The following is a 55448-nucleotide window of genomic DNA, read 5'->3' as shown; positions in this document are numbered from 1 at the left end:
GGCCTCGGTCTCGACGGAGGGCGTCGAGGTGCCAGAAAATCTCGTGGGCAGCGCCCTCATCATCGGCTTCGGCCGATTCGGGCAGGTGGTGAGCCAGCCGCTGATCTCGCGCGGCTGCTCGGTTTCGATCATCGACACCAACCCCGCCTATATCCGCGTCGCCGAACAATTCGGCTTCAAGGTCTATTACGGCGACGGGACGCGCCTCGACATCCTGCACGCGGCCGGGGCCGCCACGGCACGGGCGATCCTGATCTGCATCGACGACCGCGAGGCCGCGCGGCGGATCGCCGAACTGGCGAGGGCCGAGTTCCCCCTCGTTCCCGTCCTCGCCCGCGCCCGCGACCGCGAGCACGCGATCGAGCTCATCCATGCCGGAGTCGCCTACCAGCTTCGCGAGACGCTCGAATCGGCCCTGGCCTTCGGCGAGCAGGCTCTCCTGGCCATCGGTGACGAGCCGGATTCCGCCAGCGCGGTCATGGCCGAAGTCCGCCGCCGCGACGCCGAGCGGCTCGATATGGAGACCGTGGGCGGGATCTATGCCGGGCGCGACCTGATCCGTGGGAATGCGGTGGAGGCTTGAGGCGTAGGGTCTCACACCTCTGGCGGTGCACCGGGATTGCCTTCGTGGCGGTCCCGCTGCGCCGCCGCGCGGGCGAGAAGCAGCAACGTCACCGGGGTCGTCACGGTGAGGAACACGCCGATCAGGGCGTCGCGCAGGACGAGGCGGCCCTCGATCAGGGACAGGAGCAGCATCGAGCTCATGAGGATCAGCGCCATGCCGAGTGTCGCGCCCAGGGTGGGGGCATGGACGCGCTCGTAGAACGTTCGGAGGCGGATGAGGCCGAAGGCGCCCGTCAGCGAGAAACCTGCGCCGACGATCGCCAGAGCAACCACCAGCCACGCGGCCCAGACGGGCAATTCGGCGCCGTTCACTGGATCACCTCGCCCTGCATCAGGAACTTCGCCAGCGCCACGGTGGCGGTGAAGCCGATCATGCCGAGGATCAGGGCGGCCTCGAAATAGAGGCCGCTGCCGGTGCGCATGCCGTGGACCACCACCGCCAGCATGCCGTTGAGGTAGAGGGTGTCGAGACCGAGGATGCGATCCTGCGCGCGGGGGCCGCGCAGCATCCGCCACGCGGCAAGCGCCATGGCGAGAACCAGCATTCCCTGGGCGAAGCCGAGCCCCCAGTCGAGAACGGTGTTGGCGCTCATGGGAAGAACCTCATGGGACGAAGAAGATCATGGGGCGAAGATCTGCATCAGGGGGCGCTCGTAGCGGTCCTTCACCCGCCGCACCCATTCCTCGCCATCCGTGTAGTCGAGCACGTGGATGAGCAGGCAGCCCGTGTCGGAATCGTACTGGACCCAGAGGGTGCCGGGCGTGCCGGTGAGGATGATCGACAGGATCGCGAGGCCGAACGGCTCGCGCATGTCGAGGGGAATCGTGACGAAACCGGTCCGCCGCTCGCCGCCGCGAAGCCCGAGGACGATGCGGGCGACATCGATGTTCGAGCGCACCATGTCGTAGAGCACGATCACGGCGAGCTGGGCGAGGGTGCCGGGCGCCCGCACCCGCACCCGCACCGAGGGAGGACGGAGCGCCAGCATGACGGCAGGAACCGTGAGGCCGACCAGCAGCGCCAGCAGGACATTGCCCGGTGAGAGCGGCGCGTTCAGGAGGAGCCAGGTCGCGGCGAGGCAGGCCGACAGGATGGGGTAGGGCAGGAGGCGGCTCACGATCCACCGCCTTCCCGCGTCGGCCCGAGGACGGCGCGAACGTAATCCTGCGGCTGGGCCAGCCAGCGCACGGTCTCGTCGGCATAGGCGAGGGCCGGGCCGCCCCAAAGGGCGAGCGCCACACAGGCGGCGAGCAGGCCGGCCAGAGCGGCGAATTCCGAAAGGCGCAGGACCGGCGGCGGGTCGTCGCTCGGAACCCAGAGGTTCTTGATCCCGAGCCGCACCATCGGCATCAGCGTGGCGAAGCTCGACAGGGTCAGCGCTGTGATGAGCCACCAGGCGGACGCGGTCGTCGTGCCCGTGGTGAGCCCCGTGAAGATCGCGAGCTTGCCGACGAAACCGGAGAGCGGGGGAACCCCCGCCAACATCAGCGTGCAGACGAGGAAGCCGCTCCCGAGGAGCGCCACCGCAGCGGGGATCGCCCGGCCGATCTCGGTGGCGTCGGCATCGTCGAACGGGTCGCGGTACTCGTCGGCGAAGACGGCCTGGGCGGCCTCCAGCGGGTCGCGGCCGCGCTGCAGGATTTCGGCGAGCAGGAAAAGGGCGCCCGCCGCGAGGGTGGAGCCGAGGAGGTAGTACAGGGCGCCCGAGAGCGCCCCGTCATTGCCGCTCCCCAAAGCCGCTAGCACCGTGCCCGACGAGATCATCACCGCATAACCCGCCGCCCTTGTCAGGTCGCGCGCCGCCAGGATGCCGATGGCGCCATAGGCCATCGTCGCGAGACCGGCGGCGAGAATCCAGGTCTGTCCGAACCCCTCCGACAGTCCCGCCCCGAACAGAAGCAGGCTCAGGCGCACCACCACGTAGATGCCGACCTTGCTCAGGATCGCGAGGATCGCGGCCGCCGGCGCACTCGCTGCCGCGTAGGTGGTGGGCAGCCAGAACCCGAGCGGCCAAGCGCTGCACTTGATCAGGAAGGCGATGGCGAGGATCGCGCAGCCGATCTCGAACAAAGCGAGTTCCCCCGCCTCCGGCGCCGCGAGCCGCCGGGCGAGGTCGGCCATGTTGAGGGTTCCCATCGTGCCGTAGATGAGGCTGACGCCGACGAGGAAGAACAGCGAGGCGACGAGATTGACCGCGATGTAGCCGAGGCCGGCCCGGATCCGCGTCTCGCCCGATCCGTGCAGGACGAGACCGTAGGAGGCGGCCAGCATCACCTCGAAGAACACGAACAGGTTGAACAGGTCTCCGGTGAGGAAGGCGCCGTTCACGCCCATCAGCAGCAGGAGGAACAGGCCGTGGAAGCGCGGACCCGCCCGGCCCCAGCGGGCGAAGGAGAAGACCAGGGCGCACAGGCCCAGCACGCTGCCGAGCGCCAGCATCAGGGCCGAGAGCCGGTCGGCCACCAGCACGATCCCGTAGGGTGCGGCCCAGTTGCCGAGGCGGTAGATCTGCGCCGCCTCGCTCGCGCGCCAGACGAGGATGAGGGATATGCCGAGGAGGGCCAGGACCGTGGCGAGGCTGAGAGCCCCTTTCAGCCGGCTCCGGCGCTCGTCCATGAGGAACATCGCCCCGGCCACCGCGATCGGCAGAACGATGGGCAGGACGACGAGATGGTCGGTCCAGTCGCTGACCAGGGGGGCATTCAGAACCGTGGCGTTCATGGATGCGGGTTCTCTGGATTCGGCTCCGCCAGATGCGGCTCGCGGCCGTCCACATGGTCGCTGCCGGTGATGCCGCGGGCGGCGAGCAGCACGACAAGGAAGAGCGCGGTGAGCGCGAAGCCGATCACCAGGGCGGTGAGGACCAGGGCCTGCGGCACCGGGTCGTCCACGGAGACGATGTCGGCCCCGGCCCCGAGCACCGGCGGCGCCCCCACCGTCAGCCGGCCCATGGCGAAGATGAACAGGTTGACGGCGTAGCTCAGCAGCGAGATGCCCAGCACGACCTGGAAGGTGCGGGGACGCAGCATCAGCCAGATGCCCGAGGCGGCGAAGACGCCGATCCCCAGGGACAGCACGATCTCCATCAGGCGGGCTCCTTCTCGACGACCCGCTCCACCCCCGCCTCGGCGGGGCGGGTGCGCCGCAGGGATTGGTGAGCCAGGGCGACGAGCATCAGCGCGCTCGCGCCCACCACCAGCACCATGATCCCGAGATCGAACAGCAGCGCGCTCGCCATCGGGACCTTGCCGAGCAGAGGCGGCTTCCAATAGGCGAAATAGGCGGTGAGGAACGGACGCCCGAACAGCCAGGAACCGGCGCCGACCGAGACGGAGACCAGCAGGCCGATGCCGATCCACGAGATCGGCTGGATCCGCAGCCGTTCCTCCACCCACTGCGCGCCCTGAGCCATGTATTGCAGCATGAAGGCGATGGTGAGCGCGATGCCCGCCGCGAAGCCGCCCCCCGGCAGGTCGTGGCCGCGCAGGAACAGATGCAGGGCGAGGAGGACGATGAAGGGGAACAGCCACGTCATCACCACGCGCGGGACGAGGAGAGCATCGGCGGTGGTGTCGCCGAGCTCGCGGCCCTCGCGGGCATCGTCATAGGCGTCGTGGTTCACCTGCTGCTTGGGAGGACCGAGACTGTCGGAGGCGGGGCGGAAGCGGCGAAGGAGCGCGAACACCGTCAGGCCGACGATGCCCAGCACGCAGATTTCGCCCAGCGTGTCGAAGGCCCGGAAATCCACCAGCAATACGTTGACGACGTTGCGTCCGCCCGCCTGCGGGTAGGCCTCCTCGATGAACCAGCGGGCGATCCCGTCGACGGCGGGTCGGGTCATCACCGCGTAGGCCAGGCCGGCGAGCCCGAGGCCGGCAAAGGCGGCGATGCCGAGATCAATCATCCGTCGACGGCGGGACCGCGTCTTCTCCCAAGCCGGCGCCGGAATTGCCGCGTCGCGCTTGGGCAGCCAGCGCAGGCCCAGCAGCAGCAGCACGGTGGTGACGATCTCCACCAGGATCTGCGTCACCGCGAGATCCGGGGCGGAGAGCCAGAGGAAGGTGAGGCTGCTCACGAGGCCCGCCCCGCCGACGAAGATGGCGGCGGAGAGCCGGTGGTACTTCGCCCGCTCCGCCGCGCCGATGGCGCAGGCCGCGCCCACGAGCCACATCAGCGCGAAGGCCGGATCGAACTCCGTGGTCTTGCCCGGCGCGAACAGGTCGAGCCCCCGTGTGGCTCCCGTCACCAATGCGGCCAGGAGCACGGTGAGGAAAAGAATGCGCAACTGCGCCTGGAGGCGCTCGGCACCGAGCCCGGCTTCCAGGCGGCGCGCGCCGTTCACGAGGCCGGTCATGGTCCGCTCGAACAGCCAGCCGCCGTCGATCCGGTCCATCAGCCAGGGGCCGCCGCGGGGATTGGTGTTGATCCGCCGCCCGAACGCAACATAGAGCGCGATGCCGCCCAGCAGCGCCACCATGCTGAGCGCCAGCGGCGCGTTGAAACCGTGCCAGATGGCGAGGTCGTAATCAGGGGTCCGCTCGCCGAGGACCGCCCGGACCGCGCCTGCGAGGAGGGGACCGATCGTCAGGTTCGGCACGAGGCCGATGGCGACGCAGACGAGGACGAGCAGCTCGATCGGGATGCGCATCCAGCGGACCGGCTCGTGGGGCGCGTGCGGCAGGTCGTGCGGGGCGGGTCCGAAGAAGGCCTGCCGGATGAAGCGCACGGAATAGAGCATGGTGAAGGCGCTCGCCAACGTCGCCAGCACCGGCAAGGCGAGATTGAGCAGATGGCCGTCCGCGTTGTCGACCGCCTCAGCCAGGAACATCTCCTTCGACAGGAAGCCGTTGAGGAGCGGCACACCCGCCATCGCGGCGGCGGCGACCATCGCCAGCGTCGCCGTATAGGGCATGGCCCGCCACAGACCGCTGAGGCGGCGCATGTCGCGCGTCCCGGTCTCGTGGTCGATGATGCCCACCGCCATGAACAGCGAGGCCTTGAACGTCGCGTGGTTCACCGTGTGGAAGATCGCCGCCACGACGGCCAGCGGCGAATCGAGGCCGAGGAGCAGGGTGATCAGCCCGAGATGGCTGATGGTGGAATAGGCGAGCAGACCCTTGAGGTCGTGCTGGAAGATCGCGCTCCACGCGCCCACCAGCATCGTGATCATGCCGGCGGTGCCGACGATCCAGTACCAGGCCTCGGTGTTCGCCAGCACCGGCCAGAACCGGATCATCAGGAAGATGCCGGCCTTCACCATGGTGGCCGAATGCAGGTAGGCGCTGATCGGCGTCGGTGCCGCCATGGCGCGCGGCAGCCAGATGTGGAACGGGAACTGCGCCGACTTGGTGAGCGCGCCGGCCAGCACCAGAACCAGGGCCGGCACGTAGAGCGGATTATTGCGGATCGCGTCGCCCGAGGCGAGCACCGCCGAGAGGTCGTAGCTGCCGACGATCTGCCCGATGAGCACCAGACCGACGAACAGGCAGAGGCCGCCGGCCGCCGTGATGGTCAGCGCCATCCGTGCGCCGTCCCGTGCGGAGGCGTTGTCGGACCAGTAGCCGATGAGCAGGAACGAGACGATGCTCGTCAATTCCCAGAAGACGAAGAGCTGGATCAGGTTGCCCGAGAGCACGATGCCCAGCATCGCGCCGACGAAGGCGAGGAAATACGAGAACAGACGCGGCACCGGGTCCGCTTCCGCCATGTAGTAGCGCGCATAGAGGACCACGAGCGCGCCGATCCCGAGCACCAGGACGGCGAACAGCCAGGATAGCCCGTCGAGCCGCAGCACGAGGCGGACGCCCAACGTCGGCAGCCAGTCGACCGCCCAGACGATGGGGTCCGGGCCCGCGACGGCGGGGTAGAGGAGCCCGATGCAGGCGAGGCAGGTCACCATCACGAAACCGGCGAGGATCGCGGCGGCGTTGCGTGCGTGGCCCGGCAGACAGATCGCCACGACGCTGCCGAGGAAGGGCAGGATGGCGGCGATGGCGAGGAGCAGGTGGGGCGGCATCGGCTCGGGCAATACCCTCGTTGGGCGGGAGCGCCCTCCATGGGGTGCGGGGGCGTCCGGCGAAACCAGGAGCGGGGCGCTCGCGCGGGTCGAGTGCGGTATAGGACGCAACATCAGACGTGGCGAGGGCGGAGAGCGCCGAGATTCCGTAGAATCCCCGCGACATCTCCCCGGTCATGGTCTGGCCCTGCCGAGATAGAGCCTTGCTCGTTCAATGCCCGATATCGCGAGGACAGGTATGTCAGGTCGAAGGATGGCCTTCCATCCGCGCCCGGAACGTGGCGGCCTCCGCGCGCAGCCATTCGGTCGTGGCTTGTACGCTGGGTTTCGAGAGGCCTGCCTCGCTGGTGACGAGATGGTAGATATGGCCGTCCAGAACCGGCCCGAACGGCTGGACGAGTTGGCCCGCCGCCAGTTCCGCTTCCACGAGGGCGAGGCTCGACAGGGCGACCCCTTGGCCCGCCACCGCGGCCTGGATCGCGTGCCCCTCATCGGAGAAGCGGATCTGGCCGGGCCGGGATGGACAAGGCAATCCCGCGCGATCGAACCAGGTTTCCCAGGTCGGGTTCAGCGGATGCTTCCTTCGCCAACGGAAATGGATGAGCGGCGCGGCTTCAGGATCGTCGCCCGTTAGGTCGTCGAAGGCGATCTTGCGGAGGAGAGGGTTGACCACAGGCGCGAAACGATCGGCGAACATCGCCTCGGCGGAGAGGCCCGGATAGGGGCCGCGCCCGTAGCGAATGGCGAGGTCCGCGCCGGCGGCATCGAGATCGATGGCGTCATCCGAGGCCAGCAGATGCAGGTCGATATCCGGATGGAGAGCCCGGAAGCCGGACACCCTCGGGACCAGCCATTTCGCCGTGAACGCGCTCGTGGCGGTGATGGTGATCTGTACGCGGCTCCGCCCTCGCGTCAGGCGGGCAATGACGGCTTCGAAGGCATCGAACCCCTCGCGCAGGACAGGGTATAGCTGGAGACCGGCCTCGGTCAGCATCACCTGGCGGACCCGTCTCTCGAAGAGGCTCAGTCCGATATTCTCTTCGAGGCCGCGGATCTGGTGACTGATCGCGGTTGGCGTCACCGCGAGCTCGGCCGCCGCAAGCTTGAAACTCCCGTGTCGTGCCGCGGCTTCGAAAGCACGCAGAGCGCCGAGCGGCGGTAGGCGGCGTCGCAGACCGAGATGAGATCCGCTCATCCATCACCCGAGGATTTGGAGTTTGTCGCGCTCCGGATTCGAGCCCACCTCTCCCCCATCGGAGCGGCTGGGGCAAGATGGGTTCATGCCGCTTTCCCGTCCATCGAAAGCGAGACGACCATGCTGGAACGCATCATCACGCAGCCCGACAATTATGAGCCTTTCCTGCTGTCGCAGGGCATTCGGTATGGCGGCCTTCTCTTCATCTCCGGCCAGGCCGGGGCGGATGATGACGGGCGGATCGTCGACGGTGGCTTCATGGAGCAGGGCGAGCAGGCCTTCTCCAACCTCCGCAGGGTGTTGGAGGCTGGCGGATCGAGCCTGGAGGACGTGGTGAAGGTGACGATCTTCGTCACCGACATGGACCACTTCCGGGACGTCGTGGCATTGCGCCGCCGGTACTTCACCGCGCCCTATCCCGCCGACACCATCGCCGAGGTCAAGGCGCTCTACGATCCCCGGGCCATGATCGAGATCGAGGCCATCGCGGCCGTCAGCGTCAGGAGTGCTTGAGGTGGATGCGCTGGCGACGATGCCGGATCCCGACGGCCTGCGCCGTCTCCTGACGCCGTCGGCCATCGGCCCGATGGCGCTTCGGAACAGAATGGCGGTCGCCCCGATGACGCGGGTCAGCGCCGGGTCGGATGGCCGTGCGACGCAGCGCATGGCGGATTACTATGCCGCCTTCGCGACCGGTGGCTTCGGCCTTGTCATCACCGAGGGCCTCTACACCGACGCGGCGCATTCTCAGGGTTACCTGTTCCAGCCGGGTCTTGCCGACACCGAACAGTGCGATGCCTGGAAGCCGATCGTCGAAGGCGTGCATGGGCACGGTGCGAGGATCATCGCACAGCTGATGCATGCCGGGGCCCTCTCACAGGGGAACGCGTTCCGGACCGGGACCAGGGGACCTTCGGCGGTGAAGCCCAAGGGTCGGCAGATGATCTTCTATCGCGGAAGCGGTGAGTATCCGATCCCTGATTCCATGTCGGAACCGGACGTCAGGGCAGTCGTGATCGGCTTTGCCGAGGCGGCGGTTCGGGCGCGGGATACGGGCTTCGACGGTGTCGAGATCCACGCGGCGAACGGCTACCTCCTGGACCAGTTCCTCAGCGAGGGAACCAACCTGCGCCAGGATCGCTACGGCGGCGACGTCGTCCGGCGGATGCGCCTCATCGTCGAAGTCGTGGATGCCGTCCGGAAGGCCGTGGGACCCGATTTCGTGTTGGGCCTCCGCATCTCCCAGGGCAAGGTCAACGATCTCACGCATAAATGGAGCGGGGGCGAGGACGAGGCCGCTGCCATCTTCGGTACCCTCGGCGGCCTGCCCATCGATTATCTGCACACGACAGAGCATGAGGCATGGCAGCCCGCCTTCGAGGCGACGGCAAGTCTGGCGGCTCTGGCCAAGCGCCATGGCCGTCGACCCGTGATCGCCAATGGTGGTCTTCATCGGCCATCGCGGGCGGCCGGTCTCATGGCTGCTGGCGAAGCGGACTTCGTGTCTCTCGGACGCGGAGCTCTCGCCAATCCGGACTGGCCGCGCCGCGTAGCGGGAGGACTTCCCCTCAATGAGTTCGACGGCGCGCTCCTATCTCCCATCGCCGATCTCGAGAATGCCGAGGCCTATCGGCGGCGCTCCGCCGCCACGCCCGACTGAGACCGAAACGACCCTGGGCTCCGGTGTCCCTCGATGGCCGGCCTATTCCCGTCGGCGAGATACCGGCTTGCTGAGATAGGCCGAGCCCGCGAGGAGGAAGCGCCACGGGGTATCCGCCCCGCGCGTGATGCCGATGCGGCGGTCGGCCACGATCTCCGGCGTCGCGTCCCGTCGCTCAAGTTCGAAGGGCGGCCGGTCGAGGGGAAGGCCGTCCTGCAGGTTCGTCACCGCCAGGGCCTGACACAGGCGGCCCGGTCCCGCGCAGAGGAGGCGGAGGGCGTCGAGCCCGCGCCGCTCGCGCATGGTCTCGATCCCCTCTTTCGGCTCGATCGCGCGGATCAGCACAGCGCTTCCCGGTTCGCAGACGAGGTTGAGGCACCAATGCATGCCGTAGGAGCGGTAGACATAGGCATGGCCCGGCGGCCCGAACATGCTGGCATTGCGCCGGGTCGGCCCGTTGAAACTATGGGAGGCCGGGTCGCTCCGGTCATAGGCCTCGGTCTCGACGACGAGCCCGCCGATCCCGGAGACGAGGAGGCGGCATCCGATCAGGTCGGAGGCGACCGCCGCCGCCGGCCGCGCATAGAAATCCGCCCTGAGGCTCACGGCTTGCCCGAGGCTCACGGTTTGGCGGAACCGCCATCCAGCACGCGGGCGATGCCGTCCGGCCCGAGTTTCAGGGCCACGCGGATTGCGCGTTCGACGAAGGCTTGGGGCGTCAAGCCGGCGAGCTTGGCCGCTCGCGACACGTCGAGGCCTAGGCCGAGATCGATCGCCACCGGCGTCGTGCGGGGGGCAGGGGCCGGCGCTTCCGCCGCCACGCCCGGAGGAGGCACCACCGCCGGGACGGCGGGGGACGGAACCGGTTCGCCGGCCGGAGCGAGACCGAGGGCCTGCCGCCGACCCTGCGCCGCCAGCCGGTCGGCGCGCTCGTTGCCGACATTGCCGGTATGGCCCCGCACCCAGGTCCACTTTACGTCGCGGGCGGCGTTGAGGGCGTCGAGCTCCTGCATCAGCTCGACGTTCTTCACCGGCCCGGTGCTGGTGCGCCAGCCCTTCGCCTTCCAGCCTCGCATCCATTCGGTCACCGACTTGATGACGTACTGGCTGTCGCAGCGCATCTCGATCGCCGACCCGGCGGGGAAATGCGACAGGGCCTTGATTGCCGCCGTCAATTCCATCCGGTTGTTGGTGGTGGCGCGGTCGCCGCCGCAGAGCTCGATCTTGCCCTCCGGTCCCTCGATCACCACGCCCCAGCCCCCCGGGCCCGGGTTCGGATCACAGCCGCCATCGGCATAGGCGACGGCGCGGGCAAGGGCGGGCTTCGTGGTCGTCATGACGCTGATCTCATGTCCGGGGCAGCGGGGCCCCTAGCACGAGGCGCAGGGTCAGGGCGATTGCGGGGGCGCACCTGCGGGCCGGATCTCGTAATGGATCGGCTTGAAGGCATTGTTGTTCGATTGCAGAGCCGAGCAGGCGGTGAGCCCGATGATGAGGTCGGTCTCGGCTTCGAAGGTCACACGGTCGCCGGCCCGGCTCAGGGGCGGCTCGACCTTTAATTCCCCGGTCTCGCCGTTCACCACGACGTTCATGAACACGTTGAAGGCCACCGGGATCCGGTCCGGCTCGATGCCATAGGGCGCGAGCGCGGCGGCGAGGTTGCCGAAACAGCCGCGGTGCGGATGCGTGTCGCCGTAAATGATGCGGAAGGTGTCCGCAGAGCAGGGGGTCAGCAGGAAATCGTGCCGCCCCACCGTATCCTCGACAATGCGCAGCAGAACGTTGGAGCGGTTCGAGTAGATCGGGTCGCCCGTCGTCAGGTAGATGCGGCTGGCGTAATCGAGGGTCCGGCCCGACGAGATCACCTCCTCGCGGTCGGCCGCGGAGAAGGCCAGAAGATCGGCGACCTGCTCGCCGTTCGGGTCGATCACGGTGAGGCGGTCGCCCTTGGCGAGCACGAAGGCGACGCCACTGCGGGGCGCGATCTCGTGGCGTCGGACCGGGGGGAGGGCGATGTCAGGCGGCATCGCGGCCATTCTCGGTGACGCGGTCATTGGCGCGCTTCGCCCGTCCCTGGAACGGGCAGACCCAGTCGCCGCCGACGGCGCGGCCGCTATACTGGCGCGCCTCGGAGGCATCGCCGTGCCGGGCCAGCATGGGGTTGATCGAGCCGGCCAGCGCCTCGTCGCGGGCGAGGATCGCCGAGCGCAGCCCCTCGTAGCGGCCCTCCTCGCGCAGCTGCTCGAACTGTGCGCGCACATTGAAGACGAGGACGGGATGCGAGAAGCGGCGGGCCGGCCGGCTCGCGCCGGGATGCATCCCGACGAGGAAGAACGCCTCGCCGCCGAAGGACAGGGCGAAATGCGGGTCGTCCGGGTCGGCCTGCACCCGCTTGTCGTAGCGCTGGCCAAGGAAGGCGTCCTTGTCGGACAGGGATTGCACACGGTCCCAGAGGTGCCCCTCGAACCGCTCCTCGGACAGGGGCGTCGCCTCCTCGAACACCACGGCGAAGCTTTGGAACAGCTTCGGGTTGGCCCGATAGCGACAGATGAAGGCGAGGAGCGCGGGATAGATCCGGGTGTCGTCCCACCCCGAGGCGACGTCGCGGGCGACCAGCACCTTCAGCTGCCCCTTGGCGAGGGCGGATTTCGCGCCGACGCAAGGGAAGGGCGCATCCTTGATGAAAGCATGGAATTTGAGCGCGAGGGGATGCGCCGAATCGTCGGTAGGAAACAGCATGAGGCTCCGGATCGTCGTCGGTCGTGGCTGGCTCCGAGGAGGACATGGCAAACCGATCGCCGCCGGGGAGGTTCCGCTCCGTGCAGGGACAGGTCGTCGCTGTCCACAGGATTGCCCGAGATCAGCCAAGACGAAGGCTCATTCATCGCCAGCACTGATTTGGGTGGATCGGTCTTGTTTCATACATTCCGCCGAGCTTATCGTGCGATCCGCCCGACACATCTTGGGCACGACTTGTTGCGGATTTGCCGAGACCGCACTTTGGCTGGCAGTCGGAATCCGACGGAGACAGCCGTGTCATAGCGCTGGTTCGACCGAACGCAGCCGTTTCGATTCCGGACCAAGAGATTCCTATTGTGGAACAGAGTTACCAGTTCCACCATGGTAGACCATGCAGATCGTTATCGTTCCTCCTCGGGCCAGCTGGTCGGCCGAGTTTGCTGCTTTGAAGCCTGCTCTGCTTCGGGCGGCACCGGCCGGGTCGTATATCCATCACATTGGCTCGACGGCAGTGCCAGGGTTGGCGGCAAAGGATGTGATCGACGTTCAACTGACAGTAGAAGACCTTGAGCGGGTGGAAGACGCGGCATTCGAGCGAGAGGGCTTCCAAAGTACGCGCATCCTGAACGATCACTGTCCTCCGAGACTCGACCTTCCTGCTCGGGAGTTGGAAAAGCGGTTCTATCGAGGCCAGGGTCGAGCAGCGAACGTGCACGTCCGACAGAAGGGCCGCTTCAACCAGCGTTTCGCCTTGGTTTGTCGGGACTTTTTACGCGCCCGGCCCGTTGCCGCCGCTTCTTACGGTTTGATAAAGCAGCGTCTAGCAGAACGCTTTCCGGCTGACGCCGACGCTTACTACGATATTAAGGACCCTGTGTTCGATATCATTGTCGAAGGCGCCAACGCTTGGGCCGAGCTCGTCGGATGGTTCGAGCCGCCCGGCGACTGATCCTCCGTCAACGGCCATCACGGATATTCCGGATGGGCGCGGGGCGTCCGATGTGATCCGCTAGATGTAAGCCGAAGCCAGCTCTGGTGAATGCGACAGGGCATGGGCAAGCACCTCCAGCGATTGCGTGATCTCGGCGCGGCCGGCGAGTCCTCCAAGGCAGATCCGCACCGCTTCCGGCGCTTCTCCTGCGGCGAGGAAAGCGTCGCTCGCCACAGCGCCAATTCCGGCTGCGCGCGCCTGGCTCGCGAAGGCCGAACGGGTCCAGCCTTCGGGCAGGGACAGCCAGAGGTGGAAGCCGGCGGGGTCGGCGGTCACGCCGTGCCGCCCCAGCATGTCGGCGGCGATGGCCTGCCGCGCAGTCGATTCCGAGCGCACGAAGGCCAGGATCGCCTCTGCGGTGCCGTCATTGATCCAGCGCGTCGCGAGAGCCGTGGTGATGGGGGAGGCCATCACCGTCGATGCGCGCAGGGCGGACGTCAGTTGGAGTGCCGCGCGGGCGCTCGGGGCCAGCATGTAGGCGAGCCGCAGGCCGGCACCCAGACATTTGGCGAGGCCGGCGACGTGATAGGTGATCTCCGGCGCAAGGCGGTAGAAACTCGGCACCGGAATCATCGGCACGAAACCGTAGGCGTCGTCTTCGATGATCGTCACGTTGTAGCGTCGCGCCACGGTGACGATGGCCTCGCGTCTCTCCGGCGAGATCGTGATCGTGGTCGGGTTCTGCAGGGTCGGGTTGAGGTAGAGCGCCTTCGGCGCATGACGGGTGCAGGTGGCCGCGAAGGCCGCGGCGTCGATCCCTTCGCCATCCATGGGCAGGCCGACGAGGCGCAGGTTGAGATGAGCGGCGAGCGCCCGCGCGCCGGGATAGGTCAGCGCCTCGCAGCAGATCGTGTCGCCGGGTTGCGCCACGAGGCTCATCACGGCTCCGAGCGCCGCATGGGCGCCGGGGCAGATCAGGAGTCGGTCGCGAGGCGCGTCGAGGCCGCGGCGGCGCAGCCATTCCACCGCCGCGTCCTTGTCGTCGGGCGTCCCGCCGAAACCCTGGTAGCGCAGCAGATTGGCGAGATTCTCCGAGACCGAGGCGAGGCCGCCCCTCATCCGCTCGAGCAAAGCGGGGTCGTCGGGTTCCGGCGGCAGGTTCATGGTGAAATCGACGGGGCCGTGCCGGCGCTCCGGTGCCGCCCTCGGCTGCGTGACGCGGAGCGCCGGTTCGGCGACGAAGGTCCCCTGGCCCACCCGCGCTTCAACGAGCCCCCGGCGCTGCGCCTCCACATAGCCGCGCGCCACGGTGGTGAAGTTCAGGTCCAGCCGCTCGGCGAGGACGCGCTGGGGCGGGAGACGCTCGGCGATGGCGAGACGCCCGGTCCGGATATCGTCGGCGATGGCCTCGACGATGGCGAGGTAATGCGGCTTGCCCCAGCGGCGGAGGTCCGGCGTCCATCCCTCCGGCGAGACGAGGAGAGGCAAGGTCGGCCGGGCGGACTTGGCCGATCGCTGGCTGTTGGTCATCGCGAAACCGATCAATATCCATTCAATCCGGTATTGTATGGAAAGCAACCGCCATGCCGCGATATACCGTAAGGTTCTGGATCTGAATTTCCGGTCAATGCATTCAAATAGATCGTGAGTATAGTGTCCAATATGTCGAGTATCTATGAATCCGATGCTCGCTTTTTAAGCGATCGGCACGCTGGTCAGAGCCTTCGCATTCGACTGACATTGACCGCATGATTGACTGTATCCGTCAGCGCGGATTTGGCTGGATCGAACTCCACCGGTTGCTGGCATGCGGTTTGCCATCTCCTCATCAGCCGTCGCTGCTCGTGATCGCGGCGGATATCGAGATGACGGGGAGTATTTACGATGCCAGCCGTGACCGCCGAGCACCATAAGAAGGGCGATTACTTCGTGGATTACGAAGAGAAGGTCTTCGAGGACGTGAAGGCCGAGCCGGGCCAGAAGGCCCTCGTCACCTTCCACACCGTGGCCTTCGAGGGCTCCATCGGCTTCGTGAACCTGCTCCAGGCGACGCGGTTGCTGCGCAAGGGCTTCGAGACCTCCGTCCTGCTCTACGGGCCGGGCGTGACGCTCGGCGTCCAGCGCGGCTTCCCGACGCTCGGCGACGAGGCCTTTCCCGGCCACATGAACATGAACAACCAGATCGTGAAGTTCCTCTCCGAGGGCGGTAAGGTCTATGCCTGCCGGTTCGCGCTGCAGGCGCTCTACGGCCATGGCGAGCCCTCGCTGATCGAGGGCATCCGCCCCATCGCCCCCACCGACGTCCTCGACCTGGTGCTGCTGCACAAGCGCGACAACGCCGTGGTCATCGACACCTGGACGGTCTGAGGCCGTTCTGACCCTCCCCCTCTGTGGTGGAGGCGGGAGAGGGGCGACCTCTCCAGAGATGGCGCTCCCCTCTCCCGACCCACTTCGTGGGCCACCCTCTCCCGCAGAGGGGAGAGGGAATGCTCGCGGACCATGGCGAACAGGGAACAGGCCGATGTCCGAGTCACGCATCGTGCGCGCCGCCGCCGTCCAGATTTCCCCGGATCTGGAGCGGCCGGGCGGGACGCTGGTGAGAGTGCTCGCCGCGACAGACGAAGCGGCGGGGAAGGGTGCGCGGTTCATCGTGTTCCCCGAGACTTTCGTCCCGTACTACCCGTACTTCTCCTTCATCGCCCCGCCGGCGGCACAGGGGCCCGAACATTTGCGCCTCTACGAGGGCGCGGTGACGGTGCCGGGGCCGGTGACGCAGGCCGTCTCGGCGGCCGCGCGCCGACATGGAGCGGTGATCGTGCTCGGCATCAACGAGCGCGACCACGGCTCGCTCTACAACGCGCAGCTCATCTTCGACGCCGATGGGACGCTGCTGCTCAAGCGCCGCAAGATCACGCCGACCTACCACGAGCGCATGATCTGGGGGCAGGGGGACGGTGCCGGGCTCACCGTGGTCGAGACGGCGGTGGGTCGGGTCGGGGCGCTCGCCTGCTGGGAGCATTACAACCCGCTCGCCCGCTACGCCCTGATGGCGCAGCACGAGGAGATCCACGCGGCCCAGTTCCCGGGCTCCATGGTGGGTCAGATCTTCGCCGACCAGATGGAGGTGACGATCCGGCACCACGCCCTGGAGGCCGCGGCCTTCGTCGTCAACGCCACCGGCTGGCTCACCGAAGCGCAGGTCGCCAAAATCTCTCCCGACGAGCGGATGCGCGGGGCCCTGCGCGGCGGCAATTGCACCGCCATCGTCTCGCCGGAAGGCAAGCACCTCGTTCCGCCGATGACGGAGGGCGAGGGCATCCTCGTCGCCGACATGGACATGGCGCTGGTCACCAAGCGCAAGCGGATGATGGATTCGGTGGGCCATTACGCCCGCCCCGAACTCCTCAGCCTCAACCACGACGCGCGTCCCGCCCGCACGGTGGTGACCAAACCCGCATCGGACATCCCGCATCCCCGGAGCACCGACCATGAGCGACTCTCCGCTGCTGACCTCCCAGGCCGCTTCCTCGCCGGTGCCGTCCCCGGTCTATCAGGGGATGCCGACAGAGCACCTGATCAACGCCCTCCAATCCTACGGAGTCAGGTTGGCTGACACCCGCGCCGGGGTCGCCAGCCGCCGGGGCGGGGCCGGCCCTTCCGACCACAAGGCGATGACCATCGCCGGCCGCACCGTGATGGTGCCGGTCCATACCGCGGGCGCCTTCGACTCGCCCTACCTCGTGCGCCGGCCGGATGCCGACGGGTCGAGCCTCATCGAGCATGACGGCACCGTGATCGGTCGTGTGACGTTTCCGGGCAAGCCCCGGTTCTACGGGCTCCAGACCCTCGACGGGGTGCCCTATTCGAAGATCGCCGTGCTGCACGGGCGCGACGTGCTCGCCACCACGGTGCTGCAGACCTGCATCCGCTACCAGAGCCGCACCAAGACCTGCCAGTTCTGCTCCATCGGACAGTCGCTCGCGGCCGGGCGAACCGTCGCCCATAAGACGCCGCAGCAACTCGCGGAGGTCGCCCGCGCCGCCGTGCTTCTCGACGGCGTCAAGCACATGGTGATGACGACGGGCACGCCCAACGCCACCGACCGGGGGGCGGCAGTGCTCTGCGAGAGCGCCTTCGCGGTGAAGGCGGCGGTGGATCTTCCGATCCAGGCCCAATGCGAGCCGCCGGACGACGACCGCTGGTTCGCCCGGCTGAAGGCGTCGGGCGTCGATGCGCTCGGCCTGCATCTCGAGGCGGTGACCCCGGAGGTCCGGGCGCGAATCATGCCCGGCAAGGCGAGCGTGCCGCTGGACCGCTATTTCGACGCTTTCGCCGCCGCCGTTCCGGTCTTCGGCAAGGGCCAGGTCTCGACCTATATCCTCGCCGGTCTCGGCGACACGGCGGAGGCGATCCTCGCCATGTCCGAGCGCCTGATCGGCATGGGAGTCTACCCGTTCGTGGTGCCGTTCGTGCCGATTTCCGGCACGCCGCTGGAGGACCATCCCGCCCCCTCGCCGGATTTCATGCATTCCGTGCTCAAGCCGCTCGCGGCGATGCTGGCGGGGGCGGGTTTGCGCTCCACCGACATCAAGGCTGGCTGCGGACGCTGCGGCGCCTGCTCGGCGCTCTCCACCTACGAGCGGTGAGCGGGACGATGTTCGAGCCCGTCCCCGCCTACCGGTCGAGCCATTTCCGGATCAAGTTCGCCACTGCCCCCTGGGAGCGGGACGGGACGGCCGCCCTGCGCCGGCAGGTCTTCTGCGTCGAGCAGGGGATCTTCGAGGGCGACGACCGCGATGCCATCGACGCGGCGGCGGTCCCGATCTGCGCCCTCTCGACCCTCGGCGGCGCGCCGGATGCCGTCGTCGGCACCGTGCGCATCCACGAGACCGCCGACCGGCCCGGCTTATGGTGGGGCTCGCGCCTCGCGGTGGCGCGGGATCACCGCCGGATCGGTGCCCTCGGCGCCGGCCTGATCCACGTGGCGGTGGCCTCCGCCCATGCGCGCGGATGCACGCGCTTTCTCGCCCATGTGCAGAGTGCCAACGCGATCCTGTTCGAGGCTTTGCACTGGACGAGTCTCGCCGAGATCGAACTTCATGGACGGCCGCATCACCTGATGCAGGCCGACCTCGCCCATTACCCAGCCATGGCGGACCCGGAGCGCGGCCTCGTCACCCTGCTGAAACAGGCGGCGTGAGCATGGGCCAGATACAATCCCTCGCCGAGATCGCGCGACATCTCCGAGACGGGCGCGGCCTCGCCCATAAACGCGACATCGACGCGGTGATTGGGCGGCTCGGCCTGGGCGACCGTGCGCTCGCCGTGCCCCTGGGCGACGATTGCGCCGCGATTCCCGATGGCGACGGCTACCTCCTCCTCGCCATCGAAGGGTTCATGGACGGGTTCGTGGCCGCCGATCCGTATTTCGCCGGCTTCTGCGGGGTGATGGTCAATGTCAGCGACATCGCGGCCATGGGCGGACGCCCGATCGCCGTGGTCGACGCCCTGTGGAGCCGCGACCAGGCCCATGCCGACCCCATGCTCAGGGGCTTGCGGGCGGGGGCGGAGACCTTCGGCGTGCCCATCGTCGGCGGCCACAGCAACACCCGCAACGCGGGCGAGCATCTCGCCGTGGCCATCCTGGGCCGTGCGAAGACATTGCTCACCAGCTTCGACGCCCGGCCCGGCGACAGCCTCGCGGCGGCGATCGACCTGCGCGGCGCCTTTCGCGGTCCGCACCCCTATTGGGACGCGGCCAGTGCCGCGCCGGCCCTTCGCCTGCGCGGCGATATCGAACTGTTGAGCGGCATCGCCGAGGACGGGCTCGCCAAGGCGGCCAAGGACATCAGCATGGCCGGCCTCGTCGGTACGGCGCTGATGCTGCTCGAATGCTCCCGCGTCGGCGCGTCGATCCGGCTGGACCGCATCCCGCGCCCCGAGGGGATCGACCTCGTTCGCTGGCTCACCGCCTTCCCGAGCTTCGGCTACCTCCTCAGCGTTCCGCCCGGGAGTGTCGAGGCGGTGCTGGGGCGCTTCACGCAGCGGGGGATTGCGGCCGCCGCCATCGGCGGCATCGATGCGAGCCGTTTCGCCACCCTCGCCGAGAGTGAGGACGAGGCCGTCATCTGGGATTTCGCGGCCGGTCCCCTCATCGGCTGCGGGCAAGGGGAGTGAAGCGAATGGGTGAGCCGCTTCGCATCGCCATCCTGGCGCATTCCACCAATCCGCGCGGCGGGGTGGTCCATGCACTGGCCCTCGGCGAGGCGCTCGTCGCCCTCGGCCACGAGGCCGTGGTCCATGCGCCGGACCCTTCGGGCAGCGGCTTCTTCCGCCGGGCCGCCTGCCCGGTGACCTCGGTCGCTGCGCGGCCGGTCTCGGGCTCCACGGTGGAGCTCGTGCGCATCCGCATTGAGGATTACCTGCGCCATTTCGCATCGCCGGCGGCCTGCGACTACGATGTCTTCCATGCGCAGGACGCCATCAGCGGCAATGCGCTTGCCACCCTCGCGCGCCGCCGCCTGATCCCCGGCTTCGTGCGGACGGTCCATCATGTCGACCTCTTCTCCGACCCCCAGCTCGCCTATTGGCACGACCGGGCGATCTTCGACGCCACCGCCCTCCTGTGTGTGAGCAGCCTCTGGCAGGACGCACTGACGCGGGATTACGGTCTCGACGCGCTCAATGTCGGCAACGGTGTCGATACCGGCGCCTTCGGCCCCGCGCCGGGGGAGGGGGATGCGGCGCTCCGTGCGCACTGGGGCCTCGGTGACGGTCCCGTGCTCCTCAGCGTCGGTGGGTTCGAGGAGCGCAAGAACACCCTCGCCATCATCGAGGCCTTCGCGCGTTTGAGGGGTGAGCGACCGGACGCGCAGCTTCTCGTCGTCGGCGGTGCCTCGCTCCTCGACCATTCCGGCTACCAGGCCCGGTGCCGGGCCGCGCTCGACCGGAACGGCCTCACCCTCGGCCCCGGCCGGGCGGTGGTGGAGACGGGACCGGTGCCTCAGGCGGCGATGCCGGCCTTCTATCGCCTGGCCGACGCACTGGTCTTCCCCTCGCTGAGGGAAGGCTTCGGCCTCTGCGTGCTGGAGGCGATGGCGAGCGGAACGCCCACCCTCGTGTCCGACCGGCCACCCTTCACGGAATATCTGACGACCGGAGACACCGTGTTCGTCGATCCCGAGGACGAGGGAGCGATCTTCAACGGCCTGCGCGCTGTCCTCGAACCGTCCCTTCGCAGCCGACTGACACGAGCGGGACTCGCGGTCGCCGAGGCCCATTCCTGGCGCGCCTGCGCCGAGAAGCACAAGTCCGCCTACGCGGCGCTCGCCGCCCGCAAGCAGGAGATGTCGGATGCCTGAGATGCATTTCCACGTGCGCTGGCCGGATGGCCGGCGCGAGGCCTGCTACTCGCCCTCCCTCGTCATCAAGGAGCATTTCGGAGTCGGCGAGACCTACGCCCTCGACGAGTTCGTCGCCCGCAGCCGGACGGCGCTGACCATCGCCAGCCAGCGGGTGGAAGCGCGCTACGGGTTTCCCTGCAGCCTCGCCCTCGGGCAACTCGCGCGGATCGAGGCCGGCGCCAGGGCGCTCGCCGCGTTGCCCGATGCCCGCGTGCGGGTCGAGGCCTTCGAGGAATAGCGGACCGAGCCTGAAGGACGCCCCATGGACCAGATCCTGACGCCCCCCTCGCACCATTCCGTCATCGTCGTCGGCGGTGGTCAAGCCGGATTGTCGATGAGCTATCAGCTCCGGCAGCACGGCATCGACCACATCGTGTTCGAGAAGAACACCATCGCGCATGCCTGGAAGACGCAGCGCTGGGACAGTTTCTGCCTCGTCACGCCGAACTGGCAATGCCAGCTGCCGGGCTTCCCCTATCCGGGTGCCGAGCCGCATGGATTCATGCCGAAGGACGAGATCGTCCGGTACATCGAGGCCTATGCCCGGGCGATCGAAGCCCCCGTGGCAGAGGGGGTGACCGTCACGTCGATCCGCCGCCGCGCGGACGGCGGGTTCGCCGTGGCCACGAGCGGTGGCGATCACACGGCCGACCAAGTGGTGATGGCGATCAGCGGCTATCACGTCCCGTCGATCCCGGCCTTCTCCGCGCGGCTGCCCGCCGGATTGCGGCAGATCCACTCCTCGAGCTATCGCAATCCGGGTCAGATGCCGGACGGTGCGGTGCTGGTGGTGGGCTCCGGCCAGTCCGGCTGCCAGATTGCCGAAGATCTTCACCTGGCGGGCCGCAAGGTCCATCTCGTGGTCGGCAGTGCGCCGCGCTGCCCGCGCACCTATCGTGGGCGCGACGCCGTCGATTGGCTCGCCGATATGGGCCAGTACGACCTCCCCGTGGAGAACCACCCGCTCAAGGAGGATGTGCGGCGCAAGGCCAACCACTACCTCACTGGCCGCGACGGCGGCCGGGACATCGACCTGCGCCGTTTCGCCCTGGAAGGCATGAGCCTCCACGGCCGTCTCGACGCCATAGACGGGCCGGTGCTGCGCTTCGCCGATGATTTGGGCCGAAACCTCGACAACGCGGATGCGGTCTATACCGGCATCCAGGGCGCCATCGACAGGCACATCGCCGCCAAGGGGATCGCCGCTCCCGAACAGGCGCATTACACTCCGCTCTGGGTGCCGGGACCTCACGCGCCGAGCCTCGATACCAAGGCGGCCGGGATCGGCAGCGTGATCTGGGCGACGGGCTTCCGCGCCGATTACAGCTTCATCGACGCCCCCGCCTTCGACGGGCGCGGCTTGCCGATTCACACGCGCGGCGTGACCCCGGTGGATGGGCTCTACTTCGTCGGCCTGCCCTGGCTCCACACCTGGGGCTCGGGCCGCTTCTCCGGCATCGCGCGGGATACGGAGTATTTGGCGGAGCGGGTGGTGGAGAGGGGGGCGAAACGCTCTGTCGGGGAGCCCCTTTCGATGGCGAGTTGAGGCAACAAAAACCGCCTCCGTCGAGTCACCCGGACCATTGCGTACGGTCCGGGTGACTCAGCATCTACTTACAGTTCGACTGTTGGATCACCCAATGATCTTGTCGATGGTGATCGGCAGATCGCGGATACGCTTGCCGGTGGCGTGGAACACCGCGTTGGCAATCGCGGCGGCGGTGCCGACGATGCCGATTTCGCCGAGGCCCTTCACGCCCATCGGGTTGGCTTTGTCTTCCTCCTCCACGAAAATCACGTCGATATCGTGGATGTCGGCATTCACCGGCACGTGATACTCGCCGAGATTGTGGTTCATGAACCGGCCGACCGCGTGGTCGAGCATCGATTCTTCCTCCAGGGCCGATCCGATCCCCATCACCACGCCACCGAGGATTTGGCTGCGCGCGGTCTTGGGGTTGATGATCTTGCCTGCCGCGATGGCGGACACGATCCGCGTGAGCCGGACCTGGCCGAGTTCCTCATCGATCTTCACCTCGGCGAAGATGGCCGAATGCGTGTAGGAGGCGAACTCCTTCGCGTGCCCGGCATCGGGCCCCGCGCTCTCCGTGGCCTCGACCTTGTCGACGCCCGCAGCCGCCATGGCCTCCACCAGCGAGACGCTGCGCGACGGATCACCTGCCACTTGGATCCGCCCGCCGGTGAAGACGACGCGTTCGAGATCGACATTGGCCAGCGGTGAATCGTCCATGGCGCGGGCCATGGCGAAGACATCCGCCGCGATCTTGCGGCAGGCCTTCATCACCGCCGTGCCGGACGAGGCCGCCGTCCACGAACCGCCCGCGACGGGGGCTTCCGCCAAATCCGTGTCGCCGAGCTTTGTCGTCACGTCCTCCATGGGCAGGCCGAGGGCATCGGCGGCGATCTGGGTGAGGATCGTGTACGTGCCGGTGCCGATATCCCCGGTGGAATTGCCGACCATGAGCTTGCCATCGGCGGTGAGCGTCGCCTGTGCCGAGGATTTCTGCATCAGGGCTTCCCACACGCCCGTGGCCATGCCCCAGCCGACGAGTTCCTTGCCGTCGCGCATGGAGCGCGGCTCGGGATTGCGCCCGGACCAGCCGAAACGCTCGGCGCCCTGCTCGTAGCAGGCGCGCAGGGATTTCGAACCGAAGGGCTTGCCCTCGGTCGGGTCCCTATCGGTGTAGTTCTTCAGGCGCAGGGCGATCGGGTCCTGCTTCGTCGCGTAGGCGAGTTCGTCCATGGCGATTTCGAGGGCGAAGACCCCGGTCACCGCCCCAGGCGCGCGCATGTCGGAGGGCGTGAACGTGTCGATCTGTGTCAGTCTGTAGTCGAGGGCGACATTCTCGCAGCCGCCGTAGAGGATCGCCGACCAGTTGACGACGACCTCCTGGTAATCCTCGAACCGCGAGGTGCCGGACAGGGCTTCGTGACGGAGCGAGAGCAGCTTGCCCTCTTCGTCGGAGCCCAGCGAGATCGTCTGGCGCACGTCGGGGCGATAGCTCATCGTGAACATCTGGTCGCGGGTCAGCACCACGCGCACCGAGCGCTCCAGTTCGCGCGCGGCCATCACCGTGAGGAAGAGCTGGTATTGCGGGCGCAGGCCGAGGCCGAAGCCACCCCCGAGATACGGGTTGAGCACCCGCACCTTGTCCTTGTCCATGCCGAACACGCCGGCGATGTAGCCCTGGCTGTTCGAGACGCCCTGGATCTTGTCGTAGACGGTGATCCGGCCATCGCCCTCCCACACCACCGTGGACGCGTGCGGCTCCATCGGGTTGTGATGCTCGACGGCGAGCGTGTAATCGTTGCGCAGCCGCACCGGCGCAGAGGCGAAAGCGCCCTCGGCATCGCCCCAGGGCTCCGGCGGCGGCTTGATCCCCGCGCGCTTCATCGGCGGTACGTAGCCGAACTCGCGCTGGCGCTCGACATCGGTGAGGGGCTCCTCGACCTCGTAGGCGACCTTGATCAGTGACGCGGCATAGCGGGCAGTGTCGAAATCCTCTGCGACGACCAGCGCGACGGGCTGGCCGCTGTAGAGGATCTTGTCATCGTAGAGGGCGCGGAACGGCGAGCCGGGGGGCGCCACGGCGTCCTGATAATTATAGTCGAGCCACGCCGTGCGGGGGCGGTTCTCGTGGGTGAAGACTTTGACGACACCGGGGACGGCCTCCGCCGCCGCTGTGTCGATGGCGGTGATGCGGCCCTTGGCGATGCCGCCGGAGACGACGTAGCCATGGGCGAGATCGGCCGCGGTGAATTCGCCCGCGTATTTCGCGAGGCCAGTGACCTTGGCAGGGCCGTCGACGCGACTGCGCGCGGTGCCGACGAAGCTGTCCTTGCCGGTGGAGGAAATGCTGTTTGCCATGTCTGGACGGGTCCTCAGGCGATGCGCTTGTCGGATTGCGACTGCGGCGTGCCGGCCGCGGCCTGGCTCAGGCCGCGGATGATGGCGCGCCGGGCGAGTTCGACTTTGAAGCCGTTCTCGGATTGCGGCTGAGCGTGACGGATGACGATGTCGGCGGCAGCCTCGAACGTCTCGCGGGTGGCGGGCTTGCCCTTCAGCGAGCTTTCCGCCTCCGCATTGCGCCAGGGCTTGTGCGCGACGCCGCCGAGGGCGAAGCGCGCCTCGGTGATCGTGTCGCCATCGCGCTTCATCACGGCGGCCACCGAGACCAGGGCGAAGGCGTAGGAGAGCCTGTCGCGCAGCTTCAGGTAGGTGTGGTGGGCGCCGAAATCCTCGGCCGGCAGATCGACGGACAGCACGATCTCGTCGGCCGCGAGGGTGGTGTCCCGCTGCGGCTCGTCCCCAGGCAGACGGTGGAACTCACCGAAGGGAATGGTGCGCTCACCCGCCGGCCCGGTGACCCGTACCGTCGCGTTGAGCGCCGCCAGGGCCACGCACATGTCGGATGGGTGGGTGGCGATGCACTTGTCACTCGTACCGAAGATGGCGTGGATGCGGTTGACCCCGCCGATCGCCTGGCAGCCGGTGCCGGGATCGCGTTTGTTGCAGGGCATGGCGTCGTCATAGAAGTAATAGCAGCGGGTGCGCTGGAGAAGGTTGCCGCCGGTGGTGGCGGCATTGCGCAACTGGCCCGAGGCACCGGCCAGAATCGCGCTCGACAGGAGCGGATAGCGGCTCTTGATCCGCTCGTCATAGGCCACGGTCGCGTTTGTCACCAGGGCGCCGATGCGAAGTCCCCCATCCTGCTCCTCGATGGCCTCCAAGGGCAGGCGGGTGATGTCGACGAGGCGCTCCGGCCGCTCGACATTGTATTTCATCAGGTCGACGAGGTTGGTGCCGCCGGCGATGAAGCGGGCATTGGCGGCCGAGCCGATGGCCCTCACCGCCTCCTCGACCGTGGTCGGGCGGACGTAATCGAAGCGGTTCATCGGGCGGCTCCCGCGTGCATCACGTCTTCGATGGCGTCGACGATGTTGGTGTAGGCGCCGCAGCGGCAGATGTTACCGCTCATCGCCTCGCGGATTTCTTGGCGGGACCTGGCGTGACCTTCCGCAATCATGCCGGCGGCCGAGCAGAGCTGGCCGGGGGTGCAGTATCCGCACTGGAACGCGTCGCGCTCCACGAAGGCGGCCTGGAGCGGATGCATCGCGCCGTCCTGGCCGGCATGTCTGGCCAGCCCCTCGACGGTGACGATCTCGGCGCCGTCCTTCATCACGGCGAGTGCGAGACAGGAATTGATGCGCGTGCCGTTCACCAGCACGGTGCAGGCGCCGCATTGGCCGTGGTCGCAGCCCTTCTTGGTGCCGGTGAGGTCGAGCTCCTCGCGCAGCAGATCGAGGAGTGTGGTCCAAGGAGCCACCTGGAGCTCACGGACCTCGCCGTTGATGGTCAGGCTGATGCCGATGGCGGCTGGCGCCCCGGGTGATCCGCTGTCGATGAGCATGGGCATGTCCTGAGGGATCGGGACCGGTGAGATGCCGGCCGGGTTTCTCGAATGGCGATGCGGCCGCGGGGGGAAGATCTTCCGCGCCCCACGCCCGCCCACTCAATAACCGTTCCAAATTGAGCCTGTTCCCCGGTGGGGTGTTTCCGCTGGCGAGAAGGATGTCGGGCGCTACCGGGCTGGTTCGAGGCGCCGCCGCCGGATGAGCGCCGATTCGCCGGATCTGATAGTTCGAACGGGCGTGCAGGCTCTGATGCGCCGTCGGCTCAGCGATGCAGATGCCGTCGTCGATACTCCGCAGGCGTTGTCCCGACGCGCCGCATGAAGGCCCGCCGGAGGGTGTCGGTGTCGAGGAACCCGCAGGCGCTCGCGACCTGCTTGAGAACGATGTCGTCCGTTTCCAGAAGACGCCGGACAGCCTCGATCCGGACGTTCTCCACGTAGGCGGCGGGTGTCAGTCCCGTCTCGGTCCGGAACAGGCGCGCGAAATGGCGCGGACTCATCCCTGCACGCGCCGCGAGCTTCTCGACCGCGTGATCCTCCGCGGGATACGCAGCCACCCAGCGCTGCACCTCCTGCAAGGCCGATCGGCCGGCCGGTGCACTGAGCCCGCGTCGGCTGAACTGCATCTGCCCGCCGCCGCGTCGAAAAAACATCACGAGTTGGCTGGCGACCCGGCGCGCGATCTCCGCGCCAAGATCTTCTTCGACGAGCGCCAGCGCGAGGTCCAGTCCCGCGGTGACCCCGGCCGCCGTCCTTAGCGGACCGTCGAAGAGGCAGATCGCATCGGGCTCAACCGACGCCTCGGGGTAGCGCGCCGCCAGTACTTCCGCCACGGCCCAATGCGTCGTCACTCTCCGACGGTCCAGCAGGCCGGCCTGACCCAGCAGGAACGCCCCGCTGCAGACTGAACCGTAGCGCCGGCACTGCGTCGCGACTTTCGCGAGCCAGTCCAAGAGGCCGTTGTCGACGCCCGCCTCGTGCATGCGAGGCGCTCCCGCGACCAGCAAGGTGTCGAAGCGAGCCGGGTCGGTGCCGGGAGCGACGAGATCCGCCACGAGACGCCGTCCCGACGACGTCAGAATCGTATCTGCGGCCGTTCCGACGATGGCGAGATCGTAGACATCCTCGCCGCTTTGGACGTTCGCCTCGGCAAAGACGTCGAGCGGGCCGGCCACGTCGAGCAATTGGACCCCGGGAAGGGCGAGGATGGCGACGAGTCGGGGCACCATTGGGGCTCCGTGGCTGAGGATGCATGAATGATGGCAGGAAATGCCGCTACACGATGATTGATGCCATTAAGGATGTCTCGTAGCTCGTTGGGAGGCTCAGCACAAAGGAAACCCGCTCATGAGCATTCCCACCTTGGCCACCATTCCGGACAGCAAATTGGGCCGTGCCGTCACTGAGTTCGTCCGGGACACGGAAACCGAACTCCTCTTCAATCATTCGAGCCGGGTCTACCAATTCGGCGCCTTGGCAGGCATCCGCCGCGATCTGAGCTTCGACCGCGAACTTCTCTACGCGGGAGCGATGTTCCACGACGTTGGCCTGATGCCGGACCACAGCAGTGCGGAGGAGCGCTTCGAGGTCGACGGCGCCAATGCAGCGCGCGACTTCCTGGCAGCGCACGGAGTACCGGAGGCGGATGTCTATACGGTCTGGACCGCCATCGCGCTGCATACGACGCCGGGCATTCCGGTCCACATGCATCCCGTGGTGGCACTCGTCACGGCCGGCGTCGAGATGGATGTGCTCGGTCTGACCTACGGAGAGTATTCGGACGCCGAGCGTGAGGCGGTTGTGTCGGCTTTCCCTCGGACGCCCGACTTCAAAGAGGATATCATCCAAGCCTTCTACGACGGCATCCGACACAAGCCGGGCACGACGTTCGGCAACGTTAAGGCGGACGTCATCGCCGACAAGGAGCCCGGCTTCCACAAGGGCAACTTCTGCGAATTGATCCGTCGCTCGCGCTGGCCCACCGGCGCCCATGCCCCGGGATGCGGCTGCGCTGATCGTGGCTGAAGCGTGGACCCTCGCGGCGAGCGGTTACGTTCTCATCCCGTGTCGCACCTGAAGGTCCGATAGTGGCGTCGTTCGGTGAGGGATCGGGTGGGGCGCCGCAAACCGCATCCCGACGAGCGGGGTCCCGGCATATCATTCGTCAGATGCCGATCATGCGAGCCCAAACGCTCCTCGATGACCGGAACACGGTTCCGAAATCGTAAGCCCCCTGACCTTCCTGCATGTCGAAAGTCGTCCAGCCCGGTTTGCAGCCCTGAACGGCAATGTCGGTGGTTTGCGCCCACCCATCCCCTCGGCTAACCCTGTCGCCATCCCCGCTTGCCACAAGGACGCGCGATGGCCGCCCTCGACCCGGTTCTCAACGATATCGACCGCGACCTCGACAATGCCCTGGAGCGGCTGTTCGCCTTCCTGCGGATCCCTTCGATCTCCACCGATCCAGCCTATGCCGGGCATTGCCGCGATGCGGCGCAGTGGCTCGAGGGCAATCTGACGGCGCTCGGGTTCGAGACGGCCATCCACGAGACATCACTGCATCCGGTGGTGCTGGCGCATGCGCCGAAACCCGGCAAGCCGCACGTGCTGTTCTACGGCCATTACGACGTGCAGCCGGTGGACCCGCTGAACCTCTGGGCGACGCCGCCTTTCGAGCCGCGCATCTCGGTGAACGCCAACGGCGAGAAACAGATCGTGGCGCGCGGCGCCTCGGACGACAAGGGTCAGGTCATGACCTTCGTCGAAGCCTGCCGCGCCTTCATCGCCATGGAGGGCGAGCTACCCTGTGGCGTCACTCTGCTGATCGAGGGCGCCGAGGAGAACGGCTCTCAAGGATTGCCGGAATGGGTCGCGGCCAACCGGGAGAGGCTCGCGGCGGATATTGTCCTCGTCTGTGACACGAGCATGTGGAACCCGACCACGCCGGCCATCACCACGTCGCTGCGGGGCCTCGCCTATTTCGAGGTGAAGGTCACCTGCGCCGACCGTGACCTGCATTCGGGCTTCTTCGGCGGCGCGGCGCGCAACCCGATCCACGTCCTGTCGAAGATCATCGCCGACCTGCACGACGCGGATGGAAAGGTGGCCCTGCCGGGCTTCTACGACGGCGTGCGCGAGACGCCCGCGGACATCCTGGAGCAATGGCGCGGGCTCGACTTTACAGCTGACAAGTTCCTCGGCCCCATCGGCCTGTCGGAGCCGGCGGGTGAGCGCGGCCGCATGCTGATCGAGCTGATCCAGTCGCGCCCGGCCTGCGACGTCAACGGTATCATCGGCGGCTATACCGGCGAGGGCACCAAGACGGTCATCGCGGGAGAGGCCAGCGCCAAGGTCTCGTTCCGCCTCGTGGACGACCAGGACCCGGAACAGCTCGCCCGGACCTTCGAGGCCTTCGTGCGCGAAAGAATCCCGTCGGACTGCTCGGTGGATGTGATCTGCTACAAGGGCAGCCGCGCCATCAGCCTGCCCTTCGACATGCCCGAACTGGACATCGCGAGGGGGGCACTAGCCGAGGAATGGGGCGCTCCCGCCGTCACCATCGGAGCGGGCGGCTCGATCCCCATCGTCGGCGACTTCAAGCGGCTGCTCGATCGCAACACGCTCCTCATCGGCTTCGGCCTCGATGACGACCGCATCCATTCGCCCAACGAGAAGTACGACCTCAAGAGCTTCCACAAGGGCACGCGCTCCTGGGCGCGCATCCTGGCGGCATTCGGGGCGAAGGAAGCGTAGGCGAGAGACTGCCCCATCTACTTCGCGAAGCGGGGCGAGACAGCGCCCCGCTCTCCGCGCGACGTGAGGCGTCAACCTCGCATCTTCGCGTCGATCCAGCCCCAGAGTGCGCGGATCTCCCCGGCGGCCTGTCCCTGGGGGGCGTATTCGGTGACGCCGAGCCCCGCCGCCACGGCGTCCTGGTGGTCGACGCGCTGGACGATCCCCGGTTCGGCCAGGACGCCGAGGCCGCGCAGCTGTGCCGCATAGGCGTCGGTGCGCGCCGAGGGCGGGGGCGGGCATTGATTGAGCACGAGCGCCAGACGGCTCCGCATGCCGAGGCCGACGAGGGCCTGCAAGGTCGGCCGGGCGGCCACGAGGTCGAGCCGCGACGGGCGGACCGGCACCAGGACGAGGTCGGCGGCGCGGAGCGCGGGGGTGGCGCCGGTTGCGGCGCCGGCGGTATCGATCAAGACCAGCGTAGTCCCGTTCTCTGACGTCTGGTCGAGGATGTCGGGCAATTGCCCGATCTCCCAGGCCTGTATGCGGTCGACCGTGATGCCGTTCTGGCGGCGCAGGGCGCCCCATGCCATCAGCGAGCCCTGCGGATCGAGGTCGTAGGCGACGACGCGCTCGCCGGATTCCGCGGCCGCGACGGCGAGCGACGCCGCCAGGGTCGTCTTGCCGGTCCCGCCCTTCTGAACGGCCACGGCCATGACGCGCATCCGCCGGTCTTCGGCGGAGGAGACGGTCGTCACGCCGGGAAGCCGGACGACCTGGGGTGACGATGGGCAAGCATCCGCATTCTCTCCCTCGTTCCGGGGCGACCCGCTCCCACCCGAAGCGGGAAGCGCGGCCGACCGCTTTCTCCGGGTCTCAGAACCGTCCGCGGCGCTGCGCGTCGAGGCTCCACGGACCGGCGCCCGCGGCGGCGAGGTAGAGGAAGAGGAAGCAGAACAGAATGGACGCGTCGCCGCCATTGAGGGCCGGGAACGGGCTCTTTGGCGCATGGGCGATGAAATAGGCGAAGGCCATCTGGCCGGAGAGGATGAACGCCACCGGCCGCGTGAACAGGCCGAGGATGATCATCGCACCGCCGACGATTTCGAGGATCGCCGCGAACCAGAAGAGCGTGAACAGGGCCGGTGCGCTGCCGCCGCCCATGCGCACGGGGAACCCGAACAGCTTCTGCGTGCCGTGTTCCAGGAACAGCACCCCGGCGACGATGCGCAGGATGCTGAGGAGCCGGGGGGCCCAGGTGGCCGAGATCGCGTTGAGGTTCATGCGGGCGACAGTCTCCGACGGGGCGGCCGCTTTTACGGCCAAGCCTGCGCAATCAGCACGAAACCGGGGCCTGCGTCGACTCGTCCTGCGCGAAAAAAGGCATCGCGGCCCGATGAGCCGCGATGCCTTTACCAGTTCGCGTCGATGCTGCGCCGGCTACGGCTCCTTGAAGCCGTAATCAGGCACGCCTTCCTCGTTGCCGTAATACTTGTAGGGCAGGAACTTGCCCGAGAGGTTCATCTTCACCCGGTCGCCCTTGTTGTTGGGCTCGCGCTCCATCGTCATGTTGAAGTCGATGGCCGACATGATGCCGTCGCCGAACTCCTCCTGGATCAGCTCCTTCCAGGTGGTGCCGTAGACCATCACCAGCTCATAGAACCGGTAGATCAGCGGGTCGGTGGGCGGCATCTGCGCGATGGACCCGCGATAGGGCGCCTCGTTGAGCATCCGCTCCTCCGATTCCGTGAGGCCGAACAGCTCCGCCGCCTTCTTCGCCTGGGCTTTCGGCAGCTTCATCTGCCCCATGCAGGCGGCGGTGATGAGGATCGGTGAGATTCCACCGATCTCGTCCTGGATATGCTTCCAGGTCCAGCCCTTCTCGCGCTTGATGTCGAGGAGCTTTTCGGTGAGGTCTTCGCGCTTCATGTGAGTTCTCCGATGGATCGAGACACGGGGGTGAGGGGCGGCGCGTGAGTCTGCGAGGCGCGGATCTACGACGCGGCAGGGACAGCAATCGGCTTCGGTCCGTCCGCACCAGGCCGCACCACGGGCGGGTGGCGCTGGTCGTAGCCGGCGGGCATGGCGTCCCGCAGGGTCTTCGAGCGGCTGACGAGGAAGTCCATCAGGTGGTTGCGCAGGGCGTAGTAGCCCGGCGCGTGATGGAGGTTCGCGCGCTCGCGGCGCTTGGGCAGCGGGTTCTCGACGATCTCCGCCACCTTGGCCTCGGGACCGTTGGTCATCAGCACGATGCGGTCGGCGAGGTAGATCGACTCGTCGACATCGTGGGTGATCATGAAGACGGTCTGGCCGGTCTCGATGCAGATGCGGCGCACCTCGTCCTGCAGGGTGCCCCGCGTGAGCGCGTCCAGCGCCGAGAACGGCTCATCCATGAGCAGGATCTTGGGCTCGATGGCGAGTGCCCTGGCGATGCCGACACGTTGCTTCATGCCGCCGGAGAGTTCCGAGGGGCGCTTATGCTCGGAGCCGGCGAGGCCCACCGTGGCGATGGCCTTGCGGGCACGCTCCTCCACCTCGGCGCGGGACGCCTTGCGCCAGCGCGAGGAGACCGCGTAGGCGACGTTGCCGAGCACCGTTCGCCAGGGCAGCAGGGCGTGGCCCTGGAAGATCACGGCCCGGTCGAGGCTGGTTCCCTCGATCGCCTGCCCGTCGACGATGACGACGCCCTCGCTCGGCGCCTCCAGCCCGGCCAGGATGTTGAGCACCGTCGTCTTGCCGCAGCCGGAATGGCCGATCATGCAGACGAACTCGCCCCGCCGCATGGGCAGCCACAGGTTCTCGAACACGGTGTTCTGCTTGCCGCCGGGCGCGGGATAGCGCCGGGCGATCCCCTCGATGGAGATGAATTTTTCGGAGGACGACATGCGGCTGGTCCCGGCGGCGGGGTCGGGAGCGGCACTTGCGAAGCGCCGCGCGAAGGGAATGAGCTTGCTCATGGGCGCGACCTCACTCGGGGAAGGTGACGAGACGCTGCGCGCGCGCCAGCAGCTGATCGAGGATCATGCCCACGAGGCCGATGACCAGGATCGAGACGATCACATTGGTGATCGAGAGGTTGTTCCACTCGTTCCAGACGAAGTAGCCGATGCCGGTTCCACCCACGAGCATCTCGGCCGCCACGATGACGAGCCAGGCGATGCCGATGGAGATGCGCATGCCGGTGAGGATGGTGGGCGCGGCCGCCGGCAGGATCACCGTGAAGGCGCGCCGGATCGGCCCGACCTCCAGGGTGCGGGCCACGTTCAGCCATTCCTTGCGCGTTCCGGCAACGCCGAAGGCGGTGTTGATCAGCATCGGCCAGAGCGAGCAGATGAAGATCACGAAGATCGCCGACAGGCTCGAATCCTTGATCGAGTAGAGGGCGAGGGGCATCCAGGCGAGCGGCGAGACCGGCTTCAGAAGCTGGATGAAGGGGTCGAGCGCCCGGCCCATCAGCGGCGACATGCCGATGAGGAAGCCGATCGGGATGGCCACCAGCACCGCGAGTCCGTAGCCCAGCGCCACGCGGCCGATGGAATAGGCGAGCTGGATGCCGAGCCCCTTGTCGTTCGGACCACGGTCGTAGAACGGGTCTCTGAGGTGCTTCCAGGCGGTGGCGGCGACGTCGAGCGGACCAGGCATCGCGGATTTGCCGGTGGTGGCGCTTGCACCCATGAGGGCTGCGTATTCCGGGTCCATGGCCTCGGTCTTGGCGACCCCGCCCACCGAGATCTGCCAGAGCAGCAGGAAGGCGGCGAGGACGGCCAGTGAGACGATGCCGGCGCGGAGCGAGAGGGAGGCCTTCATGGCTCAGCCCGCCCGCTTGATCGAGAAGGAGTTCAGGTACTCCTCGGGTTTCACCGGATCGAAGACCTTGCCCATCACCGAGAAGGATTTCGACGTGGCGGTCGGCGGGGTGAGGCCGGCCTCCTTCATCAGTCTCGCGGCGTCGGAGGCGAGATAGACCTTCTCGGCCACCGCCTTGTAATCGACATCGCCCTTGATCTGACCCCAGCGCTTCATCTGCGTCATGATCCAGACCGCGAAGGACGACCACGGGAAGGCGTCGAAATCGACGCGGTCGGGCACCTTGCGAACATTGCCGAGGCCGTCGGCGAAGGTTCCGGTGAGCACCTGCTCCACCACCGTCACCGGCTGGTTGAGGTAGTTGGCCGGCGCGATCTGCGCGGCGATCTCCTTGCGGTTCTCGATCTTCGAGGCATAGGCCGTCGCCTCGATCACCGCGCGGAGCAGGGCGGCGTAGGTGTTCGGGGTCTGGGTGACGAAATCCTGCGAGGCCGCGAAGGCGCAGCACGGGTGCCGGTCCCAGATCTCCTTCGACAGGATGTGGATGAAGCCGACGCCGTCATAGACCGCGCGCTGGTTCACCGGGTCGGGGGCGAGGAACCCGTCGATATTGTCGGCCCGCAGGTTGGCGACCATGTCCGGCGGCGGGACGGCGCGGATCTGCACATCGGTATCGGGATCAATCCCGGCTTCCGCGAGGTAGTAGCGCAGCAGGTAATTGTGCATCGAATAGTCGAAGGGCACCGCGAGCTTGAAGCCCTTCCAGCTCTTCGGGTCGCGCCTGTCCTTGTGCTTCATCGCCAGGGTGATCGCCTGGCCGTTGACGTTCTCCACCGCCGGCATCGTGTAGGGGACGGGGTTGGATCCGACGCCGAGGGAGATGGCGATGGGCATCGGCGCCAGCATGTGGGCGGCGTCGTATTCCTTGTTCAGGGTCTTGTCGCGGATCACCGCCCAGCCGGCGGTCTTCACCACCTCCACGTTCAGCCCCTGCTTCTCGTAGAAACCCATGGGTTTCGCCATGATGATCGGCGTGGCGCAGGTGATCGGAATGAAGCCAACCTTTAGGTCGGTCTTCTCGGGCTTCGCCCCTTGCGCGAAGGCCTCGGCCACGAATTTCGTGGGCAAGAACTGGCTCACGGCGGCCAGCGCCGTCGCCGAGCCGACGCTCCTGAGGAAGGCGCGCCGCTGGGCATCCTCGGGGAACAGGGCCCGCATCACCGCGCCTTCGATGGCCCGAGTGATCGCGGCGTCGCCGGACGGAGCTTCGGCATCGTGCGCGGCTTGATCGTGATGGTTTCCGCAGGAGCAGCCCCCGCGCTTCAAGGTCAGCCGGGCGTTGAACGGATCGTCGAAGAGCGCCATGTCGCGGACCTTTCTGCGGAGACTGTCTCTTCATGGCAAACGCTGTGCCATCCATGGTTCCATTAAAAATCACAACCGGAACAATGGTTTGAGAGATAGACGAACATTACGAAATATCGTCGATTACGGTTTTTCGTGACGCATGCTACGAGATATCGTGATGGAAAACTCAGTCGCGCCGCCTGCTTCGGCCTATGGCCCCGCCTTCGACAGGGCAGCGGAGGCGATGCTGGTGCTCGATCCGGTGGCCGACGAGATCCGGGACGCCAACCCGGCCGCCGCGCGGCTGCTCGGCTACGATCCCGATGTCCTGCGGGGCATGCGCGTCACCGGCCTTCATCCCGACCAGGTGCCGACGCTGATCGTCTTCACCCAGGCCGTGCAGGCGCGGGGGCGCGACTGGACTCACGCCCTCTCGCCGAGGCACGCGGAGGGGCACGGCCTCCATGTGGAATATAGCGGGACGATCCTGCCGGGCGAGCCGGCGCTCCTCCTCGTCAGCCTGTTCGACCTCGACGAGCGACGCCGCCGCCTCGTGGATACGGAGGCCGATGCGCATATGCGCGCCGGCCTGACCGAGTGGCAGCGGATGGAGCGGATCTTTCGCGATATCGAGCGCGAGAACCAGCTGATCCTGCGCGCGGCCGGCGAGGGCATCTACGGGGTCAATGCCGAAGGCATCACCACCTTCATCAACCCGGCGGCGGAGCGCATGCTGGGCTGGGACGCGGCCGACCTCGTCGGGCGCGACATGCATGCCACCGTCCATCACAGCCACCCGGATGGCTGCCATTACCCGCATCAGGATTGCCCGATCTATGCCGCCTTCCGCGATGGGGCCGTGCATCAGGTGGATACCGAGGTGTTCTGGCGCCGGGACGGCACCCCGATCTTCGTGGAATACACGTCGACGCCGATCCGCGACCGGGGCCGGCTCCTCGGCGCGGTCATCGTGTTCCGCGACATCAGCCAGCGGCGGGAGGCCGACGAGCGCCTGCGCCAGGCCCTGGCGGAGGTCGATTCCCTGCGCCAGCGCCTGGAACTCGAGAACGCCTATCTGCGCGAGGAAATCCGCGAGGGGGGGCACCACCAGGGCATCATCGGCCGTTCTCCGGCCATCGAGGCGACCCTCCGGCAGATCGGCCTCGTGGCCGGCACCGACGCCACCGTCCTCGTCACCGGCGAATCCGGCACCGGCAAGGAGCTCATCGCCCGCGCCATCCACGAGGCGAGCCGCCGCCGGGACCGGCCGCTGATCCGGGTGAATTGCGCGGCGATCCCGCGTGAACTGTTCGAAAGCGAGTTCTTCGGCCACGCAAGGGGCGCCTTCACCGGGGCTCTGCGCGACCGGGTCGGGCGCTTCGAACTCGCCGATGGCGGCACCCTGTTCCTCGACGAGGTCGGCGAAATTCCCATCGACCTGCAGGGCAAGCTCCTGCGCGTGCTGCAGGAGCGCCAGTTCGAGCGGATCGGCGAGGAACGGACCCGCCTCGTCGACGTCCGTCTCGTGGCCGCCACCAACCGCGACCTCAAGGCCGAGGTGAAGCGGGGGCGCTTTCGCGAGGATCTCTATTTCCGCCTCAACGTGTTTCCCATCGCGGCCGTGCCCCTGCGCGAGCGGCCGGAGGATATTCCCCTCATCGCCCAGCACTTCCTGAAGGGCGTGGCCCGGCGGCTCGCCATGCCCGACCTGCGTCTCACGGAAGGCGATGTCCGCCGCCTGGCGCGCTACGACTGGCCCGGAAATGTCCGCGAGCTGGAGAACATCGTCGAGCGGGCAGCGATCCTGGCCGTGCGCGGGCGGTTGCGGTTCGACCTGCCCGAGGCCGAGAGCCCTGGTCCCCTCGAGGGCAGGCGCCCGCAGGGCGAGGTCTCACCTGGCCTCACCCCCGCCACCGAGGCCGAGCGAAGGGCGCGCGACCGGGCCGATATCTCCGCCGCCCTGGTCTTGAGCAAGGGCCGCGTCTTCGGGGCCGGAGGGGCGGCCGAACTGCTCGGCGTCAAGCCGACGACGCTCGCCTCCCGCATCAAAGTGCATGGCCTGACGGGTGTAGGCCGCTCTAACGACAAAGCTCGGTTCTAGTCGATCAACTCGTCCTGCGTGTATCTCGGATGGTCCGAGTTGTTGATGTAGGATATTGAATCGAATTTTCTCGATTGTGAAAGCTTCGCTTGAAGAGTCGCCAGCATAAAAGTGCTCAACACAAAAAGGGATGTGATGAGCGAGAGGCGGTCGGAGGCGCGATACAAGGTCATCCTGCCGGCTCTTTGCTGGGGGCGGCATCGGCAGAATTTTTATGCGGTCACCGACGATCTCTCCTCGGACGGCATTCGTTTCAAGTCATCGGTCGTACCCGCCGTCGATGAGCGATTGACCTGCAGTATCCGCCATGCCGGATCCCTCGAAGCCATCGTCGTGCGAGCAGAGGCCGCTTCCTTCGCCATCCGCGTGCTCAGCGCCGACCATCCCCTCGGGCTGGTGGTGCAGAGCCTCCTCAGCGTCGCCAAATCGCAGAATCCACAGCCCCTGGTGACACGCATCCATCCGCGTATCGTGCCGGAGATCCAGGACGTGCTGGTCACGACCGAGGCCGGATCGATGCTTCCCGGCCGTGTCATCAACATCTCGGCATCGGGTGTGGCCGTTTCCATGGAGGAGCCCCTCGACGTCGGCACGCTGATCGTCATCGGAAACACCAGGGCCAAGGTCGCCCGTCGGTTCGACAACGGCATCGGCGCGTCGTTTCTCTCGCCGCTCCACGAAGACGCGGTCGGCCCGCATGTCGTGCTCTGATTGCGGTCTCAGGGTTGTGCGGCGGCGCCGTTCGACCAGGGTGCCGCCGCGAACCGGCTTGTCAGGAAGGCTATGAGCGCAAGCACGCGGGCCGGGCGCGGGTCTCCCGGCGGCGTGACCAGATGCAGGGCGATGGGCGGAAGCTCCCATCCATGCAGCACCCGTTCGAGCCGCCCGGCCCGAAGATCCTCCCAGACCATGAAATCCGGCTGGACGGCGAGGCCGAGCCCGGCGCGAAGGGCGGGAGTCAGGGCGTCGGCATTGTTGGCCCGCAGCGGCCCGGCGGGAAGGATGACCGCCTCCTCGCCCTCGCGGTTGGTGAAGATCCAGCGGTCCGGGCTCGGTAGATAGGCGTAGCCGAGGCAGGCGTGGCGGGCGAGATCGCGCGGATGGTCCGGCTTGCCATGCCGGTCGAGATAATCCGGCGACGCAACGAGGGCGCGGTTCACGAGGCAGAGGCGCCGCGCCCGCAGGGAGGAATCCGCCAGCGCGGCGATGCGCAGGCCGATATCGAAGCCCCCGCCTACGAGATCCACGAGGGCATCGCTGAAATGGAGGTCCACCGAGACCTCCGGATACTGACTGAGGAAATCCGGAAGGATCGGGGCTACGTGGAGGATCCCGAACGACATGGGGGCGGCCAGCCTCACCATGCCGCGCGGAACCGATGACGAGGCCGTGGCCTGAGCTTCCGCCGCTTCGCCCTCCGCGAGGATGCGCGCGGCGCCGTCCCGCGCCGCATGGCCCATCTCCGTCAGGGCGATCTTGCGCGAGGTCCGGTGGAACAGGCGGCCGCCGATCCGGGCTTCGAGGCGGGTGATCGCCTTCGAGACCGTGGCCTTCGACAGCCCGAGTTCATCCGCCGCCCGCCCGAAGGACCCTCTCTCGGCGACCTTCGCGAAGATCGCCCAGGCTTCGAAATCCGGCAGTTTCATAGGCGCATTTCCAGAAACGATAGGTTTCCATCGTTTCTGTTTTCATGCGGCATGCCAAGCCCCAGATTGTCGTCATCACGAAGCGGCGCGGTGCTCATCCACCGGCCAGCGCGTCCGGGAGACACGATCATGTCCGATAACGGCCTGCACCACGTCACCGCCTATGCCGGCGACATCCAGCGCAACCTCGATTTCTACCGGCGCGTCCTCGGCCTGCGCCTGGTGAAGAAGACCGTCAATTTCGACGATCCCTCGACCTATCACCTCTATTACGGCGACGATGCCGGCCGGCCCGGCACGATCCTGACGTTCTTTCCCGTCGCCCATGCCGCGCGGGGACGGGTCGGGATCGGCGAGACGCAGGAGACCGCCTTCCGCGTTCCCCGCGCCTCCATCGGCTGGTGGACCCACCGGCTGATCGAGAAGGGCGTCGACCACGACGCGCTGGTCCAGCTCTTCGGCGAGCCGGTCCTTCGCCTGCGCGATCCCGACGGGATGGTGCTGGCCCTGGTCGGGGTCGACGAGGCCACCGAGGGGACGCCTTCCTGGACCGGTGCCGAGGTTCCGGCCGAGCACGCCATCCGAGGCTTCCACGGCGTCACCCTGCTCCTCAACGAGGCGGAGCCGACGGCGCGGATCCTCACCGGGGTGTTCGGCTTCTCCGAGGCCGGGCGCGACGGGGCGATGACCCGCTACGCCAATGGCAGCGGCGTCGGTGGGTTCGTCACCCTCCGGGCGGTGGGCGAGTTCCTGCGCGGCCGGCCCGGTGCCGGCTCGGTCCATCACATCGCCTTCCGGGCGAAGGACGGTGCCGAGCAGGCCGCCATGGTGGCCGATCTCACCGGCACCCATGGCCTGCAGGTGACCGAGCAGCGGGACCGCGCCTATTTCCGCTCGGTCTACTTCCGCGAGCCCGGCGGCGTGCTGTGCGAGATCGCCACCGACATTCCGGGCTTTGCCGTCGACGAGCCGGCCGAGACGCTGGGCGAGGCGCTCAAGCTCCCCGCCTTCCTCGAAGCGCACCGTGCGCGGATCGAGGAGGTTCTCCCCGTCATCGCCTGACACGGCCGCCCCTCCGCGAGGAGGGGCGGTTCCCACGCACTTTTCGCGAGGCCGTCATGACCAAGCTGTCCTTCACTCACCGTTTCGAGCCCGCGACCGTGGTCGGCTCGCCTCCGCTCCTCCTGCTCCACGGCACCGGCGGCGACGAGAGCGACCTGCTGCCCCTGGGTCGCGCCGTCTCGCCGGGCTCCGCCCTGCTGTCGCCGCGCGGACCCGTCCTGGAGAACGGCATGCCGCGCTTCTTCCGGCGTCTCGCCGAGGGTGTCTTCGACGAGGCCGACCTCCGGCGCCGTGCGCGGGACCTCGCGGATTTCATCGCGGAGGCCCGTGAGGCCTATGGAATCGCGGCCCCGGTGGCGCTCGGCTTCTCCAACGGCGCCAACATCGCCGCCGCCCTTCTCCTGCTTCATCCGGGCGTGCTGGCGGGAGCGGCGCTGCTCCGGCCGATGATGCCGCTGGCGGAGCCGCCCGTTCCCGACCTGACCGGCACGCCCGTGCTGATGCTGTCGGGCATGGCCGATCCGATCGTGTCGGCCGACAACGCCGCGCGTCTCGCCGGAATCCTCGGCCGGGCCGGGGCGGATGTGACGCACGACATCCAGCCGGCCGGGCACGGGCTCGGCCAGGCCGACATCACGGGGGTTCAGGCGTGGATGGCCCGGATGGTCGAGGGGGAGCGCGCGGAAGCGAGGCTGCTTCGGTAGACCGCCTCGATCCCGTCGAGATGCCGGTCGAGGGTCAGCGGATCGGCCCAGAACAGGTCGTAGGCCGCATCCGACATCCGGCGCGCCTCCGCGTCGTCGGCGAGGCGTAGGAGGGCGGCGGCGAGGGACTCCGGTTTGCCGGACGCGAACCAGAGACCGTTGACGCCGTCCTCCACCGCTTCCCGTCCGGCGCAGATGTCGCTGACGATCACCGGCGTCCCCGCCGCCAGGGATTCGAGCACGGTGAGGGGCTGGCCCTCGTACCAGACCGAGGGGAAGACGAGGGCGCGGGCCGCGCGCATCAGCGCCTTGACCTCGGCCGGGTTCTTCCAGCCGAGGAAGCGGGCCTCCGGATAGTCCAACTCCAGTTGCGCCCGCTGCGGGCCGTCGCCGATGAAGACGGCCGTCTGCCCGGCGAGGCGGGCGGCCTCGGCGAAGACGTTCGCGCCCTTCTCGGGCGAGACCCGCCCGACGAAGACGATGTCGCCCAGCGGCCGCTCCGCCTTCCGCCCGAGGGGCTCCGCGTCCACCGGGTTGGAGACCTCGAAATAGCGTGTCCGTTTCGGTAGGTAGGGGGCGAGAACGGTCTTCTGCAGCCGACTGATGGTGATGACGGTGGCCGCGCTGCCCACCAGCCCCGACCCCCGCATCAAGGCATGGCGGCCGACCCGCATCAGTTTGCGGGCGTAGCTCCGGGAATCGCAATTGTAGGCGATGCAGGCGGGCGAGAGCGGAGTGCGGTGGCAGGCGGCCGAGATCGGGTAATCGTAGAAGCCACCATTGGGGCAGGCGAGATAGTATTCGTGCATGGTGAACACCACCGGCACCCTCGTCGCCTTGAGCACCGGCCCGATGGAGGGCGACAGGGCCTTGGCCCAGCCATGGACGTGGACGACGCTGTCTTCCGGATCGTAGCCGGAGAGAAGCGCTTGGAGGCGGAGCGCCGCCGGCCGGTTCCAGAGCCATTGCACGCCGAAACTGGCGAGCGAGGTCGTGAGCGCCACGTCGGTCTGGCCAAGCACGATCACCTCGATACCGGCGGCCGCCAGACGCGGATCGGCCGGGCCGACGGCTGCGAAGAACAAGACCCGGTGGCCGCGTCCCGCGAGGCCGAGGGCGCTCTCGATGGCGACTTTCGCCTGCCCACCGTTGATGAAGGCGTGATCGGCGACGATGATGACATTCATGACCGCATCGGACCGGGTGATGGTCATTTACGCGCGATGACGAAAGCGAAGCTCGTGAAGGTCCGCCAGTCGCGGCTCCGGGCGAGGCGGGTGAATGCGTCGTCGATCTGGCGCAGGCCGGGCAGCTTGTGGAAGTAGCTGTAGCCGTAGAACGGCAGCACGACGATCTCGCGAAAGCCGATCTCCTTCAGGAGCGGCACGATCACCGCCTCGCTGCCCCGGCAGTAATTGTAATGCGCCGGGAATTTCGGGTTGCCGCCATCGTCCCTGCGGTCCGGGAACAGGGTGTGGAGCACGGCGCGCGACAGGGCCTCCGGCATGAGCTGGTTTGCGACGAAGGGCGGGGCGAACAGGGTGGGAAAGAAGCTGAGCGCTGCGCCGCCCGGGGTTAGAAGGCCATGGATGTTGCGCCACATCTGCGCCACGTCCGGCACATGCTCCATCACCATCGAGCAATAGGCGAAGTCGAACCGGTTTCGGCCGATGGTGTCGAGGGTGGAAGGCGAGGCGATGTCGCAGCAGAGTTTCGAGAATTCGGGCGGCGCGAGATCGAGCTCCTTCTGCGATATGTCGTTGATCGTCACCTTGATCCCGTGACGCAGCAGCTCGGGCGGCTGGAAGACCGGGTCGCGCCCGCCGCCGATCTCGAGATGGTCGCGAAGGTCGTACTCGTTGGTGAGGGCGACGATCGTGTTCTTGTAGTTCTCCCAGCTCCAGTTCCAGTCGGGGGAATAGCCGAGGCCGCGCGCGATGGCGCGGATGTCGCGCGGGGCCACCAGCGGGCGTGTGGCCGACGCCTTGGGGGTGGTCGGATCCGGGTTCGCACTCGTCATGCTCATCGCGATGCGCGCCTTCTGAAGCGGTCGAGCCGCGTTGCAGCAGTGAGGGCTGCCTGTCTGACAACGAGCCTAAAGCGTACCCGGTTACGGAGATCTCACGGTCTTCCGGGCGGTCAATGAATTTCGAAGGCAGCCTTAACGGCCCATGGCCTTAATCGCGCCATCATGGACCGTTGTTCAGGGTGGGCCGGTCGTCTCGGCGCGGTAACTCACCCGCGTCTTCCGACGATGGCCTTCCGAAGGATGCCACGCCTTGCTTCTCCCCGCGCGACGCCATCGTCTTCGTGACGAGCCAGACCGGGGTGACGCCTGATGCTACCGCCGCACCGCTGGTTCTGGATGCTCATTCTCGTCGCCTGCAGCGGCGCCGGGCTCCTCTACGACCTTCTGTTCGCCAACGGCGCCTCGCCGCTGGCCGGGGTGATCTATGGCCTCGCGGTGGGGGCGACCACCCTCGCCTTCGACCGTGGCCTGATCTTCGGCGGCCTTCAGGCGCGCCTGCGCCAGTTGCCGGCGAAGATCTACGTGCTCACGGCCGAGCTCGCCTATGTCCTGATGATCGCCAGCGGCATCGCGCTCGGGGGCCTCGTCGTCTGGGCCCTGGGCCTGACCGGGGACGCGCTCAAGGACGCCGTCAAGATCACGCCGCGGGTCCTCGCCTACTCGCTGGCAGTATCGGCGATGCTCGTCTTCGTCATCCGCATGCGCGATCTCATCGGCGGCGAGGTGTTCGTGAACTTTCTCGTCGGCCGCTATCACAAGCCGGTGCGCGAGGACCGCATCTTCCTCTTCCTCGACGTCGTCGGCTCCACCGCCTTCGCCGAGACCCATGGCGACCTGAAGGCCCAGGCCTATCTCGGTGCGGTCTTCGCCGCCCTCGCCGAGCCCGTGCGCCGCAACCACGGATCCACCGACGATTACATCGGCGACATGGCCATGATCACCTGGCCGATGGAGCGGGGCCTCAAGGACGGGCGCTGCGTCGCCTGCGTGTTCGACGTCCTCGATAGGATCGAGGCCGAGGCGTCGATCTGGCAGGCCCGCTTCGGCGTCGTACCCCGTTTGCGGGCGGCGCTGCATGGCGGCTCCATCGTCACGGCCGAAGTCGGGGTCGACCGGCACAAGATCGCGTATTTCGGCGACACGGTGAACGTGACTTCGCGGATCGAGGCCCTGTGCCGGCCCCTGGGCACCGAGATCCTGATTTCGGACGATCTCCTCGCCCGCCTTCCGCGCCTGCCCGAGGGCATCCACGCCCGCTCGCTCGGCGCCCACGCCCTGCGTGGCCGGGGCCAGCCCCTCGCCGTCTCGACTCTGGAGCGGGTGGTTCCGGCGCTCGAGGAGGCCGAGGGCGGACGGAGCGTGGCCGCGCCCTTGCCCGCGCCCTTGGCGGCGTCCGCATGAGCGAGCCGGCCGCCGACCGTTCGATCGTCGTCTACATCGACGCCGATGCCTGCCCGGTGAAGGACGAGACCTACCGGGTCGCCGGCCGCTACGGCCTGCATGTCTACGTGGTGGCGAACAGCTTCATCACCCTGCCGCGCGAGCCTTGGATCGAGCGCGTCGTCGTGAGCGATCGTTTCGACGCCGCCGACGATTGGATCGCGGAGCGCGCCCGGCCGGGGGCCGTCGTCGTCACCTCGGACGTGCCTCTGGCGAGCCGATGCGTGAAGGCGGGTGCCGAGGTGCTCGCGCCGACCGGGAAGCCCTTCAGCGAGAGCGGGATCGGCCTCGCCCTCGCCACCCGCAACCTGATGCAGGACCTGCGCGAGGCGGGCACGGTCACGGGCGGTCCGCGACCGTTCTCGGCCCGGGACCGCTCCGCCTATCTCGGCGCGCTGGATCGGACCGTGATGCGGCTCAAGCGGGGCGGCTTCGGCTGAGGTTCGCCCTGTCCCGAGCCGCGTCCGGGATTCGTTTCGGCTTCGTCACGAGCCGTTCCCCATGGCCTCGCCGAAGGACTGGACCAGCCTGTCCTCCAGCCGACCCTTCATGTCCGAGAGGATCGCCATGGCGACGGCGTTCGGCATGGCCGGCTTGTAGGCGCGTTTCTCGGTCAGCGCCGAGTAGATGTCGCAGATCGTCATCAGCCGCACGGTATCGCCGATGGAATCCCCGCTGAGGCGGTCGGGATAGCCCGAACCGTCGAGCATCTCGTGATGATGCCGCACGGCGCCGAGGGTGAGGGCATCGCAGCCGGCCGCTTTCAGCTTCTCGTAGCCGATGACCGGGTGCGTGCGCATGACCGTCATCTCTCCTTCGTCGAGCCGGCCCGGCTTGTTGAGGATCGCCAGCGGAATCCGGGCTTTCCCCAGATCGTGGAGCAAAGCGGCGCGGACGAAGTGATTGCGGTCGCTGGCCGAGAAGCCGAGGTGAAGCGAAAACTTGGCGGCAACGCCTGCCACCAGCAGGCAATGCTGGTAGGTGGCGTCATCATGCGTCCAGACCCGGTCGAGCCAACGGGTCAATCCGCCGTCGCGAACCGCTTCGATGATCGGTTCGAGGCTGGCATCGACCTGTGCCAGAGCGACCGGGCCGTTCGATCGGGCGCCATCGAACAGGCGGGTCAGGACTTCGGTGGCCCGTGCCACGCCGCGCTCGATGCTCCGCACCGGCTTGTCCGCACGGTCCTGGATCACCTGCGTCATCATCGTGCGGGCGACCATGGCGGGGGGCGTGTGCGCCGAGAGGCAGCACGTCGCGCCGAGGTTCTTGGCATCGCGTAGGCCGTTCTCGCTCGTATTGCGCAAGAGGCAGATGATGGGAACGTCCGCGCCGTTGAGCTTCGCGAAGGCCCGGCGCATGGCGGTCACGGCGTCGCGTCGAGCGAGGGTCACATCGGATATCGCACCAATCGTCTCACGCGTGATGTCGAAGGCCGCATCGAACCGGACGACCTTGCAATCCGCTACGAGGCTCAGTTCGCCGCGCAAGATCTCGCTGCTGTCCGGCCGGTCTGTGATTAATAGGACTGTCCCATCCAGCATTCGCACTAAGCCCGAGATCCGGCGATACCCGCGGGTTCGTGATAATTTGCAAACATGGAAAGAAGCTTAATCCAGTCATGATGCATAATGATAAAAGTACAAAGTGACATTCGACAGGGCGTGACCTACTGAGCGTGCAACTTGAGATGTGTCGAAATGGAGGTTGCAGCTTCATTCGCCGCTCTCATACCTTCTTCATAGGCTCCACCGGCGGTTCCCCATTGCAGACGGGACAGCGCCTCCCCGGCGAACCAGATCTTGTTGCCCAGCGATGCCTGAAGTTGCGTTCGTGCCGGAGCATGTCCGGGCGGGACCACGGCCCATGAACCGAGCGACCAGGGGTCGTGGCGCCACTCGCTGATGGCCGGAATGGAAAGATCGTGCAGGGCGCGATGGCCGACATGGTCCGCCAGGACAGCGCGCACGAGGCGCCGGACAGAATCCGGGTTCCGGCCCCGGGCATCCAGGGACTGGATCATCGGCGTGTCGAGTTCGAACAGATGAAACGGCGTCCCATCCACCCGTGTGAGCAGTCCGGGAGGTTTGTGGCGTCCGCCCGTCAGGGCGGCGAGCCGGTCGCGCCCGAGGAAGGGTGCGGACGGCCAGTGCAGCACGGCGTGTTCGTAGATCCCGCTGGAGAACCCGTCGATGGCCGCGCGCGTCTTGGGCGGCAGGGACGGGGTGAAGAGCGGTGCTGCGCGTAGCACCATCATCGGGATCGTCACGATCACCGCCGCGGCCCGCCGCACCGATCCGTCCGCCACCTCCACGGTGACACCGGTTCCCGACCAGTCGATGCGCACGACCGGCGTGTTCAGGGCGATGGGAAGCCCCTGCGCCAGACGGGCGAGATAGCCGCCGAAGCCGCCGGCGATGAAGTAATTGTCGCCGTATTCCATGCTGGGGAAGTCGTGGAGGGAGATCTCCGTGAGGGGACGCCCGGAGACGAGGCCGTGGACGAGGGCGATGCGTTCCGCCCAAGGGCCCAGACCGGGCGGTAGGGCACTGGACGCCGGGCGGTCGGGGCCTTCGAGGCCGGCCTGGCTGGTTAGGGCGCGATCGGCTACCGAGAAGGCACGGGCATGGGCCGCGACTTCCGCCCGGCGTCCTTTCCGGCCCCACACGAGCAGGTGTCCCTCCTGCGCGGCGACCCGCAGGGGCTCGCCACGCGCTTTGCCCAGGCGAACCAGCGGATTGATCGGTCCGGCATGGAGCCAATGCCCGCCGAGATCCACCGGGTGGCCGCGCAGCATCGTGGTGATCAGCCGACCGCCGATCCGATCGCGAGCTTCCAGCACCGCCACCGAGATGCCCCGCTCCGTGAGGGTCCGCGCCGCGGCGATGCCGGCGGCGCCCGCGCCGACCACGATCACATCCGCGTGGTCGGGCAGCGGTGCCAGGCGCGGCGCGATGCTCTGCCGCAAATGGCTATGGGCGGGACGGGGTGTGGGGACCATGCGGAGGGTTGTTTCCGGGAAATGTCCGTGATCGGCGAAGCGGGGGGAGAGTGCGTGGTGATTCTCTACCAGCCGTTACGGTGGGAGAACATTGCACGGACTCGTGTGAGGCTCGTCCTTCATGTCGCATCGTTGGAGAGGCCATGCCGCACCGCGAAAGACCGGCCGGGGTTGCGCCTCAGCGCAGGCGACGCCAGAACCCGGCGCTGACGGCCGGGCCTGTCCGGGCACCCGTCTTCCCTCGTGCGGAACAAGGATTCGGCCGCCATGCTCATTCAGGCTGCCTACGCTGCCCTCAGGCAGGTGCTTTCGCCGCCTCTGCGCGCCATCCTGTGGAAGTCGCTCGCCCTGACGATCGGGCTTCTCATCCTGATCTGGGCCGGCCTCACCAAGGCGATCGACTGGTTCCTGGCGAACCATCATCTCTCGGCGAGTTATCCGTTCCTGGATACCCTGGCGGTCTTCTTCGCCGGCGCCGGCCTGTTCATCGGCCTCGCCTATGTCATGCCGGCGGTCTCGATCCTGGTCGCGGGCTACTTCCTCGACGACGCGGCGGCCATCGTGGAGCGCACCGATTTTCCCGGTGACGCCCCGGGCACGGCACTGCCGATCGGCTCGGCGATGCTCTACGCCTTGCGCTTCGCGGGGCTCGCCCTGCTGGTCAACCTCGTGGCGCTGATCCTGTTCTTCGTGCCGGGCGTGAACCTCGTGGCGTTCTTCCTCGCCAACACCTACCTGCTCGGACGCGAGTATTTCGAACTCGCCGCCGGGCGCTTCCGGCCCATGGCGGAAGCGGGGGAGATGCGCCGGCATTTCGGAATGACCACCATGACAGCCGGCGCCATGCTGGCGGGGCTGATGGTGGTGCCCGTCCTCAACCTGCTGACGCCGCTCTTCGGTATCGCCCTCATGGTGCATGTCCATAAGGGATTGAGCCGGAAGGCTGCCTTGACCGGACCGGATCCGCGCAAGCGGCTCGGATAATGCCCCGTTCAGGGCAGGTCGTCGCCAAAATCTGAGGTCGAGATCGGAGTTGTAGGGCCTGCCCTTGGCCGAAGGCTCTCGGCTACTCAATGTTCCGACCTGCCTCGTCGACCACACAGATGGCGGTCTCTTCAAGGGGGACGTAAAATCCGGGAAGGGTGCGTCATGGGTGATCCGTCCTGATGTTGTGGCGATGCAACCACGCCCACGATCCCACATCTCGATAGGAGCAGCCGCCTTCAGCGGACCCGCGGCCGGACCCCAATCACCGCGTCTGTCTAAGTAATGGCTTCGCGCGTCGGGATTGGCATGGAAATTTTGGCGGTCATGTCACTTGCTTTGGGTTCACTTCCCGGCCTTCGCCAGCTTGAGGAAGTTGCCGACGGTGCAGATCATCGCTCATGCGCCCCAGATCTTGTCGAGGCCTCGGGGTAGGAACCGGCGCGAGCCTCGGGTCTGCTCGATCTACCCAAACACGCGCTCGACCACCTGCTTCCAGCGGCCGCCCGCCGCTTAAACCGTGCCGTCATCGCACGCATCGGGGACGTCTTCGTCAGCTTCCGGCGACCGGCCCCATCCGTCTCGCCGTGACACCCCCGCCCCGGAGCCAGATGGGCTGTGATCCGCGGCTCCTGCAGCCCGACGAGGTTCGCCTCCTTGGCATCGCCAGCATCCTCAATCGTGCAGCGACGACAGGAACTGGCGCAGCTCGGGCGTCTTCGGAGCGCCGAACACCTCCGCGGGCGGGCCGATCTCGTGGACCAGCCCTTGATGCATGAAGATCACCCGGTCGGCGACCTTGCGGGCGAAGTTCATTTCGTGGGTGACCATCAGGAGGGTCATGCCCTCCTCGGCCAGCGATTCCACCACCCGAAGGACCTCGCCGACGAGTTCGGGGTCCAGCGCGCTGGTGATCTCGTCGCAGAGCATGATCGCCGGATCCATGGCCAGCGCCCGGGCGATGGCCACGCGCTGCTGCTGCCCGCCGGAGAGTTTGTCCGGCATCGCGTCGAACTTCTCCGCCAGACCCACGCGGGCGAGGAGCTGGCGGGCGCGGGCCTCGTTCTCGGGGCCCCCGCGCTTCTTCACGAGGTGCGGCGCCAGCATGACGTTGCGCCCCACCGAGAGATGCGGGAACAGGTTGAAGTTCTGGAAGATCATGCCGACGCCCTGGCGAAGCTCACGCATGGCCTTGGCGTTGTCGTAGAGCAGGTGCTTCCCGTCGACGATCAGCGAGCCGTGCTGGAACACCTCCAGTCCGTTGATGCAGCGCAGGAGCGTGCTCTTGCCGGAGCCGCTCTTGCCGATGATCGCCAGCACCTCGCCGCGCGCCACGTCGAGGTCGATGCCGCGCAGGACCTCGTGGGTGCCGTAGGATTTGCGCAATGCCGTGATCCGCAGGATCGGGGCGCCGACCCGGGTGTGGGGCGTACCGGCGAGGCCGCCCGTCGGCAGCGGCTCGGGAACGGCATTCATGCGAGTTTCCTTTCGAGGACACGGGCATAGAGGCTGATGGGGAAGCACAGGGCGAAGTACATCGCCGCCACGCAGGCATAGGTTAGCATCGGCTCGTAAGTGACGTTGGCGATCATGCCGCCGGCCTTCGTGAGTTCCACGAAGCCGATCACCGAGGCGAGCGCCGTGCCCTTCACCACCTGGACCAGGAAGCCCACCGTGGGCGCTACCGCGATCCGCAAGGCCTGGGGCAGGATGATGTGGCGGAACTGCTGGCCGAAGCTCAGCGCCAGACTGGCGGAGGCTTCCCACTGCCCGCGCGGGATCGCGGCGACGCAGCCGCGCCAGATCTCGGTCAGGTAGGCGGAGGCGTAGAGGGTCAGCGCCACGCAGGCCGCGAGCCAGGCGGAGGTGTTCACCCCCACCATCGCAAGGCCGAAATACAGGAGAAAAAGCTGCATCAGCAGGGGCGTGCCCTGGAAGAGCTGCACATAGGCGCCCACGCCGCGCTCGAGGACGCGTCGTCCGGAGAGCCGCAGGAGCAGGAGGCCGAGGCCGACGATCGTGCCCCCGAGGAAGGCGATCAGGGAGAGGGCCACGGTCCAGCGCGCGGCGAGGAGCAGGTTACGGACGATGTCCCAGAGGGTGAATTCCGGCATGGCGACCTCCTACCGGCCGAACAGGAAGCGCGGTCCGGCCCAGTTGAGCAGGTTGCGCACGAGGATCGCGAGGGCGAGGTAGATCAGGGTGCCGACGATGTAGGCTTCGAAGGCCCGGAAGTTCCGGCTCTGAATCAGGTTGGTGGCGTAGCTCAGTTCCTCCGTCGAGATCTGGCCGCAGACGGCCGATCCCAGCATGACGATGACGATCTGGCTCACCAGGGCCGGCCAGACCTTCTTGAGAGCCGGGGGCAGCACCACCCGGGTGAAGACCTGCGCCCGCGTCAAAGCGAGGCTCTCGGCGGCCTCGATCTGCCCGCGCGGCGTCGCCTCGATGCCGGAGCGCAGGATCTCGGTGGCGTAGGCCCCGAGGTTGACGGTCATGGCGAGGATCGAGGCCACGGCGGGCGAGAGCCGGATCCCGAGTTCCGGCAGGCCGAAGAAGATGAAGAATAGCTGCACGATGAAGGGCGTGTTGCGGATCAGCTCGACATAGGCGCCGGCGAGCCAGCGCAGCGGACGCGGCCCGCTGGCCCGCGCCCAGGCGCAGAGAATGCCGATCATCCCCCCCAGCAGGGTGGCGACCGCCGTCAGGCCGATGGTCCAGGCCGCCCCCCGGACGAGCAGGGGCCACTGGGCGAGGATGCTCGCGAAGTCGAGTTGCAGCGGCATGGACGGTCGGGGACCCCGGCAGGCGGCGTGAGCGAGAGCCGGCCCAGCGGGACGGCCCTCGGCGGACGGGCGAGTTTCAGAGCGGCAGGTTCTCGAGGGCGGGTTTTACAGGGGGAGGTCGCCGGTCCCGCGCTTCAGCCATTTCTGCGAGAGGGCTTCGAGGGTGCCGTCCGCCTTGGCGGCCAGGACGATCTCGTTGACCTTCTTCAAGAGGGCGTCCTCGCCCTTGGCGATGCCGACGAAGCAGGGGCTGTCACGCAGCAGCAGCTTGTACTCGATGCCGAGATTAGGGCTCTTGCGGCTGAGCACGCCGATATTCGAGACGCTGGTGGCGATGACCTGGGTCTGCCCGGCCGCGAAGGCGGCGGTGGTGGCGGCCTGATCCTCGAAGCGCTGGATCTGGGTGGAGGCGGGGGCGACCTTGCCCAGCATCTCGTCCTCCATGGCGCCGCGCGTCACCGCCACGGACTTGCCCGCGAGGTCGTCGAAGCTCTTGATGGGAAGGGATTTCAGCGCGAACACGCCCTGGTAGAAGGGCGCGTAGGCGGCGCTGAAATCGATGATCTTCACCCGCTCCTCGTTCTTGCCGAGCGTCGAGACGATGAGGTCGATCTTCTTCGTCTGAAGGTAGGGGATGCGGTTGGCGCTCACCACCGGCACCAGTTCCACCGTGGCGCCGAGCTTGGCCCCGATGAGGTTGGCGACATCGATGTCGAGGCCGATCGGCTTCAGGTCGAGGCCGACGAAGCCGTAGGGCGGGTAATCGGCCGGCACGCCGATCTTCACGACCTTGGACTTCTCGATCTGCGCGAGCGCCTCCTGGGCCTGAACGCTCCCCATCGACAGCAGGGCGGAACTCAGGCCGAGGGCGAGGAGGAGGCTGCGTTTGGTCAGGGACATCGGCAAATCAAACTCTCTTGGGGAAACGAGCTTTCTTGCAGAGACCGCCGCTGCGAAGACCGCCGCGGGGCATCGGCGATTGCGGGGGGCCTCTGCATTCGCGAGGCCTGTGCAATTCTTGTGCACTTGGCAGCGCGGTCGGGGGACAGGGCGTGACGAACGTCAAGCCGCGAGCCCGGACACGTCCTTCGCCGCCGCCCCGGTCAGCGCCGTGAGGAGCAGGTCGACGCCGTCGAGGAGGTCGGCGGTGTCCATGGTCTCATGCGGGTTGTGCGATCCGTTGGCGTTGCGCACGAACACCATCGCGGCGGGCACGCCGGACCCGGCGAAGACAGCGGCGTCGTGACCCGCCCCGCTCGGGACGCGCTCCACCGGCGCGCCCCGCGCCGCGCCGGCCGCCTCCAGCCGTGCGATCCAGCCCGCATCCATGGCGGCCGGGGCCGAGGTGAGGGCCGAGTCGAAGTCGAAGCTGACGCCCCGGCTCGCGGCGATGCCCCGGCAGGCCTCCTGGAACAGCTGGTCGAACCGCGCCAGCGTGTCCGAATCCTGGCTTCGGATCTCGAAGCTGAACGTCACTTCGCCGGGGATGACCGAGACGGCGTGCGACTGCACGGATGTCGTGCAGATGCCCGCCGTCATCACGAGGTCGACGCCCATCTGGAGCAGCACGCGCCAATGCTCGTCCATGCTCGACAGGAGTTCGGCCACCGCGAGGAGCGCGTCCTTGCGCAGCCAGCGGGGCACCGCCCCGGAATGCCCGGCCTCGCCGACGCAGCGAATGCGGTGGCGGCGGATGTTGCCGCGAATGCCCGTGACCACCGCCGAGGGCCAGCCCCGCGCGATCATCACCGGCCCCTGCTCGATATGGAGTTCGAGATAAGCGGCGATCTCGTGCGGCCGCAGCAACGCTTCGCCCCGCGAGACCGCGTCGACATCGACGCCGCTGCGGGCCATGGCCTCGCCGAGGGTGCCTCGGCCGGCGCGATGGGGCAGGGCCAGGGCTGAGGCGGGCAGCCGGCCGAGGAGGGCCAGCGAGCCCGTATAGGCCTTGCCGTACCAGGCGCTCTCCTCCCCGCGCAGGGCCAGGACTCGCAGGGGCGGCGCCAGTCCGGCCCGGCCGCGCAGGCGGTCGAGCACCAGCAGGCCGGCGACGACCCCGGCGAGACCGTCGAAATTGCCGCCCTGCGGCACCGAATCGAGGTGCGAGCCGATCACGACCGGCGGCTCGGAGCGCGCATCCTCGGGCAGTCGCAGCCAGAGGTTCTGGAAGCGATCGCGCTCCGCCGCGAGGCCGAGTTCGGCGGCGAAGCCCTCGATGGCCCGCATCGCCGCCTCTTCGCCCGGGCCGTAGGCCTCACGGGTGACGCCGAGCCCGTCGCGCGAGAGATCCGCCACCGTGTCGAGGATGCGGTTCGCCAAGTGCAGGGGCCGGCTCACGCGCCGACTCCGCCATGGGCGAGGGACCACGCGACCGGGGCCGCCGTGAAGGCGTCGAGCATCGCTCCGGCCTCCGCGCTGAGGTCCCCGGCCTCCCGCAGAGCGGCGAGGAGGTCGCGCCACGTCGTGAGGGCGTGGAGGGCCAGGGCATGCTCGGCCCAGCGCGCGGCGGAATCGGGATAGATCCCGTAATCGACCACGACGAGGACGTCGGCGATCGCGGTTCCGGCCTCGCGCAGAGTCCGGGCCGCCGCGATCTTGGAGCGGCCGTCCGTGGTGACATCGTCGACGAGGAGAAGGCGGGCCTCGTGGGGCAGGCGTCCTTCCAGGCGGGCTTCCTGGCCCCAGCCCATCGGCTTCTTGCGCAGGTAGAGAAGCGGCAGGCGCAGTCGCTCGGCGATCCAGGCCGCGAAGGCGATGCCGGAACTCTCCGCGCCGATGATCGCGTTGACGCCGCTCTCGGCGACAGTCCCGGCGAGGCGCGCGGCCGCGTGATCCATCGCCAGGGTCCGCAGGGCCACATCCGACATCAGCAGGCGGGTGTCGACATAGACCGGGCTCGCCCAGCCCGAGGTGTAGATGAAGGGCTGGCCGGTGGTGAGGCGCACGGCACCGACCTGCACCAGCGCCTGGGCCACCCGCGCGGAGGACGCGGCCGGCTGGAAGGTTGAGGACATCGCGACGTTTTCCGGGAGTGTCGGGGGAAGCGAGGCCGCAACCTAGGCAGGGGCTCGGGGCCCGAGAAGTTCAATCTCCGACGTCGAGGCATCGCATTCCGCGACGGCTCGGCCGACCGTCGACCCGCGATGGCGCCGGTTTTGCCTGCCGACACGGCGAACTTCGTCAAGCCGGAAAGCCCCTTCGTGCCGTCGCCGCGCCACTTCCTTCGCCAGCTCGATCTCGGGACGCTGGAGCTGTTCGTGCTGATCTGCGAGACCGGCAGCATCGCGCGGGCGGCCGAGCGCGGGCAGATCGCGGCCTCCGCCCTGAGCCGCCGCGTCGCCGAACTCGAAGCGGTGATCGGCCATCCGCTGCTGGCCCGCCATGCCCGCGGCGTCCGGCCGACCTTCCTCGGCGATCAGCTGCGCCAGCACGCCTTGACGATCCTGCTGAACGTGGAGCAGTTGCGCAGCGACCTCTCCGAATTCGCCGGCGGGGTGCGTGGGCGCGTCCGCCTCAGCGCCAGCGCCTCGGCGGTGGAGCAGTTCCTGCCCGGCGATATGGCCCGCTTCGCGCGGACGCATCCCGACATCCGCATCGACCTGCGTCAGCGCAGCAGCCGCAGCGTGGCGCAGGACGTGATCGAGGGCGAGGCCGATCTCGGCATTTGCGGCGCCTGCGAGCCCGGCCTTCCCTTGTCGGCGCGGCCCTACCGCACGGAACGCCTCGTCCTGGTGATGCCGCAGGGGCATGCGCTGGGCGTCCGGAGCCACGTGGCCTACGCCGAATCCCTGGATTTCGAGCAGGTCGGCATGCGCGGCAGCAGCACGGTGCAGATCCACCTCAATCGGGTCGCCCGCGAGGCGCGGCGCGCCCTGCGTCAGCGGGTCGAGGTCGACAGCCTCTCGGCTATGTGCCGGATGATCGAATGCGGCATGGGCATCGGCGTGATGGCCGAAGGTGCCTTCCAGGCCCTGGGCGAGCGCCACCTGCACGCGGCCGAGCTCACCGATGCCTGGGCGGTGAGCGCCCTCAACCTCTATGCCGTCGATTTCGCAGCCCTGTCGGGGCCGGCAATGCGGTTCGTCGAGGGGCTTCTCGCGCCGGAAGCCGTCGCCGATACCAAGCTTCAGTGAGCCATGATCCATGAGTCAGGCTCGCTGAGGCCCTGCGGACGAAAGCCCCTGCGCGGCCGCGTGGGTAAACCTCAATAATTCAAGCTAACGGAATGGGTGTTATTGTAAATCAGCTCGATATTGCTTCCGAGTTTTGCTCGTTACGGCTGCATGCCGCGATATGATTTACAATATGATTGCTATAATTTGTAATCTATAAAATATTAATTAACATTTTACTGATAAGTGTGCCTTTTATAAGTACAGATACGATAATTAGTGCGTATGCCGGTTTTTAGACTAGATTAGTCTGATAATTCGCAGTAGGGAGGGGCGCCCCAGAAGGCATGGTGCCGACGACCCCATGCCCCCCCCCCCCGAGGGCCTCGCATTGCATTGGCTCCCGATGTGGAGCCTTCCACGAACCTGAACGAAGGGCGGCCTCGCGATGCGGCGGAGCCGTGGGGATGAGTCATGACGCTGCCGAACTCGACGACCGACGTGACCGGCCTGAACAAGGCGACCGGCATCATCACGACGGCGAGCCGTGTCGGCACGTTGAAGACGGGCGACACCGTCACCTTCACGCTAGAGGCGGAAACGGCCGTCACTGTCACGGGCGCGCCGCGGCTGACCCTGAGCAACGGCGCAACCGCCACCTATGCCGGCCTCGACGGGGAAGGACGCGCGACC

Annotated in this window: 56 protein-coding genes (2 of these 56 cut by a window edge); 23 read left to right on the top strand and 33 right to left on the bottom strand. The window is 67.6% G+C overall.

Annotated elements, in window-relative coordinates:
- On the top strand, positions 1–583 hold the final stretch of the coding sequence (locus ACYQOP_RS04005) for a monovalent cation:proton antiporter-2 (CPA2) family protein (protein ID WP_461221251.1). The gene continues 1169 nt to the left of window position 1, outside the view; the window shows 583 of its 1752 coding nt (coding positions 1170–1752); its start codon lies beyond the left edge, outside the window; the stop codon is at positions 581–583.
- 11 nt (positions 584–594) lie between these two features.
- On the opposite strand, the gene mnhG is transcribed toward ACYQOP_RS04005, so the two are convergent.
- From mnhG to ACYQOP_RS03970, 7 genes are all read right to left on the bottom strand, one after another.
- Complete coding sequence (gene mnhG, locus ACYQOP_RS04000) at positions 595–936, bottom strand: monovalent cation/H(+) antiporter subunit G (protein WP_419952957.1); 342 nt, start codon at positions 934–936, stop codon at positions 595–597.
- Positions 933–1217: a K+/H+ antiporter subunit F gene (locus tag ACYQOP_RS03995; RefSeq protein WP_018041825.1), complete on the bottom strand. Its 285-nt coding sequence runs from the start codon at positions 1215–1217 to the stop codon at positions 933–935. The genes mnhG and ACYQOP_RS03995 overlap by 4 nt, the downstream gene beginning before the upstream one ends.
- A 27-nt stretch (positions 1218–1244) precedes the next feature.
- Positions 1245–1742 (bottom strand): Na+/H+ antiporter subunit E, encoded by a 498-nt coding sequence (locus ACYQOP_RS03990; protein WP_461221250.1) that lies wholly within the window; start codon positions 1740–1742, stop codon positions 1245–1247.
- Positions 1739–3346, bottom strand: a complete 1608-nt coding sequence (locus tag ACYQOP_RS03985) for a monovalent cation/H+ antiporter subunit D (protein WP_461221249.1) — start codon at positions 3344–3346, stop codon at positions 1739–1741. The genes ACYQOP_RS03990 and ACYQOP_RS03985 overlap by 4 nt, the downstream gene beginning before the upstream one ends.
- Positions 3343–3711: a Na+/H+ antiporter subunit C gene (locus ACYQOP_RS03980; protein WP_018041828.1), complete on the bottom strand. Its 369-nt coding sequence runs from the start codon at positions 3709–3711 to the stop codon at positions 3343–3345. Before ACYQOP_RS03980 ends, ACYQOP_RS03985 begins: the two co-directional genes overlap by 4 nt.
- Positions 3711–6641, bottom strand: a complete 2931-nt coding sequence (locus tag ACYQOP_RS03975) for a monovalent cation/H+ antiporter subunit A (protein WP_461221248.1) — start codon at positions 6639–6641, stop codon at positions 3711–3713. The genes ACYQOP_RS03980 and ACYQOP_RS03975 overlap by 1 nt, the downstream gene beginning before the upstream one ends.
- A gap of 241 nt (positions 6642–6882) precedes the next feature.
- Positions 6883–7836 carry a LysR substrate-binding domain-containing protein gene (locus ACYQOP_RS03970; RefSeq protein ID WP_461221247.1) on the bottom strand — a complete coding sequence of 318 codons (954 nt, stop codon included), beginning with the start codon at positions 7834–7836 and terminating at the stop codon, positions 6883–6885.
- Positions 7837–7956: 120 nt separating this feature from the next.
- Here ACYQOP_RS03970 and ACYQOP_RS03965 point away from each other — a divergent pair, with 120 nt between their 5' ends.
- Together ACYQOP_RS03965 and ACYQOP_RS03960 are read left to right on the top strand one after the other, a co-directional pair.
- Positions 7957–8349 carry a RidA family protein gene (locus tag ACYQOP_RS03965; protein ID WP_461221246.1) on the top strand — a complete coding sequence of 131 codons (393 nt, stop codon included), beginning with the start codon at positions 7957–7959 and terminating at the stop codon, positions 8347–8349.
- Between the two features lies 1 nt (position 8350).
- Positions 8351–9496, top strand: a complete 1146-nt coding sequence (locus tag ACYQOP_RS03960; RefSeq protein WP_461221245.1) for an NADH:flavin oxidoreductase — start codon at positions 8351–8353, stop codon at positions 9494–9496.
- A 42-nt stretch (positions 9497–9538) separates the two neighbouring features.
- Here the strand turns inward: ACYQOP_RS03960 and ACYQOP_RS03955 are convergent, their stop codons facing one another.
- From ACYQOP_RS03955 to gntA, 4 genes are read right to left on the bottom strand one after another with little or no spacing between them, the layout of a single operon-like run.
- A complete protein-coding gene (locus ACYQOP_RS03955) occupies positions 9539–10102 on the bottom strand; it encodes a DNA-3-methyladenine glycosylase (protein WP_461225188.1) in 564 nt (187 codons plus the stop codon).
- 14 nt (positions 10103–10116) lie between these two features.
- Positions 10117–10833 (bottom strand): ribonuclease HI, encoded by a 717-nt coding sequence (rnhA, locus tag ACYQOP_RS03950; RefSeq protein WP_461221244.1) that lies wholly within the window; start codon positions 10831–10833, stop codon positions 10117–10119.
- A gap of 51 nt (positions 10834–10884) precedes the next feature.
- Entirely contained in the window at positions 10885–11532 is a 648-nt protein-coding gene (locus ACYQOP_RS03945; protein WP_200919094.1) for a DUF1989 domain-containing protein, read from the bottom strand.
- Positions 11513–12235, bottom strand: a complete 723-nt coding sequence (gene gntA / locus ACYQOP_RS03940; RefSeq protein WP_461221243.1) for a guanitoxin biosynthesis heme-dependent pre-guanitoxin N-hydroxylase GntA — start codon at positions 12233–12235, stop codon at positions 11513–11515. The genes ACYQOP_RS03945 and gntA overlap by 20 nt, the downstream gene beginning before the upstream one ends.
- A gap of 391 nt (positions 12236–12626) precedes the next feature.
- Here gntA and ACYQOP_RS03935 point away from each other — a divergent pair, with 391 nt between their 5' ends.
- Complete coding sequence (locus ACYQOP_RS03935; RefSeq protein ID WP_461221242.1) at positions 12627–13184, top strand: GrpB family protein; 558 nt, start codon at positions 12627–12629, stop codon at positions 13182–13184.
- A gap of 60 nt (positions 13185–13244) precedes the next feature.
- Here the strand turns inward: ACYQOP_RS03935 and ACYQOP_RS03930 are convergent, their stop codons facing one another.
- Positions 13245–14696: an aminotransferase-like domain-containing protein gene (locus tag ACYQOP_RS03930; protein WP_461221241.1), complete on the bottom strand. Its 1452-nt coding sequence runs from the start codon at positions 14694–14696 to the stop codon at positions 13245–13247.
- A 354-nt stretch (positions 14697–15050) separates the two neighbouring features.
- On the opposite strand from ACYQOP_RS03930, the gene ACYQOP_RS03925 reads away from it, so the two are divergent.
- From ACYQOP_RS03925 to ACYQOP_RS03890, 8 genes are all read left to right on the top strand, one after another.
- Positions 15051–15533: an MSMEG_0572/Sll0783 family nitrogen starvation response protein gene (locus tag ACYQOP_RS03925; protein WP_056427869.1), complete on the top strand. Its 483-nt coding sequence runs from the start codon at positions 15051–15053 to the stop codon at positions 15531–15533.
- 154 nt (positions 15534–15687) lie between these two features.
- Positions 15688–16779, top strand: coding sequence for a Nit6803 family nitrilase (locus ACYQOP_RS03920; protein WP_461221240.1), 1092 nt, complete (start codon positions 15688–15690; stop codon positions 16777–16779).
- Positions 16724–17812: an MSMEG_0568 family radical SAM protein gene (locus tag ACYQOP_RS03915; RefSeq protein WP_461225186.1), complete on the top strand. Its 1089-nt coding sequence runs from the start codon at positions 16724–16726 to the stop codon at positions 17810–17812. The genes ACYQOP_RS03920 and ACYQOP_RS03915 overlap by 56 nt, the downstream gene beginning before the upstream one ends.
- An 8-nt stretch (positions 17813–17820) precedes the next feature.
- Positions 17821–18366 carry an MSMEG_0567/Sll0786 family nitrogen starvation N-acetyltransferase gene (locus ACYQOP_RS03910; RefSeq protein ID WP_461221239.1) on the top strand — a complete coding sequence of 182 codons (546 nt, stop codon included), beginning with the start codon at positions 17821–17823 and terminating at the stop codon, positions 18364–18366.
- A 2-nt stretch (positions 18367–18368) separates the two neighbouring features.
- Entirely contained in the window at positions 18369–19343 is a 975-nt protein-coding gene (locus ACYQOP_RS03905) for a sll0787 family AIR synthase-like protein (RefSeq protein WP_461221237.1), read from the top strand.
- 5 nt (positions 19344–19348) lie between these two features.
- Entirely contained in the window at positions 19349–20527 is a 1179-nt protein-coding gene (locus ACYQOP_RS03900) for an MSMEG_0565 family glycosyltransferase (protein ID WP_461221236.1), read from the top strand.
- Positions 20520–20807, top strand: coding sequence for an MSMEG_0570 family nitrogen starvation response protein (locus ACYQOP_RS03895; RefSeq protein ID WP_056427847.1), 288 nt, complete (start codon positions 20520–20522; stop codon positions 20805–20807). Before ACYQOP_RS03900 ends, ACYQOP_RS03895 begins: the two co-directional genes overlap by 8 nt.
- A 24-nt stretch (positions 20808–20831) precedes the next feature.
- Complete coding sequence (locus tag ACYQOP_RS03890) at positions 20832–22115, top strand: MSMEG_0569 family flavin-dependent oxidoreductase (RefSeq protein ID WP_461221235.1); 1284 nt, start codon at positions 20832–20834, stop codon at positions 22113–22115.
- An 87-nt stretch (positions 22116–22202) separates the two neighbouring features.
- Here ACYQOP_RS03890 and ACYQOP_RS03885 read toward each other — a convergent pair whose 3' ends face one another.
- From ACYQOP_RS03885 to ACYQOP_RS03870, 4 genes are all read right to left on the bottom strand, one after another.
- Positions 22203–24458, bottom strand: a complete 2256-nt coding sequence (locus ACYQOP_RS03885) for a xanthine dehydrogenase family protein molybdopterin-binding subunit (protein ID WP_461221234.1) — start codon at positions 24456–24458, stop codon at positions 22203–22205.
- Positions 24459–24472: 14 nt separating this feature from the next.
- Positions 24473–25486: an FAD binding domain-containing protein gene (locus ACYQOP_RS03880; RefSeq protein WP_461221233.1), complete on the bottom strand. Its 1014-nt coding sequence runs from the start codon at positions 25484–25486 to the stop codon at positions 24473–24475.
- Complete coding sequence (locus tag ACYQOP_RS03875) at positions 25483–26001, bottom strand: (2Fe-2S)-binding protein (protein ID WP_461221232.1); 519 nt, start codon at positions 25999–26001, stop codon at positions 25483–25485. Before ACYQOP_RS03875 ends, ACYQOP_RS03880 begins: the two co-directional genes overlap by 4 nt.
- A gap of 266 nt (positions 26002–26267) precedes the next feature.
- Positions 26268–27233, bottom strand: coding sequence for a GlxA family transcriptional regulator (locus ACYQOP_RS03870; protein ID WP_461221231.1), 966 nt, complete (start codon positions 27231–27233; stop codon positions 26268–26270).
- 118 nt (positions 27234–27351) lie between these two features.
- Between ACYQOP_RS03870 and ACYQOP_RS03865 the strand changes: the two genes are divergently transcribed.
- Together ACYQOP_RS03865 and ACYQOP_RS03860 are read left to right on the top strand one after the other, a co-directional pair.
- A complete protein-coding gene (locus ACYQOP_RS03865) occupies positions 27352–28029 on the top strand; it encodes an HD domain-containing protein (RefSeq protein WP_461221230.1) in 678 nt (225 codons plus the stop codon).
- A gap of 336 nt (positions 28030–28365) precedes the next feature.
- Entirely contained in the window at positions 28366–29757 is a 1392-nt protein-coding gene (locus ACYQOP_RS03860) for a dipeptidase (protein ID WP_461221229.1), read from the top strand.
- Between the two features lie 71 nt (positions 29758–29828).
- Here ACYQOP_RS03860 and ACYQOP_RS03855 read toward each other — a convergent pair whose 3' ends face one another.
- The 6 genes from ACYQOP_RS03855 to ACYQOP_RS03830 all read right to left on the bottom strand — a co-directional run bounded on the left by ACYQOP_RS03855 (position 29829) and on the right by ACYQOP_RS03830 (position 34908).
- The gene (locus ACYQOP_RS03855; protein WP_056427825.1) at positions 29829–30461 is read right to left on the bottom strand and encodes a nucleotide-binding protein; all 633 of its coding nucleotides are present in this window, start codon (positions 30459–30461) and stop codon (positions 29829–29831) included.
- A gap of 151 nt (positions 30462–30612) precedes the next feature.
- Entirely contained in the window at positions 30613–31020 is a 408-nt protein-coding gene (locus ACYQOP_RS03850; protein ID WP_056427822.1) for a DoxX family protein, read from the bottom strand.
- A gap of 156 nt (positions 31021–31176) precedes the next feature.
- On the bottom strand, positions 31177–31665 hold the full coding sequence (cynS, locus tag ACYQOP_RS03845; RefSeq protein ID WP_056427819.1) for a cyanase: 489 nt from the start codon (positions 31663–31665) through the stop codon (positions 31177–31179).
- 65 nt (positions 31666–31730) lie between these two features.
- Positions 31731–32693: an ABC transporter ATP-binding protein gene (locus ACYQOP_RS03840; RefSeq protein ID WP_461221227.1), complete on the bottom strand. Its 963-nt coding sequence runs from the start codon at positions 32691–32693 to the stop codon at positions 31731–31733.
- 10 nt (positions 32694–32703) lie between these two features.
- Positions 32704–33543, bottom strand: coding sequence for a nitrate ABC transporter permease (ntrB, locus tag ACYQOP_RS03835; RefSeq protein ID WP_461221226.1), 840 nt, complete (start codon positions 33541–33543; stop codon positions 32704–32706).
- 3 nt (positions 33544–33546) lie between these two features.
- Complete coding sequence (locus tag ACYQOP_RS03830; protein WP_461221224.1) at positions 33547–34908, bottom strand: CmpA/NrtA family ABC transporter substrate-binding protein; 1362 nt, start codon at positions 34906–34908, stop codon at positions 33547–33549.
- 160 nt (positions 34909–35068) lie between these two features.
- Between ACYQOP_RS03830 and ACYQOP_RS03825 the strand changes: the two genes are divergently transcribed.
- Together ACYQOP_RS03825 and ACYQOP_RS03820 are read left to right on the top strand one after the other, a co-directional pair.
- Entirely contained in the window at positions 35069–36991 is a 1923-nt protein-coding gene (locus tag ACYQOP_RS03825; RefSeq protein ID WP_461221223.1) for a sigma-54 interaction domain-containing protein, read from the top strand.
- A 135-nt stretch (positions 36992–37126) separates the two neighbouring features.
- A complete protein-coding gene (locus ACYQOP_RS03820; RefSeq protein WP_056427806.1) occupies positions 37127–37702 on the top strand; it encodes a PilZ domain-containing protein in 576 nt (191 codons plus the stop codon).
- An 8-nt stretch (positions 37703–37710) separates the two neighbouring features.
- Here the strand turns inward: ACYQOP_RS03820 and ACYQOP_RS03815 are convergent, their stop codons facing one another.
- Positions 37711–38637 carry a LysR family transcriptional regulator gene (locus ACYQOP_RS03815; RefSeq protein ID WP_461221222.1) on the bottom strand — a complete coding sequence of 309 codons (927 nt, stop codon included), beginning with the start codon at positions 38635–38637 and terminating at the stop codon, positions 37711–37713.
- Between the two features lie 129 nt (positions 38638–38766).
- On the opposite strand from ACYQOP_RS03815, the gene ACYQOP_RS03810 reads away from it, so the two are divergent.
- Positions 38767–39699 carry a ring-cleaving dioxygenase gene (locus ACYQOP_RS03810; protein ID WP_461221220.1) on the top strand — a complete coding sequence of 311 codons (933 nt, stop codon included), beginning with the start codon at positions 38767–38769 and terminating at the stop codon, positions 39697–39699.
- A gap of 56 nt (positions 39700–39755) precedes the next feature.
- A complete protein-coding gene (locus tag ACYQOP_RS03805; protein WP_461221219.1) occupies positions 39756–40403 on the top strand; it encodes an alpha/beta hydrolase in 648 nt (215 codons plus the stop codon).
- Here ACYQOP_RS03805 and ACYQOP_RS03800 read toward each other — a convergent pair.
- Together ACYQOP_RS03800 and ACYQOP_RS03795 are read right to left on the bottom strand one after the other, a co-directional pair.
- Positions 40343–41590 carry a glycosyltransferase family 4 protein gene (locus tag ACYQOP_RS03800; RefSeq protein ID WP_461221218.1) on the bottom strand — a complete coding sequence of 416 codons (1248 nt, stop codon included), beginning with the start codon at positions 41588–41590 and terminating at the stop codon, positions 40343–40345. The genes ACYQOP_RS03805 and ACYQOP_RS03800 overlap by 61 nt on opposite strands.
- 23 nt (positions 41591–41613) lie before the next feature.
- The gene (locus tag ACYQOP_RS03795; RefSeq protein WP_461221216.1) at positions 41614–42429 is read right to left on the bottom strand and encodes a class I SAM-dependent methyltransferase; all 816 of its coding nucleotides are present in this window, start codon (positions 42427–42429) and stop codon (positions 41614–41616) included.
- A 312-nt stretch (positions 42430–42741) separates the two neighbouring features.
- On the opposite strand from ACYQOP_RS03795, the gene ACYQOP_RS03790 reads away from it, so the two are divergent.
- Positions 42742–43833: an adenylate/guanylate cyclase domain-containing protein gene (locus ACYQOP_RS03790; RefSeq protein ID WP_461221214.1), complete on the top strand. Its 1092-nt coding sequence runs from the start codon at positions 42742–42744 to the stop codon at positions 43831–43833.
- The gene (locus ACYQOP_RS03785) at positions 43830–44312 is read left to right on the top strand and encodes a YaiI/YqxD family protein (protein WP_056427788.1); all 483 of its coding nucleotides are present in this window, start codon (positions 43830–43832) and stop codon (positions 44310–44312) included. The genes ACYQOP_RS03790 and ACYQOP_RS03785 overlap by 4 nt, the downstream gene beginning before the upstream one ends.
- Before the next feature lie 45 nt (positions 44313–44357).
- Here ACYQOP_RS03785 and ACYQOP_RS03780 read toward each other — a convergent pair whose 3' ends face one another.
- Entirely contained in the window at positions 44358–45362 is a 1005-nt protein-coding gene (locus ACYQOP_RS03780) for an HD-GYP domain-containing protein (protein ID WP_461221213.1), read from the bottom strand.
- A gap of 179 nt (positions 45363–45541) precedes the next feature.
- Positions 45542–46873: a flavin monoamine oxidase family protein gene (locus tag ACYQOP_RS03775; protein ID WP_461221211.1), complete on the bottom strand. Its 1332-nt coding sequence runs from the start codon at positions 46871–46873 to the stop codon at positions 45542–45544.
- 267 nt (positions 46874–47140) lie between these two features.
- Between ACYQOP_RS03775 and ACYQOP_RS03770 the strand changes: the two genes are divergently transcribed.
- Entirely contained in the window at positions 47141–47857 is a 717-nt protein-coding gene (locus tag ACYQOP_RS03770; protein WP_056427781.1) for a sulfate transporter family protein, read from the top strand.
- 675 nt (positions 47858–48532) lie between these two features.
- On the opposite strand, the gene ACYQOP_RS03765 is transcribed toward ACYQOP_RS03770, so the two are convergent.
- The 6 genes from ACYQOP_RS03765 to ACYQOP_RS03740 form a co-directional block, all read right to left on the bottom strand.
- Complete coding sequence (locus tag ACYQOP_RS03765; RefSeq protein ID WP_056427772.1) at positions 48533–49333, bottom strand: amino acid ABC transporter ATP-binding protein; 801 nt, start codon at positions 49331–49333, stop codon at positions 48533–48535.
- Entirely contained in the window at positions 49330–49971 is a 642-nt protein-coding gene (locus tag ACYQOP_RS03760) for an amino acid ABC transporter permease (RefSeq protein ID WP_419952935.1), read from the bottom strand. The genes ACYQOP_RS03765 and ACYQOP_RS03760 overlap by 4 nt, the downstream gene beginning before the upstream one ends.
- A gap of 9 nt (positions 49972–49980) precedes the next feature.
- On the bottom strand, positions 49981–50643 hold the full coding sequence (locus ACYQOP_RS03755) for an amino acid ABC transporter permease (RefSeq protein ID WP_461221210.1): 663 nt from the start codon (positions 50641–50643) through the stop codon (positions 49981–49983).
- Positions 50644–50748: 105 nt separating this feature from the next.
- Positions 50749–51537: a transporter substrate-binding domain-containing protein gene (locus ACYQOP_RS03750; RefSeq protein WP_207410364.1), complete on the bottom strand. Its 789-nt coding sequence runs from the start codon at positions 51535–51537 to the stop codon at positions 50749–50751.
- Between the two features lie 168 nt (positions 51538–51705).
- Positions 51706–52980, bottom strand: coding sequence for a hydantoinase/carbamoylase family amidase (locus ACYQOP_RS03745; protein WP_461221209.1), 1275 nt, complete (start codon positions 52978–52980; stop codon positions 51706–51708).
- Positions 52977–53657, bottom strand: a complete 681-nt coding sequence (locus tag ACYQOP_RS03740; RefSeq protein WP_461221208.1) for an orotate phosphoribosyltransferase — start codon at positions 53655–53657, stop codon at positions 52977–52979. Before ACYQOP_RS03740 ends, ACYQOP_RS03745 begins: the two co-directional genes overlap by 4 nt.
- Positions 53658–53786: 129 nt before the next feature.
- On the opposite strand from ACYQOP_RS03740, the gene ACYQOP_RS03735 reads away from it, so the two are divergent.
- Together ACYQOP_RS03735 and ACYQOP_RS03730 are read left to right on the top strand one after the other, a co-directional pair.
- Positions 53787–54776: a LysR substrate-binding domain-containing protein gene (locus ACYQOP_RS03735; RefSeq protein ID WP_419952932.1), complete on the top strand. Its 990-nt coding sequence runs from the start codon at positions 53787–53789 to the stop codon at positions 54774–54776.
- A 453-nt stretch (positions 54777–55229) separates the two neighbouring features.
- Positions 55230–55448: the beginning of a beta strand repeat-containing protein gene (locus ACYQOP_RS03730; RefSeq protein WP_461221206.1), read on the top strand. 3951 nt of this gene lie beyond the right edge of the window; 219 of the gene's 4170 nt are visible here — the first part of the coding sequence; it begins with the start codon at positions 55230–55232; its stop codon lies off the right edge, out of view.

It is taken from the genome of Methylobacterium sp. CM6247 (genome assembly GCF_054817925.1).
The sequence above is the reverse complement of the archived record's forward strand: the minus strand, read 5'-3'. Positions and strand labels throughout refer to the sequence as shown.

Excerpts from the sequence above, each read along its gene's own strand:
- ACYQOP_RS03840 (WP_461221227.1), bottom strand. The coding sequence starts at position 32,693 with ATGAGCAAGCTCATTCCCTTCGCGCGGCGCTTCGCAAGTGCCGCTCCC.
- ACYQOP_RS03965 (WP_461221246.1), top strand. The coding sequence starts at position 7,957 with ATGCTGGAACGCATCATCACGCAGCCCGACAATTATGAGCCTTTCCTG.
- ACYQOP_RS03785 (WP_056427788.1), top strand. The coding sequence starts at position 43,830 with ATGAGCGAGCCGGCCGCCGACCGTTCGATCGTCGTCTACATCGACGCC.
- ACYQOP_RS03760 (WP_419952935.1), bottom strand. The coding sequence starts at position 49,971 with ATGCCGGAATTCACCCTCTGGGACATCGTCCGTAACCTGCTCCTCGCC.
- ACYQOP_RS03770 (WP_056427781.1), top strand. The coding sequence starts at position 47,141 with ATGCTCATTCAGGCTGCCTACGCTGCCCTCAGGCAGGTGCTTTCGCCG.
- ACYQOP_RS03920 (WP_461221240.1), top strand. The coding sequence starts at position 15,688 with ATGTCCGAGTCACGCATCGTGCGCGCCGCCGCCGTCCAGATTTCCCCG.
- ACYQOP_RS03865 (WP_461221230.1), top strand. The coding sequence starts at position 27,352 with ATGAGCATTCCCACCTTGGCCACCATTCCGGACAGCAAATTGGGCCGT.
- ACYQOP_RS03875 (WP_461221232.1), bottom strand. The coding sequence starts at position 26,001 with ATGCTCATCGACAGCGGATCACCCGGGGCGCCAGCCGCCATCGGCATC.
- ACYQOP_RS03815 (WP_461221222.1), bottom strand. The coding sequence starts at position 38,637 with ATGAAACTGCCGGATTTCGAAGCCTGGGCGATCTTCGCGAAGGTCGCC.
- ACYQOP_RS03825 (WP_461221223.1), top strand. The coding sequence starts at position 35,069 with ATGGAAAACTCAGTCGCGCCGCCTGCTTCGGCCTATGGCCCCGCCTTC.
- ACYQOP_RS03895 (WP_056427847.1), top strand. The coding sequence starts at position 20,520 with ATGCCTGAGATGCATTTCCACGTGCGCTGGCCGGATGGCCGGCGCGAG.
- ntrB (WP_461221226.1), bottom strand. The coding sequence starts at position 33,543 with ATGAAGGCCTCCCTCTCGCTCCGCGCCGGCATCGTCTCACTGGCCGTC.
- ACYQOP_RS03775 (WP_461221211.1), bottom strand. The coding sequence starts at position 46,873 with ATGGTCCCCACACCCCGTCCCGCCCATAGCCATTTGCGGCAGAGCATC.
- ACYQOP_RS03855 (WP_056427825.1), bottom strand. The coding sequence starts at position 30,461 with ATGCGCGTCATGGCCGTGGCCGTTCAGAAGGGCGGGACCGGCAAGACG.
- ACYQOP_RS03860 (WP_461221229.1), top strand. The coding sequence starts at position 28,366 with ATGGCCGCCCTCGACCCGGTTCTCAACGATATCGACCGCGACCTCGAC.
- ACYQOP_RS03830 (WP_461221224.1), bottom strand. The coding sequence starts at position 34,908 with ATGGCGCTCTTCGACGATCCGTTCAACGCCCGGCTGACCTTGAAGCGC.
- ACYQOP_RS03885 (WP_461221234.1), bottom strand. The coding sequence starts at position 24,458 with ATGGCAAACAGCATTTCCTCCACCGGCAAGGACAGCTTCGTCGGCACC.
- ACYQOP_RS03810 (WP_461221220.1), top strand. The coding sequence starts at position 38,767 with ATGTCCGATAACGGCCTGCACCACGTCACCGCCTATGCCGGCGACATC.
- ACYQOP_RS03915 (WP_461225186.1), top strand. The coding sequence starts at position 16,724 with ATGCCGACAGAGCACCTGATCAACGCCCTCCAATCCTACGGAGTCAGG.
- ACYQOP_RS03820 (WP_056427806.1), top strand. The coding sequence starts at position 37,127 with ATGAGCGAGAGGCGGTCGGAGGCGCGATACAAGGTCATCCTGCCGGCT.
- ACYQOP_RS03945 (WP_200919094.1), bottom strand. The coding sequence starts at position 11,532 with ATGGCCGCGATGCCGCCTGACATCGCCCTCCCCCCGGTCCGACGCCAC.
- ACYQOP_RS03735 (WP_419952932.1), top strand. The coding sequence starts at position 53,787 with ATGGCGCCGGTTTTGCCTGCCGACACGGCGAACTTCGTCAAGCCGGAA.
- ACYQOP_RS03755 (WP_461221210.1), bottom strand. The coding sequence starts at position 50,643 with ATGCCGCTGCAACTCGACTTCGCGAGCATCCTCGCCCAGTGGCCCCTG.
- ACYQOP_RS03850 (WP_056427822.1), bottom strand. The coding sequence starts at position 31,020 with ATGAACCTCAACGCGATCTCGGCCACCTGGGCCCCCCGGCTCCTCAGC.
- ACYQOP_RS03900 (WP_461221236.1), top strand. The coding sequence starts at position 19,349 with ATGGGTGAGCCGCTTCGCATCGCCATCCTGGCGCATTCCACCAATCCG.
- ACYQOP_RS03995 (WP_018041825.1), bottom strand. The coding sequence starts at position 1,217 with ATGAGCGCCAACACCGTTCTCGACTGGGGGCTCGGCTTCGCCCAGGGA.
- ACYQOP_RS03800 (WP_461221218.1), bottom strand. The coding sequence starts at position 41,590 with ATGAATGTCATCATCGTCGCCGATCACGCCTTCATCAACGGTGGGCAG.
- ACYQOP_RS03870 (WP_461221231.1), bottom strand. The coding sequence starts at position 27,233 with ATGGTGCCCCGACTCGTCGCCATCCTCGCCCTTCCCGGGGTCCAATTG.
- ACYQOP_RS03985 (WP_461221249.1), bottom strand. The coding sequence starts at position 3,346 with ATGAACGCCACGGTTCTGAATGCCCCCCTGGTCAGCGACTGGACCGAC.
- ACYQOP_RS03765 (WP_056427772.1), bottom strand. The coding sequence starts at position 49,333 with ATGAATGCCGTTCCCGAGCCGCTGCCGACGGGCGGCCTCGCCGGTACG.
- ACYQOP_RS03930 (WP_461221241.1), bottom strand. The coding sequence starts at position 14,696 with ATGACCAACAGCCAGCGATCGGCCAAGTCCGCCCGGCCGACCTTGCCT.
- ACYQOP_RS03935 (WP_461221242.1), top strand. The coding sequence starts at position 12,627 with ATGCAGATCGTTATCGTTCCTCCTCGGGCCAGCTGGTCGGCCGAGTTT.
- ACYQOP_RS03970 (WP_461221247.1), bottom strand. The coding sequence starts at position 7,836 with ATGAGCGGATCTCATCTCGGTCTGCGACGCCGCCTACCGCCGCTCGGC.
- ACYQOP_RS03890 (WP_461221235.1), top strand. The coding sequence starts at position 20,832 with ATGGACCAGATCCTGACGCCCCCCTCGCACCATTCCGTCATCGTCGTC.
- ACYQOP_RS03925 (WP_056427869.1), top strand. The coding sequence starts at position 15,051 with ATGCCAGCCGTGACCGCCGAGCACCATAAGAAGGGCGATTACTTCGTG.
- ACYQOP_RS03790 (WP_461221214.1), top strand. The coding sequence starts at position 42,742 with ATGCTACCGCCGCACCGCTGGTTCTGGATGCTCATTCTCGTCGCCTGC.
- ACYQOP_RS03880 (WP_461221233.1), bottom strand. The coding sequence starts at position 25,486 with ATGAACCGCTTCGATTACGTCCGCCCGACCACGGTCGAGGAGGCGGTG.
- ACYQOP_RS03740 (WP_461221208.1), bottom strand. The coding sequence starts at position 53,657 with ATGTCCTCAACCTTCCAGCCGGCCGCGTCCTCCGCGCGGGTGGCCCAG.
- ACYQOP_RS03980 (WP_018041828.1), bottom strand. The coding sequence starts at position 3,711 with ATGGAGATCGTGCTGTCCCTGGGGATCGGCGTCTTCGCCGCCTCGGGC.
- ACYQOP_RS03905 (WP_461221237.1), top strand. The coding sequence starts at position 18,369 with ATGGGCCAGATACAATCCCTCGCCGAGATCGCGCGACATCTCCGAGAC.
- ACYQOP_RS03795 (WP_461221216.1), bottom strand. The coding sequence starts at position 42,429 with ATGAGCATGACGAGTGCGAACCCGGATCCGACCACCCCCAAGGCGTCG.
- rnhA (WP_461221244.1), bottom strand. The coding sequence starts at position 10,833 with ATGACGACCACGAAGCCCGCCCTTGCCCGCGCCGTCGCCTATGCCGAT.
- gntA (WP_461221243.1), bottom strand. The coding sequence starts at position 12,235 with ATGCTGTTTCCTACCGACGATTCGGCGCATCCCCTCGCGCTCAAATTC.
- cynS (WP_056427819.1), bottom strand. The coding sequence starts at position 31,665 with ATGAAGCGCGAAGACCTCACCGAAAAGCTCCTCGACATCAAGCGCGAG.
- ACYQOP_RS03975 (WP_461221248.1), bottom strand. The coding sequence starts at position 6,641 with ATGCCGCCCCACCTGCTCCTCGCCATCGCCGCCATCCTGCCCTTCCTC.
- ACYQOP_RS03910 (WP_461221239.1), top strand. The coding sequence starts at position 17,821 with ATGTTCGAGCCCGTCCCCGCCTACCGGTCGAGCCATTTCCGGATCAAG.
- ACYQOP_RS03805 (WP_461221219.1), top strand. The coding sequence starts at position 39,756 with ATGACCAAGCTGTCCTTCACTCACCGTTTCGAGCCCGCGACCGTGGTC.